This is a genomic window from Nocardia sienata NBRC 100364 (assembly GCF_001613205.1).
GTDB classification, from domain to species: Bacteria; Actinomycetota; Actinomycetes; order Mycobacteriales; family Mycobacteriaceae; genus Nocardia; species Nocardia sienata.
On the sequence record NZ_BDBX01000004.1, the window covers coordinates 227552 to 285222 of the forward strand.

The following is a 57671-nucleotide window of genomic DNA, read 5'->3' on the forward strand; positions in this document are numbered from 1 at the left end:
ACCGCGGGTCGTTTGAACGTCGCCGGTCCGCCCGGTGTCCGGCGGCGTCGCAGCTGCGGCAACCACACCGCGCCGTCGACGGTGGCGCGGCAGATCGCGCCGTCGCGGGTGGCGATCACCGCGCCCGGCTCACCGCGCAGCCGGTCCTCGTTGTGGCCGCCGTGCACGAAATACTCACGGCCGTAGAGCTCGTCGAGCACGCCGGGCTGCGAATCGGCGGCGCGCAGTTTGCGCAGCACATCGGCGGTGCTGTCGGTCGTCCAGTCGATCCGGCGGTACTGCTGGGAATGATAGGGCCGCAACCGGCCCCGGACATCGGGCCGGTCGTAATCCAGCGGCTCGGGTACGTAATCCCCGGAGCCGAAACGTTCGACGGCCAGCAGCACCGCCGCCACCGCGGCATCCGACATCTCGTTGCGGTACAGCTCACTCTTTCCGCACGTGGGGACCGGGAAGGGCACCGAGGCCCAGATCGGCCCGGCATCCATCTCCTCGACCGCCTGGAGCACCGTGACACCCCACTCGGTCGCACCCTCGCTGATCGCCCAGTCGAGCGAGGAGGGGCCGCGATCGCCCTTGGGACCGGGATGCACGATCAGCACGGTGTGCTCGGTCCAGATGTCCTCCGGGACAGCGGTCGTCAGCATCGGCGCCACGATGAGGTCGGGCCGGAACGCCGCGACCCGGGCCCGCAGCAGATCGTCGCCGAGCGCCAATTCGACCGCGACCTCGTGCCCGCGATAACGCAGTTCGGTGTGCACACGCTGTGTGAGGCTGTTGAAAGCACTCGCGACCAGCAGGACTCGCAAAATTCTCCTCCATCGCACAGGGAGCCGATCCACTCGTTCCCCGGATACGGTCTCGACTCGACCAAGCTAGTCCTACGCCGGAACGTCCGCAGCCCCAGCCCTCTCGGCCCACTGCCCGAACGGGTTCGCGACGGAAGGCGGCTCCGCCCCGGATCCCGCCGCGACCCCTCAGGAGGCGATGTGCAACCCGAATCCGGTGGCTCCCGGCTCCTCGCGTCCTGGTTCGAGCCGGAGCCCGCGGTCGTAGTCACCGCTGGCCTGACGGCGATACCGGATCGGCTCCGCACTGTCCAACTCCGCCAGCCGCTTGCGCAGATCGGACGCGAGTTGCTCGAAGCGTTCGTCGTCCACCCGGATCGCGCCGTGTACGACGAACGGCGGCAGCACATCCATACCGGGGTAGTAGAGGATGCCGTGGTGGATGGGGAACAGCAGGTCCGCTATCGGGCCGTTGATTCCGCGATCGGAGTACGCGGGTTCACGGCCACCGACGGCCACCACCAGCATCGCCCGCCGGCCGGCGAGTACGCCGTCTCCGTAGCGCGGAACGGCGGTACCGCCCGCGCCGTAGGCGAACCCGCAGGTGAAGACCCGGTCCACCCAGCCCTTGAGGATGGCGGGCATGGCGAACCACCACAGCGGGAAGTGCAGCAGCACGGCATCGGCCCACAGCAGTTTCTCCTGCTCGGTCCGGATGTCGTCGCTCAGTGTGCCGTTCGCGAAGGCCTCGCCCGAGGCCAGCATGAAGTTCGTCTCCTCGACCGCGCCGAAATCGGCGGCATCGGCATGAGCCTTCCAGCCCATGGCGTAGAGGTCGCTCACCCGCACTTCGTGGCCGTCGTCCCGCAACTGTTCGAGGGCCACATCTTTCAGGGCCGCGGTGAGCGAATCGGGTTCCGGGTGCGCGTAGACGATCAAAACCTTCATGTCTCGGGCAACACCGCGACCCGGCGTCGACATTCCTGCCCGGCCCCGCGCGGGCATACCGGGCAGGCGCACACGCAGTCCCCGGCCGCTCGCGGGACCGGGGACTGCGTGCTGTCGTATCGGACCGGTTACGCCTCGTTCTTACCCGCCAGCGCCTTGGCCTCACGGCGGCGGCGGTGCAGGATCGGCTCGGTGTACCCGTTGGGCTGCGCGGTGCCCTCGAGGATGAGATCCTTCGCGGCCTGGAACGCCACACTGCCCGCGAAATCGGGCGCCATCGGACGGTAGCCGGGATCGCCGGCGTTCTGCCGGTCCACCACCGGCGCCATCCGCTCCAGGCTCGCCACCACCTCATCGGTGGTGACCACACCGTGACGCAGCCAGTTGGCCATCAGCTGGCTCGAGATCCGCAGGGTGGCGCGATCCTCCATCAGCGCGATATCGGAGATGTCGGGCACCTTGGAACAACCCACACCCTGGTCGATCCAGCGCACCACGTAACCGAGGATGGACTGCGAGTTGTTGTCCAGTTCCTCCTGCTTGTCGGCCTCCGACCAGTTGGTGTCCGCGGCCAATGGGATCTGCAGGATGTCGTCGACACTCGCGCGTGCCCCGCCCTTGGCGATCTCGGCCTGCCGTTTGAACACATCCACCAAGTGGTAGTGGGTGGCGTGCAGGGTGGCCGCCGTCGGCGAGGGCACCCACGCGGTGGTGGCGCCGGCCCTGGGGTGGCCGATCTTCTGCTCGAGCATGCCAGCCATCAGATCCGGCATCGCCCACATCCCCTTGCCGATCTGCGCCTTGTGCGGCAGACCGGCCGTGATACCGGTATCGACGTTCCAGTCCTCGTAGGCCAGGATCCAGCGCTGGGTCTTCATCTCCGCCTTGCGGATCATCGGACCCGCCTCCATGGAGGTGTGGATCTCGTCGCCGGTGCGATCCAGGAAGCCGGTGTTGATGAACACCACGCGGTCGGCGGCGGCGTTGATGCACGCCTTCAGGTTCACCGTGGTGCGGCGCTCCTCGTCCATGATGCCGACCTTGAGCGTATTGCGCGGCAGGTCCAGCACATCCTCGACCGCGGCGAACAGGTCGTTGGTGAACGCCACCTCGTCCGGGCCGTGCATCTTCGGCTTCACGATGTAGACCGAACCCGTGCGGCTGTTGGTGAGCGCCACATCGTCGCGCAGCGAATGCTTGGCGATCAGCGAGGTGATGATGCCGTCCAGGATGCCCTCGGGCACCTCGTTGCCCTCGGCGTCCAGGATCGCGTCACTGGTCATCAGATGGCCCACATTGCGCACGAACAGCAGCGACCGGCCGTGCACCGTCAGTTCGGAGCCGTCCAGGGCGGTGTAGACCCGATCCGGGTTCATGGTCCGGGTGAAGGTTTTGCCGTTCTTGGTGACCTCTTCGGCGAGATCGCCCTTCATCAGGCCCAGCCAGTTGCGGTAGCAGAGGGTCTTGTCCTCGGCGTCCACCGCGGCCACGGAGTCCTCGAAGTCCATGATCGTGGTGACCGCGGATTCGAGGACCACGTCCTTGATACCGGCGGTATCGGTGCTGCCGATCGGCGACTCGGGATCGATCTGGATCTCGATGTGCAGACCGTTGTTCTTCAGCAGGATCGATCGCGGCGCGGCCGGGTCGCCGATATAGCCGACCAGCTGACCGGCATCGGCCAGACCGATGGTGGTGCCGTCCTCCAGGCCCACCTCTAGCTCACCGTCGACGATGGCGTAGGAGGTGGAGCCGATATGCGAACCGGTGATCAGGGTGACCGCGTCGTCGAGGAAGTTGCGGGCCCATTCGATGACCTTGTCGCCGCGCACCCGGTTGTAGCCGGTGCCCTTCTCGGCGCCGCCGGTCTCCGGGATGGCGTCGGTGCCGTAGAGCGCGTCGTACAGCGATCCCCAGCGGGCATTGGCGGCGTTGATGGCGAACCGCGCGTTGCTCACCGGGACCACCAGCTGCGGGCCGGCGGTGCTGCTGATCTCCTCGTCGACGCCGGCGGTGCCGATGGTGAAATCGGCGGGCTCGGGCTGTAGGTAGCCGATCTCGACCAGGAACTGCTTATACGCCGACTTGTCGTAGTTGGCGCCCGGGTGTTCGCTGTGCCAGGCGTCGAGCTTGCCCTGGATCTCGTCGCGTTCGGCCAGCAGGGCCCGGTTGCGCGGGGCGAACTCGGTGATGATCCGCTCGGCGCCGGCCCAGAACGCGGCGGAATCGACGCCGGTACCGGGGAGCGCCTCGTTCTCTACGAAGTCGTGGAGAACGGTGGCAACCTCGAGCCCGCCGACCTTTTTCCGCTCTGTCATCTACGTGCCTCACTTCCGCGAAATACCGGGTGGAAAGTCGATGTTTATGTTACCGACCGGTAGCGGCGCTCCGATCGCCGGGTGATCACGTGGACGGGGCGCAGTCGTCCCGGTCCCGGACTCTACTCCGGACCGTCGCGGCCACGGGGGCTCCGCCGCCGGCGTCGCGGCGGTCCATCCCTTGGCTACGACCGCCGGTTGCCGGCGCACCGATCCGGTGCCGGAAAAAATGAGCCGACAACCGTTACCGCCCTGTGCCACCATGTATTCCACCCGGCCCGCCACCCGGCAGGGCTACGACACAGAGAAGGGAGGAGTGGTCTTGTATCCAGTCGCACCGGCCGGTGACACCCGGTCGAACGCCGATTCCGCAGCGCGCACCAGCGCGCCGAACCGGCCGATGGGCGTCCGCGGCGAACCGCTGCGGCAGCCGAAACCCGCCGGCGGCGATCTCGCGATCGACCGGCTCCTCCCGCAGCGGCGCTGACCGCCCGCCTTCTCCCGCGTCCGTTGTAGTCCCGGCTGTCCCGGGCCGACGAAATCTGGTGGTTCCCATGCCGACAACTGCTGTCGCCGAACCGGCGAAGCTCACTCCGGACAATTGGATACACAGCCGCGTCCTGGTGCTCAATGCCAGCTACGAGGCGTTGGCCCGGATTCCGGCCGACCGGGCAGTGGTATTGCTGACCAGCGGAATCGCCGAATCCGTCGTCATCCGGCAGCCGAATTTCCCGATCCGGTCCCAGCACACCGAGATCATGCTGCCGGAGACGATCCGCTTGGTCCGCTACCGATACCTGGCCCATCTCGCGGTCCGCCGGCCCGAGGGCCGTGCCACCCATGCCGCGATCCTGCGGCGGGACGGGAACCGGTGCGGATACTGCGGAGCCGGGGCGCACACCGTCGACCACATCCGGCCGCGCAGCCGAGGCGGGCCCAATACCTGGGAGAACCTCATCGCGTGCTGCGCCCCCTGCAATACCGGTAAAGCCGACCGCACCCCCGAAGAGGCCGGTATGCGGCTGCTCTGGCAGCCCCGGCCGCCGGATCCGCTCGCCCGGGCGCAGCGGCGGGTCTGGCGGCAACTCACGACGACAACCACCACCGAGGCGATCCACGAGAGGAGGGGATCGAGATGACCGTCGAGATTCTGGCAGACCTGCTGCCCGTCTCCGACAGCCGCGAATGGCAGCGGGCCGCCTGCCGTGGCGACCCGAACCACGAGGCGTGGTTTCCCTACCCGTCCCAGGACTTCGCCTATGCGCGGGAAGTGTGCGGGCGCTGCCCGATCCGGCCCGAATGCCGGAGGTTCGCCGAGCGCACCGGACAATCCGGCGTGTGGGGCGGGCAGGAATTCGACCGAGGCACGATGATCCGGGAGTAGCCGGATCGAAGCTGGTCGGAGGCACTGTGGGGCCGTGCGGCGAGCACGGCCCCACAGTCGTGACCGTGGTGCGTCACGGGGCGGTTCAGGACCATAGACTGACTGCCCGTGGGTACCCATCGCAGCACCGGTTCTTCCCGGAGATCGAGCAAGGGACCGGTGATCGCGGCGGTTATCGTGGTGGTCCTGGTCGCACTGGTTTTCGGATGTTCTCGACTGAGCACGGATTCCGCGGACCGATCGGCGGCCGCGGGAACGTGCGTGGAAGGTGAGGCCGTCCTCGACGTGACGGCCGATCCGGACGTCGCAGACCCGGTCCGCACCATTGCGGCACGCTACAACGAGACCCGGCCGGTGGTCCGCGACCACTGCGCGAAGGTCGTCGTCACCGAGCGGCCGTCCGCCGATATGGTGGCCGCCTTCACCTCGAACGCCACCTGGAATCCCGTCCTCGGCCCCCGGCCGGGGCTGTGGATACCGGTGTCCAGCCGCGATATCGAGTCCATGCGGGTGCCCGGCCTCATCGAGGGCACCCCGCAGTCGATCGCGTCCAGCCCCATCGTGCTCGCCGTGCCCGAGATCCTGCGGCACGCGCTGGCCGCCACCCAGACCTCGTGGGCGGATCTGCCACGGCTGCAACAGGGTTCACTCGATCAGATCGGCCTCCCGGGCTGGGCGGGGTTGGAGTTGGCGCTCCCTGCGGGTGACAGCACGCTCGCCGTCGCCGCCGCCGTGGCCGGTGCGATCTCCGGCACCGAACCGCTCACCGAGGAGGCCGCGAAATCCGGCCAGGCGATCTCCGCGGTATCGGGGCTGGCCGCCGCCGCACCCGAGGCCGCCGATGTCTCCGCAGCGCTGACCACCCTGTCGGCCGCCGCTCCGGCCGAGGCCGCGGTGCACGCCGTACCCGTGACCCAGCGGCAACTGGCGGCCGATGGCAGCGCGACCGCCTATGTCCCTGTCGGGGCGGCGCCGGTGGCCGACTATCCGGCCGCGATCATGTCCGGCCCCTGGGTGGACGAGACACAGAATCTCATCGCCGGTCTGTTCGCCGACTACCTGCGCAGGCCCGAACAGCAGCGGGACCTGATCGCCGCCGGATTCGCCGCGCCGCCGGCCCAGCAGGTCGTCTCGCCGCCGCGCGCCGCGCTGGACCGGCTCCGCAAGGCGCTCACCAACCCGGTGCTCGGGGTGCAGGCCACCGCGCTGCTGGACGTCTCGTCCTCCATGGGCACCACCGAAGGCGACCTCACCCGCCTGACCAACACCGTCGGCGCGCTGGCCTCCACCTTGAATGTGATGCCGCCCGATTTCGGTCTGGGCATCTGGACATTCGGCAAGAACGTCGACGGCGACAACCCGTACCGGGTCATCGCCGGCACCGCCCGCCTCGACGACGAACACCGCGGCACCCTGATGGGATCGCTCGGGAAGATCCAGGCGAGCACCGAGAGCGCCGACGAATGCTATCCGGCATTGCTGGCGGCGTATCGCGGCGCGATAGAGACCTACGCCGCCGACCGCACCAATTCGATCCTGCTCGTCACCGACGGACCCGAAGACGAGTCCACGCTCAGCGGAGAAGACCTCCTGTCCGCCATCCAGGACGCGGGCGATCCCGCGACACCCATCCGGGTGGACGTCATAGTCGTCGGGGGCGGCCAGGGCACCGATACATTGCGCACGCTGACCCAGCGCACCGGCGGCAGCTATGCCCTACTGCCGAGCAGTAACGACCTCGAGTTCGGCACCGCCGTGGTCGGGGCGCTCACCACACCCTGACCGGCGGTCATCCGGACCGCCCGGCCCGGGATTCCCGCCAGTGATAGCGGGTCCGGGGCCGGCCGGTTCGGCCGTATTCGGAGCGGCGGTCCAGCACACCGTCCTCGGTCAGCCGCTCCAGATAACGCCAGGCGGTGATCCGTGAAACCCCGATCGAGGTTGCCGCGTCGGCGGCGGTGAGCCCGTCCGGAGCGGCGCGGACCGCGCGGGTGATCTCCGCCAGCGTGTTCGGCGCGACTCCTTTCGGTGTGCCGGCCTGTCGCGCGGGAGTGCGCAGCACCGCCAGGGCCTTGTCGATATCGTCCTGGGTGGCGGCGGCTTCGCCGGTGGGCAGGGCGCCGTGGAACTCCCGGTACCGTTCGAGTTTGTCCTGAAACGCCGCGAAGGTGAACGGTTTCAACAGGTAGAGCACCACACCGTGGGCCACGGCCGCGCGGACCATGGCCAGGTCCCGGGCCGAGGTGATCGCGATGACGTCCGGTCGCGGCCGCTGCCCGACGAGAGTCGCCGCCACCTCGAGGCCGCTCATATCGGGCAGACCGATATCCAGCAACACCAGATCGATGGGCGCACCGGCGGTCGCCGCGGCCGCCACGGACCGCAGCGCGTCGCGGCCGGTGCGCGCGCGGCCCACCACGCGGAATCCGGAGAGCCGGCCGAGGTAGGCCGCGTGGGCGTCGGCGATCAGCGGTTCGTCGTCGACGATGAGCACCCGGATCATCCGCGTTCCTCCCGTGGAATACGCACCGTGACCGCACTCTCCGGAGCGGTCTCGGTACCGATGGTGCCACCGTGGCGGGTGACCAGCCCGAGCACCAGCGCCAGGCCCAGACCGTGGTGCCCGGCCTTGGTGGAGTATCCGCGTTCCGCGGCCCGGACGAAACTCTGCGGCGGGATACCGGGGCCGCTGTCGGCCACCCGGACCGTCAGCGCCGTCGCGTCCGCGCGCGCGGTCACCTCGACCCAGGCATCGGGGCTGCCGGCCACGGCATCGATCGCATTGTCGATCAGGTTCCCCATCAGGGTTACCGCCTCCCGGGTGGACAGCGGCGCCGCCGAATCCATGGCGGTATCGGCGGTCACGGTCAGTTCGACATCGCGCTCGGCCGCCTGGTTCACCTTGCCCAGCAGCAGGGCCGCCAGCACCGGATCGCCCACCTCGGCCAGCAGCCGATCGATCAGGGCCTGGGACAGCTCGAGCTCCGCGGTCGCGAATTGCACCGCCTCGTCGTAGCGGCCCAGCTCCACCATGGTGACGACGGTGTGCAGCCGATTGGCCGATTCGTGCGCCTGGGCCCGCAGGGATTCGGCGAACCCGCGGACGGTATCGAGTTCGCCCAGTACCGTACGCAATTCCGTGTGGTCACGAATGGTGGTCACAGTGCCCTGCGCGCGGCGCCCCAGATCGACGACGTCCTGATTGACCAGGAGCACCCGGTCGGCGGTCACATGGGTTTCGTCGCGGACGGTCCGGCGGTCCAGGTCACGGAGTGAGGCGGGCAGGTCGGCCCGGGTCACCGGCCCCTCGGGCAGCTCGAGCAACCGGCGGGCCTCGTCGTTGACCACTTCCGCCCGCTCGCCGGTCGGCCCGAAGACCAGCAGCCCCTCGTGGACCGCATGCAGAACCGCGTCGTGATGTTCGTACATCGCCCATAGTTGCGCGGGTGCCAGCCCCTGGGTCTGCCTGCGCAATCGGCGGTTCAGCAGCAGGGACCCGGCGGCGGCGACCAGAAGACCCGCGGCGGTCACACCCACGATGACGGGTAACTGCGCGGTGAGGCGTTCCCCGATCACGGCCCGGGTCACACCCGCGGAGACCAGCGCGACCACGCGCCCGTCGGCGTTGACCGGGGTCACCGCGCGGATGGAGGGGCCCAGGCTACCGGTGTAGGTCTCGGTGAAGGTGGCACCCGCCAGGGCGCGGTCGATGTTCCCGCTGAACGGTCTACCGATCCGCGCCGGATCGGTGTGGGTGAACCGGGTGCGGTCGGGAGCCATCACCACGATGAAATCCACCCCGGTCGCCCGCCGGATCTGTTCGGTCACCGGCTGCAGCAACGCGGTCGGGTCCGGGGATCGCACCGCGGCCGCGGTGGACGGCGCCGCCGCGACGCTCACCGCGATATCGGTGACCTCGCGGGTGGCGGTCCGGTCGCCCTCGCGCCGGGCATCCAGTACCGCGTACCCGGCCCAGAGGACTGTGACCAGCGACAACAGCACCAATTGCAGGACGAACACCTGTCCCGCCAGGGACCATCGACCGGTTCGCACAAGCTCCTCCGCTGAACGAAATGCACAAAAGCGTGACGGACGTCACGTATCGGTCCACCATGGCACAGGGCGTGGTGGCCGGGTTCACCGCGCCCGCGCACTACGACTCGGGAGGAGACCAGGTCATGGAGGACCGGACTCGAACACGGCGGGATCGCACCCACTGGCTCTATCTGGCGGTTATCGTCGCCGTCCTGGCGGGCATACTGGTCGGTTGGCTCGCGCCCGACACCGGGCGCGCGCTGGCACCGCTGGGCACGATGTTCGTCGACCTGATCAAGATGATGATCGCACCGGTCATCTTCTGCACCATCGTCCTGGGGATCGGTTCGGTGCGCGCGGCCACCACCGTCGGTAAGGTCGGCGGCCTGGCCCTCGGGTACTTCCTGGCCATGTCCACGGTGGCCCTGGGTATCGGACTGCTGGTCGGAAATCTGCTCGATCCGGGCACCGGGCTGAACATCACCGAGTCCGCGGGCCAGGGCGCCAAGTACGCCGAAGAGGCACACGGAGCCGGCGGCACCGTGGAATTCCTGCACAGCATCATCCCCACGACCCTGGTCTCCTCGCTGACGGCGGGCAGTGTGCTGCAGGCGCTGTTCGTCGCGCTACTGGTCGGGTTCGCGGTGCAGGCCATGGGTTCGGCCGGTGAGCCGATCCTGCGCGGCGTCGCACTCATCCAGAAGCTGGTCTTCCGAATCCTGTCGATGATCCTCTGGCTGGCCCCGATCGGCGCGTTCGGCGCGATCGCCAATGTGGTGGGCCGGACCGGTTTGGAAGCCGTGGTCCAGCTGGCCACCCTGATGATCGCCTTCTATCTGACCTGCCTGCTGTTCGTCTTCGGCGTACTCGGTGTCCTGCTGCGGCTGGTCGCGAGGGTGTCGATCTTCAAACTGTGCCGTTACCTCGCTCGCGAATACCTGCTCATCGTGGCCACCTCCTCCTCGGAATCGGCACTGCCGCGGCTGATCGCGAAAATGGAACATATGGGGGTGCAGCGCACCACCGTGGGCGTGGTGGTACCGACCGGCTATTCGTTCAATCTGGACGGCACCGCCATCTATCTGACCATGGCCTCGATCTTCATCGCCGACGCGATGGGACAGCCGTTGAACCTGGGCGAACAACTCGGTCTGCTGGTGTTCATGATCGTGGCGTCCAAGGGCGCGGCCGGTGTCACCGGTGCGGGCCTGGCCACCCTGGCCGGCGGGCTGCAGAGTCATCGGCCCGAACTCCTCGACGGCGTCGGTTTGATCGTCGGCATCGATCGCTTCATGTCCGAGGCCCGCGCGCTCACCAATTTCTCCGGTAACGCCGTCGCCACCCTGCTGGTCGGCACCTGGACCAAGACCGTGGACCCCGAGCAGATGCGCGACGTCCTGGACCGGAAGGTGCCGTTCGACGAGCAGACCATGGTGGACGACCACGACTCGCGGCCGGCCGAGGAGGACAGCACAAAGGTCCTCGTTCCGGCCTGACGCCGATCGATGGGCCGCCCGGTCCGTCGTGCCCCGGTCGAGGTGTCGTTCTCCGGAACGGGACCCGGCCGGGCGAAGTCCGTTCCCGACCTCAGGGGACCACCGATTTCCGGACCGGCCGGACACACCCACGCCCGCCGGTCGTCACGCGAAGGCGCCGACCGGGCGGGTGTACCGAACTCCGGTCCGGCATCGGCTGCGCGTCAGTCCGCGTAGGCCTCCGGCGGTGGGCAGGTGCAGATCAGATTGCGGTCACCGAACGCGCCATCGATCCGGCGCACGGCCGGCCACACCTTGGGCCGATCGTGGGTGAGACCGAGCGGGTACGCCGCGACCTCCCGGCTGTACGGATGATCCCAGTCGCGGACCAGGCTCGCCGCGGTGTGCGGGGCATTGCGCAGCGGATTGTCCTCGGCCGGCCACTCCCCCGTGCCCACCCGATCGATCTCGCGCCGGATGGCGATCATGGCCTCGGCGAATGCGTCGAGCTCGGCCAGGTTCTCGCTCTCGGTCGGTTCCACCATCAGGGTGCCCGCCACCGGGAAGCTCATGGTCGGCGCGTGGAACCCGTAGTCGGCGAGCCGTTTGGCCACATCGTCGACGGTGACACCGGTGGTCTTGGTGATCTCGCGCAGATCCAGGATGCATTCGTGGGCGACCATCTCGTTGTCGCCCGTGTAGAGGACGGGGTAGTACTCACCGAGGCGGCGTGCCAGATAGTTGGCCGACGCGATCGCGGTGAGAGTGGCCCGGCGCAGTCCCTCGGCTCCCATCATCCGGATGTAGGCCCAGGTGATCGGCAGGATCGATGCCGACCCGTACTCCGCCGCCGACACCGCGTGCGACCCGGCGACCAGTGGATCGCCGGGCAGGTAGGGCGCCAGGTGGGAGCGGACCGCGACCGGACCGACGCCCGGGCCGCCGCCGCCGTGGGGGATGCAGAACGTCTTGTGCAGATTCAGGTGGCTGACGTCGCCGCCGAACCGACCCGGCCGGGCCAGGCCGACCAGTGCGTTCAGATTCGCGCCGTCGACATAGACCTGGCCGCCGGCATCGTGCACCAGCGCACACAGCTCGGCGACCTCGTTCTCGTATACGCCGTGCGTGGACGGGTAGGTGATCATGATGCAGGCCAGTCGTTCGGCGTGGTCGGCGATCTTGGCCCGCAGATCGTCGAGGTCCACATCGCCGTTGTCCCGGCACTTCACCACCTCGACCCGCAGGCCCGCCATGGCGGCGGATGCGGCGTTGGTGCCGTGTGCGCTGGACGGGATGAGGCAGGTGTCGCGGCGGGTATCGCCTCGGTCCAGGTGATAGCGGCGAATGGCCAGCAGTCCCGCGTATTCGCCCTGGCTACCGGCGTTCGGTTGCAGGCTCACCGCGTCGTACCCGGTGATCTCGGCCAGCCAGCGCTCCAGATCATGGATCACCCGCCGCAGACCCGGCGTATCGGCGGCCGGGGCATAGGGGTGCAACCGCGCGAACCCGGGCCAGGTGATCGGTTCCATTTCGGCGGTGGCGTTGAGTTTCATGGTGCACGAGCCGAGCGGGATCATGCTGCGGTCCAGGGCGATGTCCTTATCCGACAGCGCACGCAGGTATCGCAACATCGCCGTTTCTGTGTGGTACCGGGTGAACGCCGGATGGGTCAGGAAATCCGAGGTACGGTCCTCGATCGCGGTAGCGGCCGGCTCGGCGGGGGCGATACCGAAAGCGTCCAGCACGATCGCTAGGTGGTCGACGGTGGTGGCCTCGTCACAGGCCACGGCCACATGGTCGTCGTCCACCCAGCGCAGATTGACTCCGCGTGCGGCAGCCTTGGCCACCACCGTCTCCGCCTGCCCCGGCACCCGGGCCAGCACGGTATCGAAGTAGCGGTCGTGCACCAGGGCCGCACCGAGCGACGCGGCCAGCCGCGCGGCGTGCCCGTGAACCCGGCGGGCGATGGCCCGCAACCCCTCCGCACCGTGGTAGCAGGCGTACATACCGGCCACGATGGCGAGCAATACCTGGGCCGTACAGATGTTGGAAGTGGCCTTTTCCCGGCGAATATGCTGTTCGCGGGTCTGCAGGGCGAGCCGGTAGGCGGGGGCGCCGTCCGCGTCCTTGGACACTCCGACCAGCCGGCCCGGCAGCTGGCGCGCGTAGTCGGCGCGCACCGCCAGGTATCCGGCGTGCGGGCCGCCGAACCCCATCGGCACCCCGAAGCGCTGGGTCGTCCCGAAACATACGTCCGCGCCCTGCTCGCCCGGCGGAGTGACCAGGGTCAGCGCGAGCAGATCCGCCCCGGCGGCCACCAGCGCGCCGCGCTCGTGGGCAGCGGCGATCGTCGCCGTCCAGTCCACGATCCGGCCCGAGGCGCCGGGGACCTGCACGATCACGCCGAAGAACTCGCCGTCGGGCAGACCGGCCCCGGCCAGGTCGGCTTCCACGATCTCGATACCCAGCGGTTGCGCCCGGGTGGCCAGCACCGTGCGGGTCTGCGGGAACAGATCGCGGTCGATCACCAACCGGGCCGGAGCCCGGCGATTGACCCGGCGCAACAGTGTCATCGCTTCGGCGGCTGCTGTGGCCTCATCGAGCATGGACGCATTGGCCACATCGGTGCCGGTCAGATCGGTCACCATGGTCTGAAAGTTCAGCAGCGCCTCCAGCCGGCCCTGGCTGATCTCCGGCTGATAAGGCGTGTACGCGGTGTACCAGGCCGGATTCTCCAGCAGATTACGCACCAGCACCGGCGGAGTCAGGGTGTCGTAGTAGCCCAGGCCGATCATCGATGTGGCGATGTGATCGGATTCGGCGAGCGCCGCGAGTTCGGCGAGCACCTCGTGTTCGGTGCCCGGCGCCGGCAGCCCGGCCAGCGGATCGTCGTCGCGGATCCCGGCGGGCAATGCGGCAGCGGCCAGCTCCTCGGCCGAGCCGACGCCGATCGCGGCGAGTATCCGCGCGAACTCGTGGTCATCCGGTCCGATATGACGATCTGCGAAGGTCTGGGTCACCGCGGCTCCCTGCTGGGTGGGGCGGCCGACCGGCACGGTCGGCTCGGGGCCCTCCCCCTCTGTCGCGGCGCCTGAGAGCTTCGGCGGCCGGATCTCGCTCCGGTCCACCTTTCACCTTGGGCGGGTGGCCCGCAGCCACCACTTTCCAGAGGCGCCGGTTCCCGCACGGTCCTGGTGCCTGAGAGATTGACGGGGAGGTGCTGCTCCTTCGGCGCCCGGATCCGGCGAGGATCCGGGACTCTCCCGCACGGCTACGGCGCCCGGTAATTCTAGCCCGGGTTGCCGTAACGGCCGGGACTCACCTGCCGGTATGTGTCGTTCCCCTCATGTGGCCCGGCCTGTTGATCGTCGACGAGCGCGGTCAGCCGGTTTTCCGGGTCAGTCGCGCCTTGCGGCGGTAGGACAATTCGTCCTCGGGACGTTCGCTGGTCTCCGAGGCGCGTTCGGCGGGGAATGCGGCGATGGCGCCGGTGAGCTCGCGCATGGCGCTGTTCACCGCGATACCGAATACCCCTTGGCCGCCCTGCAGTAAATCGACGACTTCTTCCGGTGAGGTGCACTCGTATACCGAAGTTCCATCGGAGAACAGGGTGATATTCGCCAGATCCTCGACTCCGCGACTACGCAGGTGTTCGACGGCGATACGGATGTTCTGCAGCGAAATACCGGCGTCGAGGAGTCGCTTGACGATTTTCAGGACCAGGATGTCCTTGAACGAATACAGCCGTTGGCTGCCCGAGCCCGCCGCCCCGCGAATGGATGGCACCACCAGGCCCGTTCGCGCCCAGTAGTCCAGTTGCCGGTAACTGATACCGGCGACCTGACAGGCTGTCGGGACCCGGTATCCCACCAGGTCGTCGGGAACCGAATCGTCGGGGAACAATCCGGGTTGTATTTCGTAGCGCCGAGGCGGGCCCTCTTCCGATCGCATATCCCGCATATTCTCTGCCACTGAACTACTCCCTTGCTCCGCCGATCAGTGCCCATAGCCGACGGCCCGGCGTCGAGTATGAGGCTACTCTCCCCATTCTCTCGGCCGCAGCAGTGCCGAACCAAACGCGACGCGCGGTAACAGTCTCGACCTGTAGTTGAGGTCTAGAAAATAAGGCGAGTGCTCAACTATCGGTCGCTTTGAAATCGTCGGGCGATACCGACTCGAGGAACTCCTTGAACTTTTCGACCTCGTCCTCGCGTTCGTCCGGCATCACCAGACCGGCTTCCTCGAGCACCGATTCCGCCGCGTAGATAGGGCAGCCGACGCGCAGGGCTATCGCCACCGAATCCGACGGCCGCGCCGAGATCCGCACTTCGTTGTCGAAGACGAGATCGGCGTAGAACGTGCCTTCCTTCAGGTCCACGATATGAACCTCCTCGAGGGTGTGCCCGAGATCCGCGATCAAGACCTTGATCAGATCGTGGGTGAGCGGCCGGATCGGTGTGACACCCTCCTGTTCGAGCACAATGGCCGTGGCCTCCGCCTGTCCTATCCAGATCGGCAGATACCGCTCCCCCTCCGCCTCCCGCAGCAGCAGGACGGGCTGGTTCTGTGGCTGCTCGACCCGGATGCCGATCACGCGCATTTCGCTCATCGCACTGCCTCCCATACTCCCCGGCCGCCCGCCCTCGCCGATGCAGGGCTCGCCGTACTCACGAGTCTAGGCGAATTCGGCGCGGCGCCGCGATCGCTGATGGACACCGGAATCGGTGTGTTGTCACCGGCCTACCCACCGGCCGCTCGGCCGCAGGTCAGACCGGATTCCGCCGATGACGGCGGGAATCGGACGCTCGGCTCATCCGCCGAGCGAGTTACGCACCGACGCCTTCACCAGGCTCGCGTGCAGTGTCAGCGACAGCGCGGCAAGCTCGCGGACCGTCTCCTCGGCCCGTGCCCGGGCACCTGCGTCGCGGCTCTTGGCGATCGGCGCCGCGATCTGCGCCACCAGCGCCGCCTCCCGGTCCGCGGCGAGCTTGAACGCACGCAGATGCCGCGCCTCCAAACCGAATTCGGCCATCGCCTTGGCGGTGGTCGCGAGGGTGACCGCATCGGCGTCGAAGAACCCGGCCGGGCCGGGGGTGATCAGATTCGCCCGGATCAGATCGTTGAGGAACGTCTCGTCGATCCCCGCCCGCTCCAGCAGATCTGCCCGGGTCACCCGGATCTGCTGATCGAACTCGAAATCGTCGGGCGTGACGCGACCCGGTGGCACACCCAGCCGGCGCGGCGGGCGCGGCAGCGCGCCGGTACTGTCGTCCGGCACCGGATGCCCCGCATCCGGGCGAGCCGTCCGTGCCCGGGCGCGGGCTTCCCGCACCCCGAGCGTCGCGGCACCGCTGTCGATCGCCTCGAGTTGTTCCTTGATCACCTTCAACGGCAGGTACTGGTCACGCTGCGCCGTCAGGACGAAACGCAACCGCTCGCAGTCTGCGACCGAAAACCGGCGGTAGCCCGACGGCGTCCGCTCCGGCCGGATCAGGCCCTCCGCTTCCAGGAAGCGAATCTTGGAAATGGTGATATCCGGAAAATCCGGTCGCAGCAGATCGAGCACGGAGCCGATGGACATCCCTCCGTGCGCCCACTGCTGCGCCGCGCCTGTCATGATCTCGAGTCTTTCATGCCGAGGCGCCGATCACCCGGACCGGCGCACCGATCGTCAGCTGTTCACAGACTTCCCGCACCGGCCGCCGAACCGGTCTCCTGGGTCCGCGGACCCGTGAGGAAAACCAGCCGGAACTTGCCGATCTGTACCTCGTCACCGTTCTGCAGCTCCGACGAATCCACCGGCTCGCGATTGACGTAGGTGCCGTTCAGGCTGCCCACATCGACCACCTGGAAGGAATCCTCGTCCTGCCGGAACTCGGCATGCCGACGACTGACGGTGACATCGTCGAGAAAGATATCGCTGTCGGGATGCCGGCCGGCCGAGGTGGTGGGCTGGTCCAGCAGAAAACGCGAACCCGCGTTCGGGCCACGTTTGACGACGAGCAGCGCCGCCCCGACCGGAAGACCCTCGACACCCTGCACCGGCTGTTCACCGGTCGGCTCGCCGGAGCGCGATGCGTCGACCTCGTTCAGGAAATCCGCGCGGAAGACCGACGTCGTCTCGGCCGCGGTCTCCCCGTAACCCGGGTCTTTGTTCTCGCTCACCGTTTCTCTCCTCCTCGAACCTCATAAACCATGCAGGCAGATGCCGCGATAAGACGTGGCTGGGCGGCCCCGACTCCGGGCGGCACATCCGTTGGCATTGACCGTACCCTGCCGGGCCGTACCCGTGCAGGTAGAACCGGGAAGGCTGGATCAGCCCCCGATAACTCCTTGATAACCCGCGGCATCGAGCAGTTCACCGAGGCTCGAGTCCAATGCGGTCGCATCGGCCACCTCGAGTTCGAACAACCACCCGTCACCGTAGGGATCGGTATTCAGCGTTTCCGGATTCGCCTCCAGTTCCTGGTTCACCGCAACGACTTTCGCGCTCAGTGGAGCGTAGATATCGGAAACGCTCTTGGTCGATTCGACCTCGCCGATACCGTCCCCGGCGGCAACATCGGCGCCGGATTCGGGCAACTGCACGAACACGACGTCACCGAGTTGCGACTGGGCGTAATCGGTGATCCCCACCAGGACACGGGTGGGCTCGATCCGACGTACCCATTCATGTTCCGCGGTGTAACGCAGATCCTCCGGAACCCGGTTCACGTGATGTCCTCTCCTCGTGTCGTCGTGCACGATGCCCGCAACTCTATGCGAGCCCGCCGCCCTCTGCCGCGCCGGTATCCCCGCCATGTGTGGCACGGCCTCCGGCGGGCGCCGGCGGAATCCGGCGCGCCACGGCGACGGCGCGGCCCAGGTAGAGCAGTCCGGTCCACACATAGACGGCCGTACCCCAGATCAGTAGTGCCCCACCGAACGCGGCGCCGAAACCATCGCCGACCCAGTCCATCTGCCCGGCCAGCAGCCACGGCAGTGCCGACATGAGCGCGAAGGTGGCCGCCTTGCCCAGATAGATGACCTCGGGCGGGTCCAGGTCACGGCGGCGGTAGACCGTCAGGGTCAGGGTCAGCACCGCGTCGCGCCCGATCAGCAGGGCGGCCACCCACCAGGGGATCAGCCCGCGGACGACGAAGGCGACGAGCGTGGTCACCAGGTAGAGCCGGTCGACGAAGGGGTCCAGCAGGGCGCCGAGCCGCGAGGACTGGTCCAGCAGCCGGGCGAGTTTGCCATCCAGGAAGTCGGTGAGCCCGCTCAGGATCAACAGGACGAACGCCCAGCCGTCGGCATGCTCCACCAGCAGCAACCACAGGAACAGTGGTACGCCGATCAACCGCAGCACGCTGAGGACGTTGGGGACGGTGAGCAGCCGGTCGGACAGGACCGCGGCGAGCGCGCCGCCGGGACTCCGATCCGCGGTCTCGGATCCGCCGGTTCCCGAATCGCTCTTCACATGGGTGTGCATACCGCATGGCGCCCACCCACGCCAGCACACCCCGCCGCGTCATTCGATGAAAGAATGAGTATGAAACCATCTCATCATCGAGTCGGGTGAGAGGAAGATCATGCCAGAGTTCGACTACGACGTCGTGGTCATCGGATCGGGGTTCGGCGGGAGCGTGAGCGCCCTGCGACTCACCGAGAAAGGCTACCGGGTCGGGGTCCTCGAAGCCGGGCGGCGCTGGGACGCCGAGACGCTGCCGCGCAGCAACTGGAACCTCCGCAAATCCCTCTGGGCACCGAAACTCGGGTTCACCGGGCCCCAGCGGATCAGCCTGCTCGGCAAATGCGCGGTGTTCTCCGGCGCCGGCGTGGGCGGCGGCTCGCTCATCTACGGCAACACCCTCTACGAACCGCTCACCGACTTCTTCACCGACCGGCAATGGGCGCACATCACCGACTGGCAGGCCGAACTCGCGCCCTACTACGACCAGGCGCGCCGCATGCTCGGCGTGACGACCAACCCGCGGACCACCCCCGCAGACGAGGTGATCCGCGACGTCGCCACGGATATGGGTGTGGGCGAGACCTTCCACCCCACCGACGTCGGAGTGTTCTTCAACGAGGACGACCCCGGCACCGAGGTCGACGATCCCTATTTCGGCGGTGCCGGCCCGCGCCGGAGCGGCTGTGTGCACTGCGCGCGTTGCCTGACCGGTTGCCCACACAACGCCAAGAACACGACCACCACCAACTACCTGTTCCTGGCCGAGCAGGCCGGTGCCATCGTGCACCCGCTCACCGCCGCCACCGCGGTGCGTCCGCTGCCCGACGGCGGCTACGCCGTCGACACTGTCCGGCCCGACCGGTGGATCCGCAAGCACACACGCACGTTCACCGCCGAACAGGTGGTGTTCGCGGGCGCGGCGCTGGGCACCCAGGAACTGCTGCACCGGATGCGGGATCGGGGCGTACTGCCGCAACTGTCCCCGCGCCTGGGTGAGCTCACCCGCAGCAACTCCGAGGCGATCCTGGCGGTGGTGAGCCGGTCACGCCGCGACTTCGCCGCCGGTGTCGCCATCACCTCCTCGATACATCCCGAGGCGAACACCCATATCGAGGTGTGCCACTACGGCAAAGGGCAGAACGCGCTGTTCCCGCTCTCGGCGCCGGTGGTCGACGGCGGGGCGTTCCGGTTCCTGCGCTTCCTGCTCGCCGCGGTCGCGCACCCGGTGGTGTTCCTGCGCAGTTTCAACGCCCGGCACGCCTCGGAGCGATCGGTGATCCTGCTGGTCATGCAGTCGCTGGACAATTCGCTCACCTCGTTCCTGCGGCGGGGCGCGCTGACGACGAAACAGGGCACGGGTGAACCCAACCCGACCTGGATCCCGCTGGCACACGAGGTCGGCCGGCGGTTCGCGGCCAAGATCGACGGGGACACCCACGGGCTCTACACCGACGTCCTCGATATTCCGGCCACCGCGCACTACATCGGCGGCTGCGTGATCGGCGACCGGCCCGAGACGGGCGTGGTGGACCCCTATCAGCGGGTCTACGGACATCCGGGCCTGCATATCGCCGACGGGTCCGCGGTCACCGCCAACCTCGGGGTGAACCCCTCGCTCACCATCACCGCCCAGGCCGAACGCGCGATGGCCTTCTGGCCGAACAAGAACCAGGAGGACACCCGGCCCGGACTCGGCACCCCGTATCAGCGGATCGCGCCCGTGGCGCCGGGACGGCCGGCGGTTCCGGCCGCGGCGCCCGGGGCGCTGCGCCTGCCCCTCACGCCGCTGCGGGGAAGCTGAGCCGGCCCGGCCTCGGTCCGCGCGAGCACCCGGGGCCCGGCGGAACCGCTGAATCGGTACCGTTACCGCGTGTCCACCGGTCGTATCCCGCTGCGCTCCTACACTCCCGCCGAGGACGTACTCGCCCGCGGCCGGGCCGTCCGCGACCGGGTGCCGACCACGGCCCGGGATCGCGCCGTGCGCACCGGCGGGCGGCCGTCGGTGGTGGAATTCGTCGAGGCGAGCAACGCCGGTCGTATCGAGGAGCTGATCCCGCTGCGCATCGGCCGGATGATCGCCTCTCCGTTCGCGTTCTACCGGGGCTCCGCCGGACTGATGGCCACCGATCTGGCGGGCGGTCCCGATACCGGCTTCGCCGCCCAGCTCTGCGGGGACGCCCACGCCGGCAACTTCGGCCTCTACGGCACCTCACGCGGCGAGATCGTCATGGATATCAACGATTTCGACGACACCGCGCCGGGCCCGTGGGAATGGGACCTGGAGCGGCTCGCGGCCAGCCTGGTCCTGGCCGGGCGGGTCGGCGGCGCAAGCGAGGAGGAATGCCGGACCGCCGCCGCGGACGCCGCGCGCAGCTACCGCCGGGTCGCGGCCGTCCTCGCCGCACGGCCGTTCCTCACGACCTGGTCCGCGCTCGCCGACGAATCGGTCCTCGACCGCGTCGAGGCCGAGGATCTGCTGGACAACTTCAAGAAGGCGGCCAAGAAGGCACGGAAGAACAACAGCGACAAGGTCGTGCGGAAGTGGACCCATATCGACGATCACGAAACCGGTATCGACAGTCACCGGTTCATCGCCGATCCCCCACTTCTCACGACCGTCAGCCAGGAGGTCGAGGACGCGGCCATCGATGCACTGGAGCGCTACGGTACGTCGCTGCGGGAATCACGGCAGGAACTGCTGGCCCGGTTCGCGGTGGCCGATATCGCGTTCCGCATCGTCGGTACGGGCAGTGTCGGCCTGCACAGCTATGTCGCACTGCTGCACGGCAATTCGGGTGAGGTGCTGGTCCTGCAGCTCAAACAGGCGGCACCCTCGGCGTTGGCGCCCGTCCTGGGCATCGCCGCACCGAAACACGAGGGTAAGCGAATAGTGCAGGGCGCCAGGCAGGTCCAGACCGAAACCGATATTCTCCTCGGCTGGACCACCATGTCCGTGCCCACCGCCGCCGGCACCCGCGAGCTGCCGTTCATCGTCCGCCAGTTCCGCAATCTCAAGGGCGGAATCGCCCCCGAAGAACTCGAACCCCACGACCTCGACGACTACGGCCGGCTGGCCGGAGCACTGCTCGCCCGCGCCCACGCCCGGTCCTTGGATCCCCGGCTGATCAGCGGTTATCTGGGCGACAACGAGGATTTCGACACCGCGATCGCCGCGTTCGCGGTGCGTTACGCCGACCGCGCCGAGGCCGATCACGCCGAACTCGTCGCGGCGGTTCGCGCCGGTAAACTTCCCGCGCAGGAGCCGGACCGGTAGTTTCGATGGGGTGCGCCGCGCAGTCGGCGCCGCCACAGCCTCGGCTCGGACACCATTGCCTCGGCTCGGACGCGAAGGGCGGTCACCATGCTCGTGCAGGTACAGAACAGCACCGACAGCGTTGCCGAACGGGCCCTGGTCGATTGGCTCAGCGGCTGGGACGGTGCGGGCAGCCCGCACGGAGTCGCGACAGTGAACTGCGGTCTCGTCCATCAGGGAGAGGCCTACCATTTCGACGCCGTGGTGTGGACGCCCACCAGCTGTGTGGTCATCGATGTCGCAGGCCTGCGTTCGCCCCACGGTGGCACCCTGCAGGTCCCGCTGACCGGCGACTGGACCCTCAACGGAGTTCTCGCCGAACTCGAGACCAGCGACGACCGTTCACCGCTGGACCGCTCCCGCGAAAACACCTTCGCCCTGCAGACCTGGCTGGCCGCGCGGGGACTGGGACAGCGCGCGGTGCACGGCGTCGCGCTGATCGTGCCCCTGCAGAACGCGCCCGTGCAGATCGAGCAGAAGGTGCACGACCCGAGTTTCGATGTGATCCTCGGTGACGACGGCGACCGGCTGCGGCACTATTTCGGCGTTCTCGCCGAACGCGAATCGCACCGCTGGACCGCCAACGATGTGGCGGTGTCGTTCCGCGGGATGGGCATGCTGCCGTATCTCCCCGCGCCGCAGCGCCTGCTCGAAGAAGGATTCCTCGGCCCCATCGATGTCACCCTATGGCACGGCGGACCGGCCCAGGCCGAGGCCGAGCAGTACGCCGAGGATCTCGCCGAGTACGAACGCGCGGCCGGCGCGCGACGATTCCGCTCCCCCTGGTACAGCCCGTGGCGGCTGTATCCACGGGAGGTCGGTGATATCGATTTCGGCCGCGCCGCCATGCGCGTGGGCTTCGCACTCGGGATGTTCGTCGCGATCGCCTGGATCCTGTGGTTCCTGATCACCGCCTTCCTCACCTACGGCCCAGGGTGAGGCGGCAGCGGAGTATCGCGGGCCGGACGGCAGCAACCTGGGCGTGCCCACGCCTTCACTAGCGCCCTGCGCGCCTCAGGCGCACCTCCGCCTTCGCTCCGGCCCTGCGTGCCCCGTGCCCGCTCCGGCCGTACGCGCCCTGTGTGGCTCGTTCTCTGCTCCGGCCATGCGCGTTCTGCGTGCCCCGGGCGCCCGCTCCGGCCGTGCACGTTCCTGCGTACCTCCGCGTCCGCTGCGGCCGTGCCGGAATCGCGGATGGGCTTGGACCGGCGGCGCCCACTAGGGTCGGACCGTGAGCACAGCATCCGGCGCGCCGGAGCCGTTCGGCACCGACCGGCCCACCGGCCGTATCCGGCGCACGGGCGCGGACCGTCCGGGAACACCGGACGCCGCCGACGCGCACCCGTCCCCCGCCGGCACCGACGAAACGGCAGGTACCGCCGAACCCCGCCGGGCACGCGGTCCCGGCGGCACTGCGAACCCGCTCACCACGGCGGCGACCGCGGCCGCCGGGGCGACCGTCGCGGTCGCCCTCCCGTGGTCGTTCCCGCCGGGCGGCGGAGAGACGACCTTCGATCTCGCGGTGAACGAGCGGGTCGATCCACGACTGGATCCGCGGCCTTGGATCGCCGAGGTACTCACACTCGCGACCAATACCGGGGTGGTCCTGGCCGTCCTGTGCGGTGGTGCCGCCTGGTTCGCCTGGCAGCGCAGATGGTGGGAGACCACGACCATGGTGCTGGTACCGGAGACCGCCGTCGCGATCAACGCCTGGGTGTTGAAACCGTTCTGGTCACGCCCCCTGCACGACTATCTCGCCTACCCCAGTGGCCATACCGTGCACCTGGTGGCGGTGGTGACCACCCTGGTACTGCTGCTGCGCTCGGCGCGCGCCCGCGCGGTGATCATCGCGCTCACGGCTGCCGCCTGGTTCGGGGCGGGCATCGGGATGGTCGCGCTGGACTATCACCTCGCCACCGATGTCCTCGGCGGCGCCGCGGCCGGTATCGCGCTGGCCATCGGCCTGTACTGGGTGGCGGTGTACCTCGCCCGCCTCGCGGGGGCCCGTTCCGGCTAGACCGGCCCGGGCCTGCCCACTCGTCCTCCTACTGCCGCTGGTACACGCTCGCGTCGTCCAGCATCGCGGCACCCAGCATGGACTCCGGCACACCCAGCCCCTCGACGAGCGTGAGCGCGTCCGGGCGGAGCCGGTCGACGAGTTCGTTCACCCCGCGCCGGATCGCTTTGGCCCGTTCCACCGACATGAACCGGTGCATGATGTACCAGGCCGAGTTCTCTTCGAGGATCGAGTACACGTACAGATCGCAGACGGTCTCGGCCAGCCGACGGGGCTCCTCCTCCTCGATATCGGCGATGCCCTCGATGAAGGCCTCGAGGATCAACCGGTCGATATGGGCGGCGCCCGCGGCGAGAATATGGTCCTGGGCGTTGTTGAACGCCTCGAACGGTTCGGTCTCCTCGGCGCGTGCCCGCAACCGGTGCGCTGCCGTGCGGGTCAGATAGTCCTCGCGGTCGGCGAACAACGCCAGTTGCGTATCGCGGCGCCCGAGATCGCCCTCGTCGACCGTTTCGCCGCCGCGGTCGCGCAGGGTCTGGATGAGCTGACGCACCCCGGACCGTTTACGCACCACATCGCCGGCCATGGTCGCGGCGAAACGTACCCAGCCCAGCGCGTCCAGATCGCGGATCTCGTCGGCGTAGGCGGTCAGGATCTCCTTGGCGACGAGCTGGGTGAGCACCACATTGTCACCCTCGAAGGTGGTGAACACATCGGTATCGGCCTTCAGGGTCACCAGGCGGTTCTCCGTCAGGTAGCCGGCACCGCCGCATGCCTCCCGGCACTCCTGGATGGCGCGGGTGGCGTGGCGGGTCTGCGCCACCTTCAGGCCGGCGGCCCGCTTCTCCAGCGCTCGCTGCGCCCCGGGCGCCAGGTCCTGACCGGTCTGCACCAGGTGCATCCGGCGGACGAGATCGTTCTGCGCGAACGCCAGCGCGTAGGAATGCGCGAGCAGCGGCAGCAACCGGCGCTGATGCATCCGGTAGTCGAGCAGCAAGGTCTCGTTGCCGTTGTCCGGATCGCCGAACTGGCGGCGCTTCAGCGCATACCGCAGCGCGATGCTCAGCGCGACCCGGGCACCCGCCGCCGCGGCGCCACCGACACTGACCCGTCCACGGACCAGGGTGCCCAGGGTGGTGAAGAAGCGCCGGCTGGGGTTGTCGATATCGGAGCGGTAGGTTCCGTCCGGTTCCACATCGGCATAGCGGTTGAGCAGATTCTCCCGCGGGATCCGCACCTGGTCGAAGACGATGCGGCCGTTGTCCACACCGGGCAGTCCGCCCTTGCGCCCGCAGTCGGAGGTCGTCACACCGGGCAGATCGTTGCCCTGCTCGTCCCGGATCGGGACCAGCAGGCAGTGCACCCCGTGTTCGCCCGCCGGGGTCCGCAGCTGTGCGAAAACGGCGGCCATCCGCGCGTGTTCGGCGGCGCCGCCGATGTAGTCCTTACGCGCGGAGGGGGTCGGCGTGTGGATCACGAATTCTTCGGTGGCCGGATCGTAGGTCGCGGTGGTCTCCAGGTTCGCGACATCGCTCCCGTGCCCGGATTCGGTCATCGCGAAACAGCCGAGCAGATCCAGCGAGATGAGCCGCCGGATGTACTCACGGTGCCGTTCGGTGCCCAGGTTCTCCACCGCCCCCCCGAACAGCCCCCATTGCACACCGGACTTCACCCACAGCGACAGATCGGCGTAGGCGAGCATCTCGAGGCCGACGACCGCCGCGCCGGGTTCCCCGGTGCCCCCGTTCTCCCGCCGGAAACCCCGCTCGGCGTAATCGAGTTTCGCCAGCGACCGCATCTGCTCCAGCACCCGGGCCCGCGCCTCGGGCAGATCCAAATCGGGATCGCCGGTGTACTCAGGGCCCGCGAGCTGAGTGCGAGCCTGCTCCCGGACCTCGCCCCACGGCCCGTCCAGTGCCTCACGTAAACGTTGCGCTGTCGAAGTGCTGCCGGTGCTCATACTTCCGACCCTAGCGGGGGTGTGCGCGGGGTGGGGTCGACGGACACGCGGCGGTGTAACGCAGAACACGCGGGGTGTAACGCCCCCGGAAGCGGGTATGGCGCCGGTGAGAACGGCCCAGGTCAGCAGGGCGATCGGACCGTTTTCTCCATTCGGCGTGTCAAATAAACCGGTACGTAACAAACGTCACATTTTCGAGAGCCGGTTTGCGGTGGGCAAGAGGGGGCTTCGGCCACTACCTTCGCGGCTATGGCTGCGCAAGGAATCCTGGAAGGAGCAACTTCCCAACCACCGATCTCACCGGACCCCACCGGCTATGCCAATCCTCGGCGTAACCCGCTGCGCCTGCCCGTACTCACCGGCGCCATCAGCAAGCTGGTCGCCGATCGTCCCGCCACCGCCGACACGATCGTGTCCGCGCCGGCGCCGTTGCAGCCCATCGATCTCTCCGATGACGCCGCGGTCGCCGAGGTGCTGGATCTGGCGGTGCGCATGGGTGAGGTCGTGCTGGCTTCGGGTTCGGCCGTCACCGATACCGAGACCACCGTGCGGTTCATCGCCGCCACCTACGGTCTGTCGGCCTGTGACGTCGAGGTCACCTACAACGCCATCCGCATCTACGCGCATCGCGGCGCGCGGCTGCCCTCGGCGAGCTCCATGCGCGTCGTGCAGTACCGCTCCCTCGACTTCACCCGGCTCGCCGCGGTGGACCGGCTCACCCGCCGGATCCGCCGCGATGTCGTGCCGCCCGACGAAGCGCGCCGGGCGCTGGATGCCATCACCTCCGCGCCCCACCCGTACAAACGGTGGACGGCCACCTTCGGCTGGTCGCTCATGGCCGCCGCGATCTCGCTGCTGCTCGGCGGCGGGTTCCTGGTCGCGGCGCTGAGCTTCGTCACCACGGCGGTGATCGACCGGACCAACCGCGCGCTCAACCGGCGCGGTCTGCCGTTCTTCTTCCAGCATCTGGTGGGCGGCGCGATCGCGGCCACTCCCGCGGTCGTGCTCGCCGCCCTCGCCGGGCCGCTGGGAATCTCGGTGAGTCCCACGCTGATCATCGCGGCCGGGATCACGGTACTGCTCAGTGGTTTGAGCCTGGTGGGTTCGGTGCAGGACGCGATCACCGGTGCGCCGATCACCGCGGCCGCCCGCATGCTCGAACTGCTGATGATGACCGGCGGGATCATCGCCGGTATCGCACTGACCCTGCGCATCGGTGAAATGTTCGACGCGACGGTGCCCTTGGATCTCAGCCCCGGGCACGGACTGTCGAACCTGCCCGTGCAGGTCGTGGCCGGTGCCGCCGCGGCGCTGGCGTTCGCGCTGGCCTGTTACGCGGAGCGACGGGCGCTGGCCGCGGCCGCGGGCAGCGGGGCCATGGGCACCATCTGCTACCTGATGGTGATCACCGCGGGATTCGGGCCGGTCGTCGCCGCGGGTGCGGCCGCCATCGTGATCGGCCTCGTCGGTGGTCTGCTCGCCCGGCGCGCGCTGACTCCGCCGCTGGTCGTGGCGCTGGCGGGTATCACCCCGCTGCTGCCCGGCCTCAGCATCTACCGGGGGCTGTACGGCCTGCTCAACGACGAACTGGCGCGCGGCGCGAATCAGCTGCTGGCGGCGTTCGGTATCGGCTGCGCACTGGCCGGCGGTGTGACGCTCGGTGAATGGTTCGACCGGACGGTGCGGCGCCCGCCGATCCTGCGCAAATTCGGCAACCTGCGCCGCCCGGTGGTCAAGCGCAGGAAGCGGCCCACCGTGAACCTCGGCAAACGGCGCCCGACAGTGAACCTGGGCAAGCGGCGGGCGGTGCCGCCCGGACGCCACCCCCTCCGCGTTCCGGTGCAGCATTCGACCCACACGGAAACCCCGGTGGATCTGCCTGTGGGTTTCCCCGCCGCGGGCCAGCTGCCGCAGGTGCCGAAACTCGCGGCTCCCCAGCTGCCCACGCCCGCCCCGGGGTCGGCCCCCCGGACACCCGCCGCGCAGGTCCCCGGACCGGCCGGGCGTGGCACGGCACCGGTACCGGAGTTCGAGCGCGGGGCCTGGACCCACGACCTGGACGCGGCGCCGCTGGGCCCGGCTCCGACGCCGCCCGAGACGGGGTCGGCGGCCGTGCCCACCGAAATGCTGGAAATGCCTCGGCTGCCGGCGGATCTGGTGGGACTGCCCGCCGAACCTCTCGGCGTTATCGAGGACATCTTGCCCACCGAGGCGATGCCGGCCCTCGTGCCCGCCGAACCGGCCGGTCTCGCGGAAACGGTGGGAGTCGGTGTGGGTGCCGGCGCGGCGGACGCGCGGCTTGCGCCGACCGAACCGCTACCGGCCGCGCTGCGCCCCGACGGCCGCTGACGGAGAAACCCTGACCGGGCGCCGGAGCCGGTATCGTCAGGGTGTCGACCGCCCGGTCGCGCGGTGTGCCCGGCATACCGAGCGACCGGCGCAATCGGTCCGGGCGAGGTGCCCGACCGCATCCGCAGGAAGGTTCACTCGATGCCGGACGCCCCCGAAACCGCCGAACCGGCCGTGTCCTCGTTCTCCACCCGGATCCGGGAGGCCACCGCCCGGGAACACGAGGAGGCGGAGAACTCGACCTTCATCACCGAGATGCTGGACGGGTCGCTGGGGATCGAGTCGTATCGCCGCTACACCGGTCAGCTCTGGTTCATCTACCGGGCCCTGGAGGCGCATGCCGACTCGCTCGCCACCGATCCGGTGGCCGGCCCGTTCATCAAACCGGAACTGGCCCGCACCGCCGAGCTGGAACGGGATCTGGCCCATCTCGCCGGACCGGACTGGCGCGAAGACCTCACGCCGCTGCCCGCCACCGCCGCCTACGCCGCGCGGATCGATGAATGCGCCCGGACCTGGCCTGGCGGCTATATCGCCCACCACTACACCCGCTATCTCGGTGACCTCTCCGGCGGCCAGGTGATCCGCGGCAATGCGGAGAAGCTGTGGGACCTGCCCCGTCGCGGCGACGGGGTGCGGTTCTACGTCTTCGAGCAGATCGGAAATCCCGCCGCGTTCAAACGCGAGTACCGGGCGCTGCTCGACCGGATCGGTGTGGACGAACTCGAGCAGCGCCGCATCATCGACGAGGGCAAACGGGCCTTCGTACTCAACCGCGCGGTTTTCACCGAACTGGCCGCCGAATTCCCGGCCCGGCGCCCTTCCTGATCGCCGACCGGCCGACCTGGTCGTCTGATACATTCCGGCCCGTAGCCACCGTGAGCGAAGGGTGAACCGTGTCCGAAACCTCTGCCGCCGACCCGGTACCGGCCGACGAGTACCCCGTGATCGTCGTCGGGGCCGGGCTGGCCGGTCTCGTCGCCACCTATGAGCTGACCAAGGCCGGACACCGGGTGCTCGTGCTCGATCAGGAGAACCGCAACAATCTGGGCGGCCAGGCGTTCTGGTCGCTGGGCGGCCTGTTCTTCGTGGACAGCCCGGAGCAGCGGCGCCTCGGTATCAAGGACTCCTACGAGCTGGCGCTGCAGGACTGGCTGGGTTCGGCGGGGTTCGACCGCGACGACGAGGATCATTGGGCCCGGCAGTGGGCGCAGGCCTACGTCCGGTTCGCCGCCACCGAGAAGCGGGACTATCTCTACGACCTCGGCCTGCGGGTGACCCCGCTGGTGGGCTGGGCCGAACGTGGCGGCGCCCTCGCCGACGGACACGGCAACTCGGTGCCGCGATTCCATATCTCCTGGGGAACCGGACCGGGCGTGCTCGAGGTGTTCCTGAATCCCGTATTGGAAGCCGAGCGCAAAGGCCTGGTGCGCTTCGCGTTCCGCCATCGGGTGGACGAACTGCTCGTGCACGACGGTGCGGTCACCGGCGTGCGCGGCAGCGTGCTCGAGCCGACCGAACTCGCCCGTGGCGTCGCGTCCTCGCGCACGATGGTCGGCGACTTCGAGTTCCACGCCCGGGCCGTGCTGGTCACCTCCGGCGGCATCGGCCACAATCACGACCTCATCCGGCAGAACTGGCCGGCGGACCGGCTCGGGCCCGCACCGCGCACCATGATCTCGGGGGTGCCCGCCCATGTGGACGGGCGGATGCTCGGTATCTCCGAATCGGCCGGCGCGGCCCTGGTGAACCGGGACCGGATGTGGCACTACACCGAGGGCATCAACAACTGGGACCCGATCTGGCCCGATCACGCCATCCGGATCATTCCCGGCCCGTCGTCGCTGTGGTTCGACGCGAACGGTAGACGACTGCCGGCGCCGTGCTTCCCGGGTTTCGATACCAATTCGACCATGAAGGCGATTCTGGCGACCGGCTACGACTATTCGTGGTTCGTGCTGACCCAGTCGATCATCGAGAAGGAGTTCGCACTCTCGGGGTCCGAGCAGAACCCGGATATCACCAGCAAGGACCGGCTCACCACGGTCCGCAGCCGTTTCACCAAGGGCGCCCCGCAGCCGGTGGAGGCGTTCAAGGAGCACGGGGTCGATTTCGTGGTGGCCGATACGCTACGCGAACTCGTCGACGGTATGAACGGCCTCGCCCGCGGCCCGCAACTGGACTACGACGCGATGGAGCGGCAGATCGTGGCCCGCGATCGCGAGATCACCAACAAGTTCAGCAAGGACGCGCAGGTGACCGCGATCCACAACGCGCGCACCTTCTTCGGGGACCGCACCGCCCGGGTCGCCAAACCGCATCGGATCCTCGATCCGGCCGCCGGCCCGCTCATCGCGGTCCGGCTCAATATCCTGACCCGCAAAACCCTCGGCGGACTGCAGACCGATCTCCATTCCCGGGTGATGCGACCCGACGGCACTCCGCTGCCCGGCCTCTACGCCGCCGGTGAGGTCGCCGGATTCGGTGGTGGCGGCGTGCACGGATACAACGCCCTGGAAGGTACGTTCCTGGGCGGCTGCATTTTCTCCGGCCGGACCGCCGGGCGCGCGCTCGCCACCGTGCTGGACCGCGCCTGAACAGCCGGTCCGGCCTGCCACGGCCGGACCGATCTAGTCCTGTGAGAGCAGCCGTCCCGCCTCGGCGGCCAGCGCCGACAGCTGCCGGGCCTGCCGTCCGGTATCGATCGCCGGACGACCGGAACCGATCCGGGTGGCCAGCGACAACGCCGCCACCGTGACCCCGCGGCGGCGTACCGGTACCGCCACACAGCCGATACCGGTGACCGCTTCCTCGTTGTCGACGGCAATACCCTGCCTGCTGCGGATGCGCGCCAGCTCCCGGTGCAGTTCCAGCCGATCACCGATGGTGCGGGGAGTCAGCCGGGGAAGCTGTTCGCGCAGCGAAGTTTCCACCACACCGGGATCCAGGCTCGCCAGCAGCGCTTTACCCAGCGCGGTGCTGTGTGCCGGCAATCTACCGCCGACCCGGGTCGGCACGGCCGCACTCTGCCGGCCGCCGGTCTTGTCCAGGTAGACGACATCGCGGCCGTCGAGCACCCCCAGATGCCCGACCGACAGGGTGCGCTGGCACAGCTCGTGCAGCAACGGGCCTATCACGGCCCGCAATTCGTTGTGGCCCGCGGCCAGCCCACCCAGTTCCAGGGTGCGCAGGCCCAGCCGGTAACCGCCCGGATAGTGCGCGAGCCAGCGCAACCGGATCATCTGGTCCAGGATGCGATGGACCGTGGAACGCGGCAACCCGGTGCGTTCCACCAGATCCTGCAGCGTGAGCACGGGCGTGCCCGGCTCGAAAGCGTCCAGGATCAATGTCATCCGCTCGATCATCGACACCGGGGGCGCGGGCCGGGCCGGGGATTGCGCACCCCGCCACGACTCGCCCGGCTCCGGGTCGGCCAGCACCTCGACCGTCAAGACTTACCTCCATCGTGCAGCCCGGCCAGCATATGCGCAGCGAACCGCACGGTACCGACCATGCCCCTTTCCGTACCCGTGCAAACCATCACAGGCCGCTCAACTCGGCAAGAAGGGTGCGTTTAAAACACTGCACAGCCACCGTCCGTCCACCAGTTCCATCACCGTGGACACCGACAGCTCCCGGGTCGTCTCCGCTTCACCCGGAACCTGGTTGAGGGTGGTGATCTGTACCTGGACCTCGGCGCGGGTGTCACCGTCACCCATGGTCGCCGTACAGTCGGCGGCCCCGGCCCGGGAGCGCTCGGGGTCCGCGGAGATCAGTACCCGGGCCATCGGCAGCACGGTCGCGGCCTGGTTCTTCCACTGCCCCGTGGCGCCGGCCTGTACCTCCTGCTCCCAGCCCGCCGGGTCGTCGTAGTCGTAACTGGCCACCAGCGCGGTGTACGCGCAGGCAGCCTGTTCGGCGGCGGATTTCGCATCGGCGGGAGGCGGCGCGGCCGCTTCACCGCCCCCACCGCGCAGGAGGCCGGTGAGCCAGACAGTCGCACCGAACGCCGCGACCACGGCGAGGGCCGCGAGCACCGCGAGCAAACGGCGCCGCGCACGCGGCGGCTCGGCCTGCCCGACCGCGGCGGGCGGCGCCGGAACCGGCACGGTGCGCACGGCCGGCACGGTCACCGCGGGCTCGGTGAGCGCGCGACGCGCGGCCAAGGCCAATTCACCGCAGCCGGAAAACCGTTCGTCCCGGTTCTTGGCCATGGCGCGGGCGATGACGCCGTCGAACCCGGACGGCAGCCGCGGATCCACCGCCGAGGGCCGTGGCACCGGAGCGTTGAGATGGGCGTTGACGAGGGCCCCGGTGGTCGCGGCCGGATACGGCAAGCGCCCGGTCAGCAGGTAGTAGAGGGTGCAGCCGAGCGAGTACACGTCGGCGCGGCGGTCGATATCGGGGCGCATCTCGAACTGTTCGGGCGCGGCGTAGTGGAAACTGGCGTACAACTCTCCGGTGCGGGTGAGTCCGTCGGTGCGGTCCAGCGCTTTGGCGATACCGAAATCGGAGAGGTACACCTGCTGCTGTTCGCCCCAGGCCAGCAGGATGTTCGCGGGTTTCACATCCCGGTGCAGTACACCCGCCGCGTGGGCGTGATCGAGGGCGCGCGCGGTCTCCTCGGTGATCCGCACCGCGTGGTCGGGCCGTACCGGCCCGCGCCGCAGTACCGCCGCCACATCGGTGCCCTCGATGTACTGGATCGCCATCCACAGCCGGCCCTGTTCCTCGCCGCGGGCGTACACGGCGACGATATTGGGATGTGACAGCCGTGCCGCGGTATCGGCCTCGCGCAGGAACCGGGCCCGGACGCCGCGGTCGTCGCCTGCGATGGGGGTCAGCAACTTCAGGGCCACGGGCCGCGGCAGGTCCCGGTCATGGGCGAGATAGACCTCGCCCATTCCGCCGGCGCCCAGCAGGCGGTCGATTCGGTAACCGGCGAAGATCTGTCCCGGTTCGAGGCCGCTTTTCACGCGCTGCGCAGACCGGGCCACCCATAGGCCTGCGGTCCGGGCGCAGGGCCCGCCCGGCCGGCCGTGGTGGGCGCCGGGGCCGAGGGCGCGGCGGCCGTGTGCTGCCCGATGTCGTGTTCGCGGCGGAACTCGTCGATATCCATCCAGCGCACCTGCTGGACGAGTTCCTCGAGTTGGTCGCCGGGCAGGAATCCGGCCTTCGAGTACACCCGCGTGCCCTCGCGGAAGGCCATGAGCCACGGGTACCGATCCACCTGCCCGACGGCCGCGAGGGCGGGTTCGGCCTCGGCGTCCACAGTGGCGTGCACGATATCGCGGTGCCACTGCGAGGACTCCTCGAAAACCGGAGCGAACCGGGTGCACCAGCCACACCATGTCGCCCAGAAGTCCACCAGCACTATGTGGTTGGTGGATACCACTGTCTGGAAATTCTGCTGCGTCAGTGGCGTCGTCGGCATGGTCGTCCTCCCGTGGCCCGAACCCGGACCGCCCCGCGTGCGTACCGGCCCCGTCCGGAATCCTCGCACGAACGGGCTTCGGCCGCCGGGAGAAAGGCGCACCCCCGACCGCCGATATCCGGCAGCCTACGCGGCCGCGGCTGCGCCGAGCAGCGCGGTGGCGCACCCCGTGCGGCGGCCCCGGCCACCACCGAGCCGGACCCGTGACGATAACGTGTTCTCATGAGCGAAAACGAGGCCGGGAACGTCCTGCCCGATGCCGAGCATCACGAGGGCGGCTTCCGGCCGATGTCGGAGTTGATGGCGGCGGTACGCACTGTCGACACCAGCCGCGGCGGCCCGCACTACGGCGACTTCGTGGAACAGGTACGCACGCTCATGGACCGTGCCCGGCTGGCGGTGCCACCGGACGATCTGGTGCAGGAAGCGGCCGGCATCCTGGAGAAGCTGAACGACCGGCTGGGCGCCTATGTCGGCGAGGAATGGGACGCGCCGGGCTGGACCAGGTTCGACCTGCCCTCTCGCGGAAACGTGACCCTGCCGCCGTACCAGGTGGATCGGGTGAACCGCGACGGCGTGGACGCCCGGATCACCTATCGCACCTTCCACCTCGGCGGTAACGCCGCCGCCCACGGCGGGTACATCTCGCTGGGCTTCGACGATCTGATGGGGCTGGCCGGGTCGGCACATTCCGGTGCGGTGACCCGGACGGCGTCACTCACGGTGGACTACCGGTCGATCACACCGTTGAACAAGGAACTGGCACTCCGCGCCTGGGCCGAACGCCAGGAGGGCCGCAAGGTCTGGATCAAGGCCACCCTGCACGATGGGGACAGGCTCTGCGCCGAGGCCCACGGCCTGTTCATCGTATTGAAGCCCGGTCAGCCCTGATTCCCGGGCAGTGGGGCCACCACCACAGAAACCGGTAGCGGTCCGGCCGGATGCCGCGCCGACCACGGTGACCGGGCGGGCGGCACCTACGATTTCCGGCTCCACCGCCCGCCGGGTACCTCTCAGACCCGGTTGCCACCCGGATAGTGCACGTCGAGGTAGGGCGCGAACGCGGCGTCCACTTCCTCCGGCGTCAGCCCGAAATCGTCCAGCGAATACTTGTGGGCGGGCCGCGCCGCCCCCGAGGTGGATTCGCCGTGCAGAGCAGTCATCTGCTCCCGGGCCGCATCGGTGAACTCGATCCCGAACTGCGTGTAGATCTTCTCGACGGTGCCGATCGGATCGGCCACGAAATCCTCGTAGTACACATCGCAGAACTGCGCCGCCGGATGTTTCTTGCGGTCTTCGAGGAACGTTTTCGCGCCCCGCGACCACAGTTCCAGCTGCGCGGCGCCCACCACGGGTCCGCGGAACTTCTCCGACCAGCCCGCCGTCGCCTGTTCGTTCAGGCTGCACACCGAGGCGACAATGGTGCGCGGTACCCGGTGCATCTGGATCACCAAGGCGTCCGGGTAGACCGCCAGCAGCGCGTCGAGGGCGAACAGATGGCTGGGATTCTTCAACACCCACCGCCGGCCGGGGTCATTGAGGCCGATCAGTTGCAGATTCCGGCGATGCCGGGCATAGGCCGGTGTCCAGTCCTGCTCGCGCAGCCATTCCGAGTAGCGGGGCAGATAGCCCAGACACTCGTAGGACACCGACATCGCCGACTGCCGCAACAACTGCCAGCACTCCTCCACCTGATCGGCGGAGATATGGTGCACACCCATGAATTCGGGATGCTCCACATGGTGCTTCTCGTAACCGGCCTGCAGGCGCGCGAACACCGGGTTCTGTTCCCAGGTCTCCCGCGGCGGGCGGGGCTGCGGCATCTCGGTGAGCCACATCTCCAAACCCTGGTGGCCGGGGTCGGCGGTGAGCAGGCGATGCACCGCCGTGGTACCCGAGCGCGGTAGCCCGGTCACGAAGATCGGTCGTTCGATCGCGATCTCGGCGTGCTGCGGGTACTGCTTCCACCCTGCTTCACTCAGTGCCCGGGCGATCAGGGCGCCGCGCAGCATCGCGCGATTGACCTTGTTGCCGAAGGGGGTGAGTTCGGCTTCGTGCTCATAGGACTCCAACAGCACCGACAGGCCGGTGCGGTAGTCGGCGTCGCCGAAATCGTCGAGTCCGACCACCTTGGTGGCGGAGGCGTGCAGATCGTCGATGGTCCCGACGTCATCCCTGCCGATCATCTCTTCTAACTCCTCAGTGGTGGAATTCGCCGCAGTTCACGTCGAGACAGGTGCCGGTGATCGCCCGCGACATCGCGGAGGCGAAGAAGACGACCGCGTCGGCGATCTCGTCTGGTTCGGGCAGCCGGCGCAGGTCGATATCGGCGGCGGTCTCGGTGTAGATATCGTCCGCGCTCACCCCGCGTTCCTGGGCCAGGTAGTCGAAGTACCATTTCAGCGTGTCGGCCCAGATCCAGCCGGGGGCCACGGAATTGACCCGGATACCGCGCGGACCCAGTTCGGTGGCCAGGCTCTGCGCGAGCGCCAGCAGCGTGGTCTTGGCCATCTTGTAGGGACCGTAGGGCTGCCGGGAGTGCCGCAGTACCGCCGAATTGATCATCACCACCGATCCCTTGCTCTCGGCGAGGGCGGGGGCGAACAGGCGGGTCAGCCGCAGCGCGGCGAAGACATTGGTCTCCAGGTTGGTCCGCAGATCGTCGAAGGCCACTTCGGCGAGGTCGACCATCGGCGGCATGGTGAAGGCATTGTTCACCAGCGCGTCGACCCGGCCGAACTCCGTGTGGACGGCGGTGACCAGATTCTGTGCGGCGGTGTCGTCGGTGATATCGGTGGGCACCACCAGCGCGCGCCGGCCGAGTTCCTCGACCTGGGCCGCGACTTTGCGCAGCCGCTTCTCGGTGCGCGATACCAGCACCACATCGGCACCGGCCCTCGCGCTCTGCAGCGCAATCGCCTGCCCGAGGCCGGGACCGATCCCGGAGACGACGACGACCTTGTCCTGCAACAGCATCAGCCGAGCATCCTCTCCGCCACCGCGGCCTGGCGGCCGGCGATCCGGGCCTTCCAGTCCTGCGGGGTGATGCGCGATTCCTTGTAGTAGGGCAGCTTGTCCGGCAGTTCGTCGAACGACACCAGTTCCACGGTCGGCCCGTCCTCGGGTGTCATGTCGCGGGACAGCCGCTGCCAGCGGAACTGCAGATAGGCGCGATCGTGGCCGGTGCGTTCGATCCAATTGATCAGGCCCGGATCGCGTTCACTGATCACCAGCCGGATCATCCCATCGGGATCGACATTGGCCTGGTCGGCGTTGAGGCTGGTCTGGTGGTTGATGTAGTCCAGCGACAGGTACCACATACTGCCGAGCTGGAAGCCCTGGTAGGGCGCGTCGGACTTCGGCACGGTCAGGATCATCACCTGGTCGTCGGCGAGGTCGTAGTGACCGACCGAGGAGAACTGGGTGGACAGCCCGCCCGGGGTGCGCCGCGGTTCGGTCATGGTATTCACCGGCAGGTTGAGATAGAACCATTCGGGGAAGGCCAGGAAAGTCTTCAGCCGTGACACCAGCATCTTGCCCGCGACCTCGTAGCGTTTGGCCATCAGGTCGGAGGTGAGGGCCGGCGGGGCGGAGCCCACGGTGTCGACCCGGCTGATCCGGACGGTACCGGCCTTCTCCTTCGCCCAGTCGCCGTAGACCTCGCGGACCGCGAGCATGGTGGAATCCGCGGCGAGCCGGATATGGTTGCGGCCGCCCGGGCCGGGGCCCAGGGTCAGTTCGTAGCTGCCGTCGGCGGCGATATCGATGGAGCGGTCGTCGAAGGCGGTCTCCCCGCCGGGGACCTCGGTGGGTGAGTAGTTGCCGTTGAGTACCTGGAAGCTCAGGTCACGGGTGCTACCGCGGGTGCCGGTGACCACGTATTCGGCGTCGGGCCGCAGGTTGGCGTGCCAGTAGAGGGTGTCCGGGTTGTCCAGGCCCATCTTGGTGTAGGGCCCGGTCGACTGGACGAAGAAGGGGAAGTCCCGCTCGAAGGCCCACGACATCTGGATGGCGGCGCGGATACTGCCCGCGAGGTAGTCGTAACCCTCGGCGAGATCCTGCGCGGTGCGGATGTGCGGGGCGTTTTTGATGATTTCCTCGGCGGCGGCGATCGATTCCGCGAACGGCTGGGTCAGCACGATACTCCCGGTGTTCCATATATGTACCGCCCTGGTACATTGCGATACCGAGAAGATTAGAACCTGTTCTAGGAGTGGTCAATGACGGCAGAGGTTTCGGAGGTGCGCGAAGTCGGTCGCCGGTCCGCTCCGACGCAGCGGGTAATCCAGGTGATCGACTATGTCGTCGCCCGGCGCGGCCGCCGGACCGGACTCTCCGAAATGGCCCGCGACCTGGGCTTGGCCAAACCCACGTGCCTGGGGATCCTCACCGAACTCACCGCGGCCGGCTATCTCACCCGCGATCCGCGCACCCGCGAATACGGTCCGGGCCCGGCCCTGATCGCCGCGGGCCGGGTCGCCCAGGAGAGTTTCTCCATCGCCGCGCTCGCCCATCCCGAACTGGAACGACTCAGCGCGGCCTACGGCACCACCTGCACCGCCTCCGCGGTCGTGGGCGAACGGATCAGCGTCCTGGACAGCGCCGGCCCGGCAATGGTCCAGGTCGGGGCCACCTATCGATTCGCCCCACCGGTCGGGCTCATGTACGTGCTCTGGGACACCGAGGCCGCTTTCGACGCCTGGCGTGGCACCGCGCCGACCGTCCCCCTACACCAGGACGAGACCCTGCTGCGCCATATCGTGGCCGAATGCCGCGAGCGCGGCTACCTGGTGGAGAGCATGACCGGCGCCGGCCGCCGGTTGTATTCACTGCTCGCCGGAGTGGCCGGGCAGGATCTGCCCGAGGAGCTGCGCACCGCGGTCGCCGAGCTGGTCAGCACCCTCGGCGAACGGGTCTATCTTGGCTCCGACCTGCGGCCCCGCAAAGAACACCCGGTGAGCCTGCTCGCCGCGCCGACCTACGACGCGGATGGCCGCCAGCAACTGGTGCTCACCATGTACGTCGGGAAACCGATCACCGGCGCGGAAATCGCCCGCCGGGGCGCCGCGCTCGTGGCCGCCGCCGATGCGGTTACCGCCGCGGCGGGTGGCCGGCCGCCGGCAAGACGTTGACCGCGCATAGAAACGTGTTCTAGTTTTTAGGCGTGAGCCAGCACACGAAGTCGGCGGCGAGTACGTACGAGCTCTCGCATCAGGCCGCACTCGAGGCCGAATCGGTCCATATCCTCCGGGAGGTGGCCGCCACCTTCGAACGTCCCGTCCTGCTGTTCTCCGGCGGAAAGGACTCGGTGGTGATGCTGCATCTGGCCACCAAGGCGTTCTGGCCGGCCCCGGTCCCGTTCCCGATCCTGCACATCGACACCGGGCACAATTTCGACGAGGTGATCGCCTACCGCGACGCGGCCGTCACGAAATACGGGCTACGCCTGCTCGTCGGCCGGGTCCAGGATGATATCGACGCCGGACGGGTCACCGAGGACACCGGCCCCCGGTCCAGTCGCAACCGGTTGCAGACCGCCACTCTGCTGCGCACCCTGCGCGAGGGCAGGTTCGACGCGGTCTTCGGCGGCGCCCGGCGCGACGAGGAGAAGGCGCGTGCCAAGGAACGGGTCTTCAGTTTCCGCGACGAGTACGGCCAGTGGGACCCGCGCCGGCAGCGCCCCGAACTGTGGAACCTCTACAACGGCAAACACCGTCCCGGCGAGCACATCCGGGTGTTCCCGCTGTCCAACTGGACCGAACTCGATATCTGGACCTATATCGCGAGCGAAGGTATCGAACTGCCGTCGCTGTACTACGCGCACCGCCGCCCGGTGGTGCAGCGCGACGGCATGTTGCTGGCGCACACCAGGTTCCTGACCCTGCTCGACGGCGAGGAACCCCAGGAGGCGCTGGTGCGCTTCCGCACCGTGGGCGATGCCACCTGCACCGGCTGCGTGGAATCGACCGCCGCCACTCCCGCCGAGGTCGTCGAGGAAGTGGCGACCGCGCGGGTCACCGAACGCGGCGCGACCCGCGCCGACGACCGGATCTCCGAGGCCGGGATGGAAGACCGTAAACGAGAGGGCTACTTCTGATGAGCACCCTGCTGCGCCTGGCCACCGCGGGCAGCGTCGACGACGGTAAGTCCACACTGATCGGACGGCTCCTCTTCGATTCCAAGACCCTGTTCACCGACCAGCTCGACGCGGTGGAACGCACCAGCCGTGAGCGCGGCCAGGACTACCCCGATCTCGCGCTGCTCACCGACGGACTGCGCGCCGAACGCGAACAGGGCATCACCATCGATGTCGCGCACCGCTATTTCGCGACGCCCCGGCGCAAATTCATCATCGCCGACACCCCGGGGCATGTGCAGTACACCCGCAATATGGTCACCGGCGCCTCCACCGCCGACCTCGCGCTCATCCTGGTCGACGCCCGGCACGGGGTGGTCGAGCAGACCCGGCGGCACGCGTTCCTGGCCTCGCTGCTGGGCGTCCCGCACCTGGTGCTGTGTGTGAACAAGATGGATCTGGTGGACTATTCGGCGCAGCGGTTCGCCGAGATCCGGGAGGAATTCGCCGGTTTCGCCTCCCGGTTGCAGATCGCGGACCTGACCTTCATCCCGATGTCGGCGCTGCACGGCGACAATATCGTGCACCGCAGCGCCACCATGGACTGGTACGAGGGCACCCCGCTGCTGCACCACCTCGAAGAGGTGCATATCGCCTCCGACCGCAACCTCATCGACGCGCGGCTACCGGTGCAGTACGTGATCCGCAGCCACACCCCGGATTTCCGCGGGTACGCGGGCACCGTCGCCAGTGGCGTCTGGTCGGCCGGCGACGAGATCACCGTACTGCCCTCGGGTCTCACGACCACGGTCACCGGGATCTGGGGTCCGGGCGGGGTACCGCTCGAGCAGGCATTCCCGCCGCAGGCGGTGACGGTCGCCCTCGCCGACCAGCTCGATATCGGCCGCGGCGATATGCTCTGCCGGCCCGCCAACCGCCCGCAGGTCGGCCGTGATCTGGACACCATGGTGTGCTGGTTCAGCGACGAGGCGCGGTTGCGCCCCGGCGCGTCCTATACCGTCCGCCACACCACCCGCAGTGTGCCCGCGCAGATCCGCACGCTGGATTACCGCCTCGACGTGAACACGTTGCACCGGGACGAGGACGCGGCCGCGCTGTCGCTCAACGAGATCGGCCGGGTGCAGTTGCGCACCCGGCAGCCGCTGCAGTTCGACCCGTATCGCCGCAATCGCACCACGGGCAGTTTCCTGCTGGTCGACGACATCACCGGCGATACCGTGGGCGCCGGCATGATCACCGGGCCGAGCCTGCCCTCGTCCCGGGTGGTCTGGCACGCGAGCGCGGTGGAGCGGTCCGAGCGCGCGACCCGGGGACTGACCGTCTGGCTGACCGGGCTGTCGGGGTCCGGGAAATCCTCGGTGGCCGTGGAACTCGAGCGCCGCCTGGTGGCCGCGGGGCGGCCGGCGTTCCTGCTCGACGGCGACAATCTGCGCCACGGCTTGAACGCGGATCTGGGTTTCAGCGCGGCCGATCGCACCGAGAACATCCGCCGGGTGGGCGAGGTCGCCCGGCTGTTCGCCGAATCCGGGACCATCGCCATCGTCTCTCTCATCAGCCCCTACCGGGCCGATCGCGACCGGGCGCGGGACACCCACGCCACCGCGGGAATTCCGTTCGTCGAGGTTTTCGTGGACACCCCGCTCGAGGTGTGCGAGGCCCGTGATCCCAAGGGCCTCTACGCGAAGGCCCGGGCCGGGGAAGTCCGCGGTTTCACCGGAATCGACGACCCCTACGAGGCGCCCACAGCACCGGCGCTGGTGTTGCGCCCGGAGGACGGCGATCCGGCCGCGATGGCCGCCGCGATCCTGGCCCTGCTCGCCCGCGAGGAGAACGGCTGATCCACACCGCATGAGAACCGGCGAGTGTCGCCGGCGGCCCGGTTCCGTCGGCGGCTCTCGCCGGTCATTCACCGATCACGGCAGGCGGTCGCTGCGGCCCGCGGGTGATCATTCGACCGGGACGGCCACCAGCAGCGTCGGGCCCGCGATATCGGCGATCTCCCGGAGCCGTTCCGCGGGGGTACCCAATCGGCTGAGCTGGATGAGCCCCTGGGCCATCACCACGACACCGGCACAGTGCGCGGAGAGGGTCGCCGCGTCGATATCGATCCCCGGACGCGTCGCGAGCCCTTCGGCGACGCCGGCCTCCATGGCCGCGGTCGTGCGACTGCCGATGGCGACGACCTCCGGCATCCGCAGGCCTAATTGCGCGACGCTGTTGAGCATCAGGCAACCGCGCCGGTCCGGTTGCCCCGCGCAGTCGTCGATCACCGCGCGCAGCAGGGCGCGGACCGCGTCGCGGGCGGAACCGGGGGCGGCGACGATCGCATCGCGGACGAACCGGGCCCGCCGGTCGCAGTACTGCTCGAACGCCGCGAGGAACAGCCCGCGTTTGCTGCCGTAGGCCGCGTATATGCTCCCGTTGCCGACACCGGTCGCCGCCGAGACATCCCCTACCGAAGTGTCGTCGAACCCCCGCGACCAGAACAGTTCCGTGGCCGCTTCCAGGAGGCGCGGCTCGTCGAACTGTCGCGGCCGTCCCATGCGCTCACCGTACCAATCGTGCTGCGATATCGCCCACATCCCTTGTTCTGGAGGCGTGGCTCCAGAATACTCACGCCCATGGTTTGTGACGTGGCCGACTCCGCTCGACGGCGGATGGGCATCCTGGTCTTCGACGGGGTGAAAGCCCTCGACTTCGTCGGTCCGGCGGAGGTGTTCGTCGAAGCCAACCAGGCCGTGCCCGGATACGAGGTGGTGCTGGTCTCGCCGGATGGCAACAGCGTGCAGACCTCGCTCGGCGCACGGATCGAGGTGAGCGCCGCGGCCGCCGACGCCGGCCGTTTCGACACCGTGGTCATTCCCGGCAGCGAACTGCCGCCCTCGAAATTCGTCACACCCGAGATGCTGGCGGCGGCCCGCCGGCTGTCCTGGCAGACCCGGCGCCTGGCGTCCATCTGCAGCGGTGCGTTCGTGCTGGCCGAACTCGGGGCCCTCGACGGCCGCCGGGCCACCACCCACTGGAAGTACGCGGCCGATCTGGCCCGGCGGTATCCCGCGGCCAGGGTGGAACCGGACGCGATCTTCGTCCGCGACGGAAATATGTACAGCTCGGCGGGCGTAGCGGCGGGTATCGATCTGGCGCTGGCGATCGTGGAGGAGGATTACGGCGCGGATATCGCCCGCCGGATCGCGCAACTCATGGTGGTACCGATGCAGCGCGCGGGCGGCCAATCGCAGTTCTCGGCCTCACTGAGCGGGCCACTGCCCCGGAGTCCGCTGGTGCGCAGCGTCGTCGACCTGATCTGCGCGGATCCAGCCTTCCCGCACACCGTAAGCAGCCTCGCCGACCACGCCCGGGTCAGCGTCCGCCACCTGACCCGGCTCTTCCGCGCCGAACTCGAGCACTCCCCCGCCGAATACGTGGCCTTCATCCGTTTCGGGGTGGCGCGCGATATGTTGCATGCCGGTCATACGGTCACCGAGGCCGCCATGACGGCGGGTTACGGCAGCAGCGAGGCCCTACGGCGCGCGTTCATCGCCCGCCTCGGCATCTCGCCGCGCAAATACCAGCAACAGTTCCGGTCCACGGGCGCGATCGCGCCCGTGGCGCCCGAACTCACCGCCGCCGCGTCCTGATCGGGGGGTTTCACGGCCGGTAGCGAGGGGCGCGGACCGGGTCGTCCGGTCGAAGCTCGATACGGCGCACGCCCCCGGCGCTGTCACCGCGACAGAGAGAACCCCGATGTCCCTCGCACCGACCATCGTCCTCGTGCACGGCGCCTTCGCCGACGCGTCCAGCTGGCACCCGGTCATCGAGCGATTGCTCGCCGACGGTCACCGGGTCTGCGCCCCCGGTGGCCGGACGCAGCCTGGCCGCCGACGCGGACGCGGTCCGCGGCTTAATCCCGAGGTCGAACGATTCGGCTACCGTCGCGCCGCGCTGCGCTCGATCGTGGAGATCGACGCACCGCATCTGGTCACGCACACCCATCCCGCCGAGGTGGCCGCCGTCCTCACCGGCGCGCTCGCCGAACTGTCCTGATTGCCGCACCGCTCCATCGATCGAAAGGTATACCCACCATGGCCGGAAACCCGCTGAACATCTCCCTCGAACAGGCCGCGCAGGAGTTCGTCGACGCAACCTCGGAGCCGCCGTTCCTCTACCAGTTGCCGCCGGAGGAGGGACGTAAGGCCGTCGATTCGGTACAGGATTCGCCGATCGACAAACCCGAGGTCGGCGAGGAGTGGATCACCGTCGAGGGCGGGCCGACCGGTTCGGTGCGCGCCCGGATCGTCACCCCGCCCGGCGCCACCGGGCCCCTGCCCGTGATCGTCTACACGCACGGCGCCGGGTGGGTCTTCGGCAACGCCCACACCCATGACCGCCTCGTCCGGGATCTCGCCGTCGGGGTGGGCGCGGCCGTCGTCTTCCCCGAATACGACCGCTCCCCCGATGTGCGCTATCCGGTCGCCAACGAGCAGTCCTACCGGGTCGCCCAGTGGGTGAGCACACACGGCGCCGAGAAGGGCCTCGACCCGGCGCGGATCGCGATCGCGGGCGATTCGGTCGGCGGCAACATGGCCATCGCACTGACCCTGATGGCCAAGGAGCGGGGGGATATCTCCTTCGTCCAGCAGGTGCTGTTCTATCCCGTCACCGATGCCGCGTTCGATACCGGTTCCTACCGGCAGTTCGCCGAGGGCTACTTCCTCACCCGCGAGGGCATGAAGTGGTTCTGGGACCAGTACACCACCAGCGAGGCCGACCGGGCGCAGATCACCGCCTCCCCGCTGCGCGCCACCCGCGAGCAGCTCACCGGACTGCCGCCCGCCCTGGTGATCACCGCCGAGGCCGATGTGCTGCGCGATGAGGGCGAGGCCTTCGCGGGCAAACTGCGGGACGCCGGGGTTCCGGTGACCCAGACCCGCTACGGCGGCATCGTGCACGACTTCGTCATGGTCAACTCGATGCACGGGACCCAGGCCGCCCGTGCCGCGGTCGCCCAGGCCGTCTCGGTCCTGCGCGACGCGCTGGGCACCGCCTGAGCGCACCGCGGCGTCATCTCGCCACGTAGCAAGAACCCGGCGGCCGGGTCCGTTACCGGAACCCCAGCGCGCCCGGCCCCGAGTCCCCTCGAGCCGACTCGGTGGTCCCGGTGCGGGGTGACCTCATCACCCCGCACCGGCCGGGACGGCGGCGCGGCCGGTCGATTTCCGAGCGTGCCGCCATTGCTCCGGGCCGGCCCGGGGCGGAGACCGGGGAAACGGGCAGACCCACGGTTTCCGAGCTCTCACCCGGCCGGGGTCACTACCCTCGACCCCATCCGGCGGCACTGCCGAGGCGCAGATCCGCCGACGGTGACTTCCGCCGGTATTTGATACTCTGACGAGAATCTGTACCGAAAGGGTGGTTATGCGGTCTACTCTGCTGTCCCGGCGCGACCTCGAGTTCCTGCTCTACGAATGGCTCGCGGTCGAGGACCTGACCCGGCGGCCGCGCTTCTCCGACCATTCGCGTCAGACCTTCGACGCCGTGCTCGAGCTGAGCGAGCAGCTGGCGACCAAATACTTCGCCACCCACAACAAGCTCAACGACACCCACGAACCCACTTTCGACGGCGAGACGGTCACCATCATCCCGGAAGTGCGCACCGCGCTGACGGCGTTCGCCGACGCGGGGATGGTCGGGGCCACCATGGACACGGATCTGGGCGGCGCGCAACTCCCGGCCGCGGTGGCCCAGGCGGCCTTCGCCTGGTTCCACGCCGCCAACCCCGGTACCAGCGCCTACCCGTTGCTCACCATCGGCAACGCCAATCTGCTCATCGCGCACGCCGACGAAGAACTGGTGCGGCGGTTCGTCCAGCCGATGCTGGAAGGCCGCTACTTCGGCACCATGTGCCTGTCCGAACCCCAGGCCGGGTCCTCGCTCGCCGATATCGTCACCCGGGCCGAACCGCGCGACGACGGCACCTACCGGGTCTTCGGCACCAAGATGTGGATCTCCGGTGGCGACCACGAACTCGGCGACAATATCGTGCACCTGGTGCTGGCCAAGATCCCTGGCGGGCCGGTGGGCACGAAGGGCATCTCGCTGTTCGTGGTGCCCCGCTACCTCGTGAACGAAGACGGTTCCCGCGGCGAACGCAACGATGTGGCACTGGCCGGGCTCAACCACAAGATGGGTTTCCGGGGCACCGTCAACACGGTGCTCAACTTCGGCGAGGGCCGCTGGACGCCCGACGGCTCCCCCGGCGCGGTCGGCTATCTGGTCGGTGCGCCGCACCAGGGACTGAAGTACATGTTCCACATGATGAACGAGGCCCGCAGCGGAGTCGGACTGGTCGCCGCGGCGCTCGGCTACACCGGCTACCTCGAATCGCTCGAGTACGCCCGCGACCGCCCCCAGGGCCGCACCAAGGGCGCCGCCGACCCGGCCTCCCCGCAGCGCCCGATCATCGAACACGCCGATGTGAAACGGATGCTGCTGGCGCAGAAGAGTTACGCCGAGGGCGGTCTGGCGCTGGTGCTGTACTGCGCACGGCTCATCGATGAACAGCGGACCGCCGATTCCGACGACGAACGCCGCGCGCTCACTCTGCTGCTCGACATCCTCACCCCCATCGCCAAGAGCTGGCCCTCCCAGTGGTGCCTGGCCGCCAACGATCTCGCCATCCAGGTCCTCGGTGGTTACGGATACACCCGTGAGTACAACGTCGAACAGCACTATCGCGACAACCGGCTCAACCCGATCCACGAGGGCACCCACGGCATCCAGGGCCTGGACCTGCTGGGCCGCAAGGTGACCCAGCAGTCGGGCGCGAGTCTGCGTGAACTCGACACCAGGATCCGGGAAACCCTCTCGGCCGCCCGGGAACTCGGCGGCGAACCCGCCGACCTCGCCGACCGGCTCGACAAATCCTGGAGCCGGCTGGTCACGGTCACCGGCGGTCTGTTCGCGGCCGGCGATATCGAGGTCGCGCTGGCCAACAGCTCGGTCTATCTGGAGGCGTTCGGCCATCACGTGGTGGCCTGGATCTGGCTGGCGCAGACGGTCGCCGCACACGGCCGCGACGGCGACTTCTACGACGGTAAACGGCACGCCGCCCGCTACTTCTTCCGCCACGAACTGCCCCGCACCGGCCCGCAGCTGGACCTCCTCACCGACCTCGACACCACCACCCTCGATATGCGCGAGAACTGGTTCTGACGGCCCCGCGGCCCCGGAAAAGCAGTGGCGCCCGCCGATACGGTGGCCACATGAGCTGGATCGCACCCGCCGTACACCTCGCCGATACCGTGTCCACCGGTCCGGAACGCCCGATGCTGCAATCCTGGCTGGACCGCCATCGGCAGACACTGCTCGGGAAATGCGCCGGCCTGGACGCCGCCCGGCTCGCCTACCGCAGCGCGCCCCCCTCCGCGCTGTCCCTGCTCGGCCTGGTGCGGCATCTGGCCGAGGTGGAACGCGGCTGGTTGCGGATGGCCGCCGCCGGTGAGCAGCTGGACTACCTCTACTGTTCGGCCGCCGACCCCGACGGCGATATCGACAATGCCGGATCCGCCGATCCGGCCACCGATTTCGCCGTGTACCGGCGCGAGATACGGTTGGCGGATGCGGCGGTGGCCGAGCTCGGGCTCGACCACCGCTGTCGCCACCCCAACGGGACCGAATACAGCCTGCGCTGGGTATATCTGCATCTCATCGAGGAATACGCCCGCCACAACGGGCACGCGGACCTGCTCCGCGAACGGATCGACGGGCGTACCGGGGACTGAGCCCGGCCGGTGTCAGGCGAGGCTTCCGGCCGCGCGCAGCGCCGCCGCGATCCCGGCCGATTCCACCGAATCGCCGTGCGCACAGGACCATCCGGTCCGCCCGCCGCGCCGGTACTCGAGGTAGGCGATCGTATGACCGGCGACGGGGTGCCCGGTCAGGCTCAATACTTCGATCTCCCGCCCGGCCGCCGCGAGGGCCGCGAGCACCGCGGCCAACCGGTCGGCACCCGCGTGCTCGCTGTCGTGGGCCCGCCCGCCGACCACCAGACCGACCGTGACGACCTGCGCACCGGACGCACCCGCCACCCGCAGATCCTTCAGTTGCACATCCGGCGGCTCGGCGGCATCGATATAGGACTCGTCGAACAGGGCGCGCAGCTCGGCGGCACTCACTTCGCCCCCGGTGCCGTCGGTATGGCCCTGTACCCGGCCGGCGAAATCGATCTGCAGCCGGCGCGGCAGGTCCAGCCCGTGTTCGGTGGCGAGCAGATAGGCGATACCGCCCTTACCGGACTGCGAGTTGACCCGGACCACAGCGTCGTAACTACGGCCGATATCGGCCGGATCGATGGGCAGATACGGTATCCGCCATTCGATCTCACGTTCGGGGCGTCCGGTAGCGGCCGCCCGGGCCCGGTGCTCGGCGAAACCCTTCTTGATGGCGTCCTGGTGAGTACCGGAGAACGCGGTGTGCACCAGATCGCCCACATAGGGATGGCGCGGGTGGACCGGCAGCCGGGTGCAGTACTCGACCGTGCGGCGGATCTCGTCGATATCGGAGAAATCGATCATGGGGTCCACGCCCTGGGCGTGCAGATTCAACGCGAGCGTGGCGATATCGACATTGCCGGTGCGCTCGCCGTTGCCGAATACACACCCTTCCACCCGCTGCGCGCCGGCCAGTACCGCCAGTTCGGCACAGGCGACACCGGTACCGCGATCGTTGTGCGGGTGCACCGACAGGATCACGCTGTCGCGGCGGGCGAGCGAGCGGTGCATGTACTCGATCTGATCGGCGTACACATTGGGTGTCGCGATCTCCACGGTGGCCGGCAGGTTCAGGGTCACCGGCCGCTGTGGGGTGGCCTGCCACAGGTCGGTGACGCTGTCGCAGATCTCCAGCACATATCCGGGTTCGGTCTGGTTGAACACCTCCGGGGAGAACTGGAACCGCACGCGGGGCAGGTCGGCGGCGAATTCCAGCACATCCCGCGCACCGGCCAGGATCAGCTCGCGGACGGCGTGAGCGTTCTTGCCGAGCACGGTGTCACGCCACATCGGCGCGGTGGCGGTGTACAGGTGGATCACCACCTCGTTGTCCATCCCGCGTACCGAGTCCACGGTGCGCGCGATGAGATCGCGCCGGGCGGGGGTGAACACCACCGGCGTCACATCCGGCGGCACCGCGCCGGTATCGGCGAGCATCCGGACGAAATCGAAATCGGCCTTGGAGGCCGATGGGTAGCCGACCTCGATCTCCTTGTAGCCCATGGCGACGAGCATGGTGAAGAACCGCATCTTGCGGTCCGGGTCCATCGGCTCGGCCAGAGCCTGATTACCGTCGCGCAGGTCCACCGGGACCCACAGCGGCGCGCGCTCGATCCGGGCCTGCGGCCAGCGGCGTTCGGTGACGGGTACGTCCACCCGGTCGTAGATGTCGCGGTATCGATACGAGGGCAACTGGGAGTGCCGCTGCCGGTACCACTCCGGCGCGTCGCCGGGAACCGCTCCGGCGGGGGTGTCGATGGTGGGGTGGGTCTGTGTGGTCATGGGGTGTTCCCCGGTCTTCCTGTGCGTACGGCCGTTCGGTGACGGTGACCGGCCGACGACAACCCCACGGCGGGGTGGCCGATCGTTCAGGCCCCGCCGTGGCGGTCGAGGAGAAGCTCCGGGTGCGACATGTGGCAGACTGTACACGACTCCTCAGACAAGTAGCGAGGTTCGATATGGTCTCCCAGGTACGACGGCACCCGCTGGCCGAACAGACGGCCGATCTGCTGCTGGCACGCATCCGGGCCGGCGAGTGGCCGCTCGGCCACCGGCTACCCGGCGAGACCACCCTCGCGGCCCAGCTGGGAGTCGGACGTTCGACGCTGCGCGAGGCGATTCGGGAACTCGCGGGACGCGGAGTGCTCACCAGCCGGCAGGGCGCCGGCGTGTTCGTCACGGCCCTGGATATCGCCGAAGACTGGGATATCGTCGTGCGGCGCGCGACCATCGCCGCGGTGGTGGAAGCCCGGATGGCCATCGAAACCGAGGCCGCCGCCCTGGCCGCCCACCGGCGCACCCCCGCAGATCTGCGGACGATCCGCCGCACCCTGGCCGGCCGCGCGGCCCCGGGCCTCTCGGTCTCCGAGTACGTCGATGCCGATACGGCCTTCCACCGCGCCGTGATCGTGGCCGCGCACAACGACATACTGATCCAGCTGTTCGACACCTTCCTGCCCCGGCTGCGGATCGCGATGATCGATATGCTGCACATCCGCCCGCTGCCCTCCCCGCCCGCCGACCACGCGGCGCACGAGCAACTCGCCGCCGCCATCGCCGCCCGCGACCCGGACACCGCGGCCGCACTCAGCCGGGACCATCTGCGCGCCATCAAGGAGGCCTTCTCGTGAGCACACCGGTGCTCGAGCTGACCGATGTCACCTTCCAGCGCGACGGTAACCAGATCATCGACGGCATCTCGCTGACCGTGCGCGCCGGTGAACACTGGGCCCTGCTCGGCCCCAACGGCGCGGGCAAGAGCACGCTGCTGGGTTTCTGTGGCGCGGTGACCCACCCGACCACCGGCATCGTCCGAGTGCTCGGCGAGCAACTCGGCCGCGTCGAACTGCAGCGACTGCGGCGCTCGATCGGGCATGTCGACCCGCGGCACCCACTGCGCTCACCTCTTCCGGTGCGCGATGTGGCGCTGACCGGACTCACCGGGACGGTGGACATCCCGCCGCGCTGGACACCGACCGCCGCCCAGATCGCGGCGGCGACAGAGGCGCTCGACACGGTGGGAATGGCCGCGAAAGCCGAACGCTCCTGGTTCACCCTGTCCCAAGGGGAACGCGGACGAACCCTCATCGCCCGCGCGCTGATCACCGCACCGCGCCTGCTGCTGCTCGACGAACCGACCACCGGACTGGATGTGGCCGCCCGGGAACAGTTGCTGCATACGATCGACGCGCTGGACCGGACCTACCCAGAACTCGCCTCGGTCCTGGTGACCCACCATCTCGAGGAGTTGCCGACGACGACCGGCCATGCGCTGCTGATCGCGAACGGGCGGACGGTCGCGGCGGGCCCGGCGGCCGAAACGATTACCACCGCATACATTTCCGCGGCATTCGATCATCCGGTGCGGGTCACCCGGGAGGGCGGCCGGTGGTCGGCGCGGTCCCCGCTGGCCCGGCCGGCCCCACCCGCTCTACACTCATAGCCCACGACCAGGCTCTCCGCCTGTGTTAGATACACGAAACAATGTGTGTACCATAACGTGGTGACCACCGCGAGCCGCACCTCCAGACCGCCCGGCCGCCCGGCCTCGGCCACCCGCGAAGAAGTAGTAGCACTGGCCCGGCAGGCTTTCCTGGCCGGGGAACGGGTCGATATCCAGGCGATCGCCGCCCAGCTCAAGCTGAGCCGCGCCTCCATCTACCGCTGGTTCGGTTCCCGCGACGGCGTCCTCGGCGCCGTGCTGGCCGGGGAATTCGAATCCCTCATCGAACGCGCGGACGCCCGCCGGCGCGAATCGGGCGCCCGGCGCATCCTGAGCGTGCTCGACCGGGTCAACCGCTGGATGGCGGGTAACGAGCCGTTTCGCCAGTACTTCGAGAACGAGCCGCTGGCGGGTCTGCGCATCCTCACCGCGAGCGACGGCCCGGTCCAGCCGCGCATCCTCGTCGCGGTGGAGCAACTCATCACCCGGGCCGAGGAACAGGACGGCTACACACCCCAGCTGGAACGGTCGCTGCTCGCCTACTCCCTGGTGCGCCTGGGCGAGGCATTCCTCTACCAGGACAATGTGACCGGGCTGCGCGGTGATGTGGACCGGCTGCACCAGGTGCAGACGGCTCTGCTGGGCATCGATCCACCCGGCAACTGATCACCGGCGAGGATCACGGCATGGATCACGGAGCCGCGCCACTCGACGCCGCGGGACTGGTACTCGCCGCGGGCGCCGGCCGGCGTTTCGGAAAACCCAAGGCCGAGGTGCTGTTCGACGGCGAACGGCTGGTCGACCGGGCCGTGCGCCTGTTGCGCGACGGGGGTTGCGCTCGGGTGGTCGTGGTATCCGGCGCGATGGAGCTGCGGGTGCGCGGGGCGACGGTGGTGCACAATCCGCGGTGGGCGAGCGGGATGGGTTCCTCGCTGACCACCGGCCTGGTGGCAGTCCACGAAACTGCCGCCGTGGTCGTCCCCGTCGATATGCCGTGGCTCGGCGCCGAAGCCGTCCGCCGGCTGCTCGCCTGCGGCGCCCGCCTGGCGACCGCCACCTACGACGGCCGCCCCGGACATCCGGTGCTGCTCGGTGCCGAATACTTCGCGGCGGTGGCGGCCGAAGCGGTCGGCGATATCGGCGCGCGAAGATTCCTGGCCGCCAATTCCGAGCTGGTTCAGCAGGTGCCGTGCGACGGAACCGGCTCGCCCGACGACGTCGACACGCCGGAGGATCTGACACGGTGATCGGCGGCGGGCACCGCGTCGGATTCCCGCGGTTCCGGCGGGGCGGTGTGGATCGGTCGCCGGGTGCCCGACAGCGAACGCGCCGACCCGCCGTGGCGCAGCGCGACGATCTCCGCGCCGATGGCCAGGGCGGTCTCCTCCGGAGTCCGGCCGCCGAGTTGTAGCCCGATCGGGGACCGCAGCCGCGCGAGCTGCTCCTCGGTGACGCCGGCCTCGCGCAGCCGGGTGCGCCGCTCGGCGTCGGCGCGGCGCGAACCCATGGCGCCGATATAGGCGACCGGTCGCCGTAGCGCCTCGACCAGCACTGGAATATCGAACTTCGGGTCGTGGGTGAGCACGCACAGAACGGTCCGGGAATCCGCCGCGGTGGCACGGAGATAGCGATGCGGCCAGTCGGCGACCACCTCGTCGGCCTCCGGTAGCCGGGCGCGGTCGGCGAAGGCGGCCCGTCCCTCGCAGACCGTGACGTGATAGCCCAGCAGTTTCCCGACCCGGCAGAGCGCGGCCGCGAAGATATTCGCGCCGAAGACGATCATCCGCGGGGGTGTGGTGAACGCGGCGACGAAGATTTCCCGGGCGGCCGGGCCGCAACCGATCGTCCGCACATCGCTCGTGCCCTGATGGAGTAGCGCGCGGGCCTGCTCCACCACCGGATCGGGCCAGTCCTCGCCGTCGGTGATCACCGCCTCGGCGGTCACCGCCGCCAGTGCCGCGGTGGTCAGGTCGCGGACCACCGCCACCGGCCGGGACGGGTCGAGCGCGGCCTCGACGACCCGATACTGCGGGGGCGTGATCCGCTGCACGAAGACATCGAGTTCGCCCCCGCAGGTCAGACCGACCGCGAACGCGTCGGAGTCGCTGTAGCCGAAGGTCTGTCGCGCCGGCTCTCCCGTGGCCAGAACCTGTGCGCACAATTCGTACACCGCGCCTTCGACACAGCCGCCCGAAAGACTGCCGCGCACCCCGCCTGTCGCGTCCACCGCCATCGCCGCCCCCAGCGGCAGCGGCGCGCTCCCCCGGACCGCCACCACGGTCGCCACCGCGTAGGCGACCCCCTCGGCGTGCCATCGGACCAGGTCTGCGGCCAGGTCGCGCATCGCTTCACCTCCGCACCGCAACGTTGCCGTAAAATCAGGAACAACATGCGAGAATATCACTTCCGCAAATCGATATTGCAATTCTTGAAGACGACATATCCTGTATTGACACTGCCGGAACGGCGATGCTAAACAAGTGCTCAGCATCGGCGTGCCGAAACTCGGGCGCCCCGCCGCCGGTGCCCGTGACATCCCGCGAACGGAGGAACGGCCGGATGGGTCGAATCAGGCTGCCCCGCAGCGCCCCACACCACATTCCGACGCGACGGAGCCGACGATGAGCACCACCGAGAAAACGACGGCCGTCGGCGCCCGGGTACCCCGGATCGAAGATCTGCGGCTGCTGACCGGCGCCGGAACGTTCGTCGACGACATCACCCGTCCCGGCATGGTGCACGCCTGCTTCGTCCGCAGCCCACTGCCCCGGGCCCGGATCACCGCGATCGACACCGCCGAGGCCGCCGCGCTCGAAGGGGTCGTCGCCGTCTACACGGCGGCGGATCTCAACCCGCGGGTCGGCGAGATCTCCTACGCTCTGGACACTCCCGGCTTCCCGGAGGTGCCCCGCCCGCCACTGGCCGAGGGCGAGGTGCGCTTCGTCGGCGATCCGGTGGTGCTGGTCCTGGCGGCCGACCGGTACATCGCCGAGGACGCCGCCGAACTGGTGATCGTCGACTACGACCCGCTCGAACCCGTGGTCGACTACGAAACCGCCGCCAACGCCGGCGAACTCGTGCATGCCGAGCACGCCGGTAACTCGGCCGGCGGCCTGGCCGGGCGTGCCCCCGCCGACCTGGCCGCAGTCATGGACGCCGCCCCGCACGTGGTCCGCCAGACCATCCATCAGCAGGCCTACGCGCCGGTGCCGCTGGAAACCCGCGGCGTGGTGGCGGAATGGACCGCCCCCACCGGCGAGATGACGATCTGGACCTCCACCCAGTCACCGCATGAGGTGCGCGGCTTCTGCTCCCGGCTGCTCGGGATCGACGAGCACCGGGTCCGGGTCATCGTGCGCGACACCGGTGGTGGTTTCGGCCAAAAGGTGGCGCCGCAGCGCGAGGAGACCTGCGTGATGCTGGCCGCCCGCACCGTCCGGCACGCGGTGAAATGGATCGAGGACCGGCAGGAGAGCCTGATGGCGGCCGGTATGGCCCGCCACGAACACGGCGAGGTGGCCATGGCCTTCGACGAGGAGGGCCGTATCCTCGCCGCCACCATCGAACACGTCCAGAATGTGGGGGCCTATCCGATTCCGTCCCCGCTCACCTCCTCGATCGCGGTCGGCATGCTCTTCCCCGGGCCCTACCGGGTACCGGAAGCCGGTTTCAGTACCGCCTCCTACTACTCGAACACGGTGGGCCGGGTGGCCTATCGCGGTCCCTGGCAGTTCGAATCGGTCTCCCGGGAACTCCTGCTGGACACCGCCGCCCGCCGCCTCGGCCTGGACCCGGTCGAGCTGCGGCGCCGGAATATGCTCGGCCACAGCGAGATGCCGGTGGCCAACCCGAACGGGATGCCCTACTCCGACGCCTCACCGCGCGAGACCTTCGAGCAGGCGCTGCAGATCCTCGACTACGACGCCTTCCGGGCCGAACAGGCCGCCGCCCGCGCCGAAGGCCGTTATCTCGGCGTCGGCACCTGCACCTATGTGGAACCCACCACCGGCGCCACCCCGTTCCTGAGCACCGAGGGCGCCACAATCCGGATCGCACCGACCGGCAAGGTGAACGTGTACCTGTCGGGCGGGTCGGCCGGCAACAGCCTGGAGACCACCGCTATCCAGCTCACCGCGGACGCGCTCGGTATCGATATCGCCGAGGTGCAGACCATCCAGGGCGATACCGCCGTCGCCCCGCAGGGCGGCGGAACCAACGGCAGCCGCTCGGGCTCGATGGCGGCGGGCGCCATCCGGCAGACCGCGCAGGTGCTGCGCGAACGGATCATCGCGATCGCGGCGAAACAGCTCGGCGTCGCCGTCGAGGAGGTGGAATTCGCCCACGGCCGGGCCGGGGTGCCGGATACGGAGAAGTCCCTGTCGCTGGCCGATATCGCGCAGATCGCCTACTACCAGACCGAGTTGCTGCCGCCCGGCGTACCACCGGGACTGGAGGCCACCGGCCGCCACCGCGCCGACCAGCTGATGATCTGGGCCAACGCCACCCATGTGTGCACCTGCGAGGTCGATATCGAGACCGGGCACGTCACCCTGTTGCGCTTCGTGGTCAGCGAGGACGTCGGGCCGATGATCAACCCGAATGTCGTGGAGGGCCAGATCTACGGTGGCACCGTCCAGGGCATCGGCGGCGCACTCTACGAGCACCTCGCCTACGACGACGACGGCAATCCTGTGACCACCACGTTCCTGGACTACCTGCTGCCCACCGCCACCGAGGTACCCGAGATCGAACTCGGGCACATCGAGACCCCGAGCACCGGGCCGGGCGGGTTCAAGGGTGTCGGCGAGGGTGGTGCCATCGGGGCGACGCCCGCGGTACTCAATGCCGTCGCCGACGCGCTGGCACCGTTCGGTGTCGAGATCGACCGGCTTCCCCTCTCCCCCGCCCGCATCGTCGCGATGATCGAGGCGAGCGGCACACCGGAGGTCACCGCATGAAACCCGCCGCCTTCGAATACCACGCGCCCGCCACCTCGGACGAGGCCGTGGCTCTGCTCGCCGCTCTCGGAGACGAAGCCAAGATCATCGCGGGCGGTCAGAGCCTGGTGCCGATGCTGGCGCTGCGGCTCGCCGTTTTCGACCATCTGGTCGACCTGCGGAAACTGGAGGAGTTACGGGGCGTCGAAACCCGCGGTGACACGGTGTGGATCGGGGCGGGGACCACGCACGCCGCGGTCGGCCGCGACGCCGGGATCCGCAGCGACGTGCCACTGCTGCACCGGGCGACTCCGCTGATCGGCCATTTCCAGATCCGCAATCGCGGCACTATCGGCGGGGCGATCGCACACGCCGACGCCGCCGGCGAGTACCCGGCCGTGGCGCTCACTCTCGACGCGCGGATGCACACCCTGTCCCCACGCGGGCAGCGCACGATTCCGGCCGCGAAGTATTTCACCGGTATGTGGAGCACAGCCATGGAAGCCGACGAACTGCTCACCGGGGTCACCTTCCCGGTGTGGCGGGGACGGACCGGTTTCGCGATCGAGGAGTTCACGCGCCGCGCGGGAGATTTCGCCATGGCGGGGGCGGTGGTCGCGGTGCGGCTCGACGCCGATTCCCGGATCGAACAAGCCGCCCTGGGACTCATCGGCCTGGCGCCCACTCCGCTGCGGGCCACCGCGGCCGAGGCCGAGTTGATCGGCCGCCCGGCCGCCGCGGTCGACGCCGCCGAACTCGGACGTGCGGTGACCGCGGGGCTGAATTCGGTACCGGCCGATATCCACGGCTCCGCCGACTATCGGCGCCGGATCGGGGCGGTCATGGTCGCGCGGGCCTGGCACCGCGCGGTAGAGGAGGCGAGCAATGACTGATATCGAGATCTCGGTGGTCGTGAACGGGGCGAAGCGCCGCGACCGGATACCCCCGCGCCGCACCCTGGCCGACTATCTCCGGGAGACCTGCGGCCTCACCGGCACCCACCTGGGTTGCGAACACGGTGTCTGCGGCGCCTGTTCGGTACTGCTCGACGGGGCGGCGGTGCGCGCGTGCCTGGTCTTCGCGGTCCAGGCCGACGGGGCCGAGGTGACCACCGTGGAGGGCCTGGCCGATCCCGACGGCGCCCTCTCCCCCGTCCAGCAGGCCTTCCGCGACCACCACGGCCTCCAGTGCGGTTTCTGCACACCCGGTTTCGTCGTCTCCGCGACCGCATTCCTGCGGGAGACACCCGATCCAGGCGATGACGAGATCCGGGAAGCACTGTCCGGCAACATCTGTCGCTGCACCGGATACCAGGGCATCATCCGCGCCGTACGCGACGCCGCCACCGCCCTCGGTACCGAAGCACCCGCGACCCTGCAGACCAGAGCCGGCACCGACGCCAAGGACCGCGTATGAAACTCGAGAACACCTTCCAGATCCCCGTCCCTGCCGCGGATGCCTGGCCCGTACTACTGGATCTGGAGCGGATCGCCCCCTGTGTACCCGGCGCCGTCCTCACCTCCCGCGACGGCGACGATTTCCACGGCAAGATCAAGGTCAAACTGGGTCCGGTGGGGCTCACCTACAACGGCGTCATCAAGGTGGTCTCCCAGGACGAATCCGCCAAGGTCGCGATACTCGAGGGCGGCGGCCGCGAGACCCGCGGCAACGGCACCGCCAAGGCCGTGATCACCTGCCGGCTGGTCGAATCGGACGGGATCACCGACGTATTCGTCGATACCGATCTGGCGATCACCGGTAAACCGGCCCAGTTCGGTCGCGGTGCCCTCGCCGATGTGGCGGGCAGCCTCATCGGTACCTTCGCCGACAATCTCGCCGCCGAGATCACCGCCGCCGCGCCGGGCAACGGGCAGGCCGCGGCGTCCACCCCCGCGACATCCGAAGAAGCCGCACCGGAGCCGGGGCCCGCGCCGGTCACCCGCATCGCGCCC

Annotated in this window: 51 protein-coding genes and 2 riboswitches (2 of these 53 running past the window's edge); of the genes, 29 read left to right on the plus strand and 22 right to left on the minus strand. The window is 68.9% G+C overall.

Annotated elements, in window-relative coordinates:
- The 3 genes from NS4_RS04070 to NS4_RS04080 all read right to left on the minus strand — a co-directional run.
- On the minus strand, positions 1–809 hold the 5' end (the start) of the coding sequence (locus NS4_RS04070) for a hydrogenase maturation protein (protein ID WP_063058105.1). Its footprint begins 886 nt before the window's first position; the window shows 809 of its 1695 coding nt (coding positions 1–809); it begins with the start codon at positions 807–809; its stop codon lies beyond the left edge, outside the window.
- Between the two features lie 168 nt (positions 810–977).
- Complete coding sequence (locus tag NS4_RS04075; protein ID WP_063058106.1) at positions 978–1736, minus strand: NAD(P)H-dependent oxidoreductase; 759 nt, start codon at positions 1734–1736, stop codon at positions 978–980.
- Positions 1737–1864: 128 nt separating this feature from the next.
- Positions 1865–4054, minus strand: a complete 2190-nt coding sequence (locus NS4_RS04080) for a malate synthase G (protein ID WP_063058107.1) — start codon at positions 4052–4054, stop codon at positions 1865–1867.
- A gap of 322 nt (positions 4055–4376) precedes the next feature.
- Between NS4_RS04080 and NS4_RS04085 the strand changes: the two genes are divergently transcribed.
- From NS4_RS04085 to NS4_RS04100, 4 genes are all read left to right on the plus strand, one after another.
- Positions 4377–4541 (plus strand): hypothetical protein, encoded by a 165-nt coding sequence (locus NS4_RS04085; RefSeq protein WP_157105880.1) that lies wholly within the window; start codon positions 4377–4379, stop codon positions 4539–4541.
- 67 nt (positions 4542–4608) lie between these two features.
- Complete coding sequence (locus NS4_RS04090; RefSeq protein WP_063058109.1) at positions 4609–5193, plus strand: HNH endonuclease; 585 nt, start codon at positions 4609–4611, stop codon at positions 5191–5193.
- The gene (locus NS4_RS04095) at positions 5190–5438 is read left to right on the plus strand and encodes a WhiB family transcriptional regulator (protein WP_063058110.1); all 249 of its coding nucleotides are present in this window, start codon (positions 5190–5192) and stop codon (positions 5436–5438) included. Before NS4_RS04090 ends, NS4_RS04095 begins: the two co-directional genes overlap by 4 nt.
- 159 nt (positions 5439–5597) lie before the next feature.
- Entirely contained in the window at positions 5598–7220 is a 1623-nt protein-coding gene (locus NS4_RS04100) for a substrate-binding domain-containing protein (protein ID WP_245665052.1), read from the plus strand.
- Positions 7221–7227: 7 nt separating this feature from the next.
- Here the strand turns inward: NS4_RS04100 and NS4_RS04105 are convergent, their stop codons facing one another.
- Together NS4_RS04105 and NS4_RS04110 are read right to left on the minus strand one after the other, a co-directional pair.
- On the minus strand, positions 7228–7941 hold the full coding sequence (locus NS4_RS04105; protein ID WP_063058111.1) for a response regulator: 714 nt from the start codon (positions 7939–7941) through the stop codon (positions 7228–7230).
- A complete protein-coding gene (locus NS4_RS04110) occupies positions 7938–9491 on the minus strand; it encodes a sensor histidine kinase (RefSeq protein ID WP_063058112.1) in 1554 nt (517 codons plus the stop codon). Before NS4_RS04110 ends, NS4_RS04105 begins: the two co-directional genes overlap by 4 nt.
- Positions 9492–9616: 125 nt before the next feature.
- Between NS4_RS04110 and NS4_RS04115 the strand changes: the two genes are divergently transcribed.
- The gene (locus NS4_RS04115) at positions 9617–10969 is read left to right on the plus strand and encodes a cation:dicarboxylate symporter family transporter (RefSeq protein WP_063058392.1); all 1353 of its coding nucleotides are present in this window, start codon (positions 9617–9619) and stop codon (positions 10967–10969) included.
- Between the two features lie 203 nt (positions 10970–11172).
- Here the strand turns inward: NS4_RS04115 and gcvP are convergent, their stop codons facing one another.
- From gcvP to NS4_RS04150, 7 genes are all read right to left on the minus strand, one after another.
- Positions 11173–13968 (minus strand): aminomethyl-transferring glycine dehydrogenase, encoded by a 2796-nt coding sequence (gene gcvP, locus NS4_RS04120; protein ID WP_063058393.1) that lies wholly within the window; start codon positions 13966–13968, stop codon positions 11173–11175.
- A gap of 49 nt (positions 13969–14017) precedes the next feature.
- Positions 14018–14123, minus strand: a riboswitch (glycine riboswitch).
- A gap of 1 nt (position 14124) precedes the next feature.
- Positions 14125–14224: riboswitch (glycine riboswitch) on the minus strand.
- 105 nt (positions 14225–14329) lie between these two features.
- Complete coding sequence (locus NS4_RS04125) at positions 14330–14908, minus strand: MerR family transcriptional regulator (RefSeq protein ID WP_063058113.1); 579 nt, start codon at positions 14906–14908, stop codon at positions 14330–14332.
- A 175-nt stretch (positions 14909–15083) separates the two neighbouring features.
- Positions 15084–15557 carry a bifunctional nuclease family protein gene (locus NS4_RS04130; RefSeq protein ID WP_063058394.1) on the minus strand — a complete coding sequence of 158 codons (474 nt, stop codon included), beginning with the start codon at positions 15555–15557 and terminating at the stop codon, positions 15084–15086.
- Positions 15558–15758: 201 nt separating this feature from the next.
- Positions 15759–16565, minus strand: a complete 807-nt coding sequence (gene ftsR / locus NS4_RS04135) for a transcriptional regulator FtsR (RefSeq protein WP_063058114.1) — start codon at positions 16563–16565, stop codon at positions 15759–15761.
- A gap of 62 nt (positions 16566–16627) precedes the next feature.
- The gene (gene odhI, locus NS4_RS04140) at positions 16628–17113 is read right to left on the minus strand and encodes an oxoglutarate dehydrogenase inhibitor Odhl (protein WP_063058115.1); all 486 of its coding nucleotides are present in this window, start codon (positions 17111–17113) and stop codon (positions 16628–16630) included.
- 150 nt (positions 17114–17263) lie between these two features.
- Positions 17264–17662 (minus strand): glycine cleavage system protein GcvH, encoded by a 399-nt coding sequence (gcvH, locus tag NS4_RS04145; protein WP_063058116.1) that lies wholly within the window; start codon positions 17660–17662, stop codon positions 17264–17266.
- Between the two features lie 43 nt (positions 17663–17705).
- Positions 17706–18335 carry a CDP-alcohol phosphatidyltransferase family protein gene (locus NS4_RS04150; RefSeq protein ID WP_063058395.1) on the minus strand — a complete coding sequence of 210 codons (630 nt, stop codon included), beginning with the start codon at positions 18333–18335 and terminating at the stop codon, positions 17706–17708.
- Between the two features lie 184 nt (positions 18336–18519).
- Here NS4_RS04150 and NS4_RS04155 point away from each other — a divergent pair, with 184 nt between their 5' ends.
- The 4 genes from NS4_RS04155 to NS4_RS04170 all read left to right on the plus strand — a co-directional run bounded on the left by NS4_RS04155 (position 18520) and on the right by NS4_RS04170 (position 23731).
- Positions 18520–20202 carry a GMC oxidoreductase gene (locus tag NS4_RS04155; protein WP_063058117.1) on the plus strand — a complete coding sequence of 561 codons (1683 nt, stop codon included), beginning with the start codon at positions 18520–18522 and terminating at the stop codon, positions 20200–20202.
- Positions 20203–20271: 69 nt separating this feature from the next.
- The gene (locus NS4_RS04160; protein ID WP_063058118.1) at positions 20272–21675 is read left to right on the plus strand and encodes a DUF2252 domain-containing protein; all 1404 of its coding nucleotides are present in this window, start codon (positions 20272–20274) and stop codon (positions 21673–21675) included.
- Between the two features lie 87 nt (positions 21676–21762).
- A complete protein-coding gene (locus NS4_RS04165) occupies positions 21763–22653 on the plus strand; it encodes a hypothetical protein (RefSeq protein ID WP_063058119.1) in 891 nt (296 codons plus the stop codon).
- Positions 22654–22945: 292 nt separating this feature from the next.
- A complete protein-coding gene (locus tag NS4_RS04170; RefSeq protein WP_245665054.1) occupies positions 22946–23731 on the plus strand; it encodes a phosphatase PAP2 family protein in 786 nt (261 codons plus the stop codon).
- Positions 23732–23759: 28 nt separating this feature from the next.
- Here the strand turns inward: NS4_RS04170 and NS4_RS04175 are convergent, their stop codons facing one another.
- Complete coding sequence (locus tag NS4_RS04175; RefSeq protein ID WP_063058120.1) at positions 23760–25691, minus strand: acyl-CoA dehydrogenase family protein; 1932 nt, start codon at positions 25689–25691, stop codon at positions 23760–23762.
- 249 nt (positions 25692–25940) lie between these two features.
- Between NS4_RS04175 and NS4_RS04180 the strand changes: the two genes are divergently transcribed.
- The 3 genes from NS4_RS04180 to NS4_RS04190 all read left to right on the plus strand — a co-directional run bounded on the left by NS4_RS04180 (position 25941) and on the right by NS4_RS04190 (position 30637).
- Positions 25941–28040: a threonine/serine exporter family protein gene (locus NS4_RS04180; protein WP_084486672.1), complete on the plus strand. Its 2100-nt coding sequence runs from the start codon at positions 25941–25943 to the stop codon at positions 28038–28040.
- Between the two features lie 141 nt (positions 28041–28181).
- Positions 28182–28868, plus strand: coding sequence for a biliverdin-producing heme oxygenase (locus NS4_RS04185; protein ID WP_063058396.1), 687 nt, complete (start codon positions 28182–28184; stop codon positions 28866–28868).
- 68 nt (positions 28869–28936) lie between these two features.
- Positions 28937–30637 (plus strand): FAD-binding dehydrogenase, encoded by a 1701-nt coding sequence (locus tag NS4_RS04190; RefSeq protein ID WP_245665056.1) that lies wholly within the window; start codon positions 28937–28939, stop codon positions 30635–30637.
- Between the two features lie 33 nt (positions 30638–30670).
- On the opposite strand, the gene NS4_RS04195 is transcribed toward NS4_RS04190, so the two are convergent.
- The 3 genes from NS4_RS04195 to NS4_RS04205 all read right to left on the minus strand — a co-directional run bounded on the left by NS4_RS04195 (position 30671) and on the right by NS4_RS04205 (position 33474).
- Positions 30671–31492: an IclR family transcriptional regulator gene (locus tag NS4_RS04195; protein WP_063058121.1), complete on the minus strand. Its 822-nt coding sequence runs from the start codon at positions 31490–31492 to the stop codon at positions 30671–30673.
- A gap of 99 nt (positions 31493–31591) precedes the next feature.
- Positions 31592–33016, minus strand: coding sequence for a serine/threonine-protein kinase (locus tag NS4_RS04200; protein ID WP_063058122.1), 1425 nt, complete (start codon positions 33014–33016; stop codon positions 31592–31594).
- Positions 33013–33474, minus strand: a complete 462-nt coding sequence (locus NS4_RS04205) for a thioredoxin family protein (RefSeq protein ID WP_063058123.1) — start codon at positions 33472–33474, stop codon at positions 33013–33015. Before NS4_RS04205 ends, NS4_RS04200 begins: the two co-directional genes overlap by 4 nt.
- A 222-nt stretch (positions 33475–33696) precedes the next feature.
- Between NS4_RS04205 and NS4_RS04210 the strand changes: the two genes are divergently transcribed.
- Positions 33697–34365, plus strand: a complete 669-nt coding sequence (locus tag NS4_RS04210) for a PaaI family thioesterase (RefSeq protein WP_063058124.1) — start codon at positions 33697–33699, stop codon at positions 34363–34365.
- A 122-nt stretch (positions 34366–34487) separates the two neighbouring features.
- Here NS4_RS04210 and NS4_RS04215 read toward each other — a convergent pair whose 3' ends face one another.
- Genes NS4_RS04215 through NS4_RS04225 form a run of 3 tightly spaced genes read right to left on the minus strand, consistent with a single transcriptional unit; the run spans position 34488 to position 37613 of the window.
- Positions 34488–35660, minus strand: coding sequence for a sulfotransferase family protein (locus NS4_RS04215; RefSeq protein WP_063058125.1), 1173 nt, complete (start codon positions 35658–35660; stop codon positions 34488–34490).
- A 13-nt stretch (positions 35661–35673) separates the two neighbouring features.
- A complete protein-coding gene (locus NS4_RS04220) occupies positions 35674–36450 on the minus strand; it encodes an SDR family oxidoreductase (RefSeq protein ID WP_063058126.1) in 777 nt (258 codons plus the stop codon).
- On the minus strand, positions 36450–37613 hold the full coding sequence (locus NS4_RS04225; protein ID WP_063058127.1) for a hypothetical protein: 1164 nt from the start codon (positions 37611–37613) through the stop codon (positions 36450–36452). Before NS4_RS04225 ends, NS4_RS04220 begins: the two co-directional genes overlap by 1 nt.
- Before the next feature lie 81 nt (positions 37614–37694).
- Between NS4_RS04225 and NS4_RS04230 the strand changes: the two genes are divergently transcribed.
- From NS4_RS04230 to cysC, 3 genes are read left to right on the plus strand one after another with little or no spacing between them, the layout of a single operon-like run.
- Positions 37695–38606: a helix-turn-helix domain-containing protein gene (locus NS4_RS04230; RefSeq protein ID WP_063058128.1), complete on the plus strand. Its 912-nt coding sequence runs from the start codon at positions 37695–37697 to the stop codon at positions 38604–38606.
- A gap of 32 nt (positions 38607–38638) precedes the next feature.
- Positions 38639–39571 carry a sulfate adenylyltransferase subunit CysD gene (gene cysD / locus NS4_RS04235; RefSeq protein WP_063058129.1) on the plus strand — a complete coding sequence of 311 codons (933 nt, stop codon included), beginning with the start codon at positions 38639–38641 and terminating at the stop codon, positions 39569–39571.
- Positions 39571–41409: an adenylyl-sulfate kinase gene (gene cysC / locus NS4_RS04240; protein WP_063058130.1), complete on the plus strand. Its 1839-nt coding sequence runs from the start codon at positions 39571–39573 to the stop codon at positions 41407–41409. The genes cysD and cysC overlap by 1 nt, the downstream gene beginning before the upstream one ends.
- A 108-nt stretch (positions 41410–41517) precedes the next feature.
- On the opposite strand, the gene NS4_RS04245 is transcribed toward cysC, so the two are convergent.
- The gene (locus tag NS4_RS04245; RefSeq protein WP_084486675.1) at positions 41518–42114 is read right to left on the minus strand and encodes a TetR/AcrR family transcriptional regulator; all 597 of its coding nucleotides are present in this window, start codon (positions 42112–42114) and stop codon (positions 41518–41520) included.
- A gap of 78 nt (positions 42115–42192) precedes the next feature.
- Between NS4_RS04245 and NS4_RS04250 the strand changes: the two genes are divergently transcribed.
- The 5 genes from NS4_RS04250 (at position 42193) to NS4_RS04270 (ending at position 47352) form a co-directional block, all read left to right on the plus strand.
- Positions 42193–43209, plus strand: coding sequence for a GlxA family transcriptional regulator (locus tag NS4_RS04250; RefSeq protein ID WP_063058131.1), 1017 nt, complete (start codon positions 42193–42195; stop codon positions 43207–43209).
- A gap of 106 nt (positions 43210–43315) precedes the next feature.
- Entirely contained in the window at positions 43316–43615 is a 300-nt protein-coding gene (locus tag NS4_RS04255; protein WP_063058132.1) for a lipase family protein, read from the plus strand.
- A 38-nt stretch (positions 43616–43653) separates the two neighbouring features.
- Positions 43654–44619 (plus strand): alpha/beta hydrolase, encoded by a 966-nt coding sequence (locus tag NS4_RS04260; protein ID WP_063058133.1) that lies wholly within the window; start codon positions 43654–43656, stop codon positions 44617–44619.
- A 367-nt stretch (positions 44620–44986) separates the two neighbouring features.
- Positions 44987–46783, plus strand: coding sequence for an acyl-CoA dehydrogenase (locus NS4_RS04265; RefSeq protein ID WP_063058134.1), 1797 nt, complete (start codon positions 44987–44989; stop codon positions 46781–46783).
- A 50-nt stretch (positions 46784–46833) separates the two neighbouring features.
- Positions 46834–47352, plus strand: coding sequence for a DinB family protein (locus NS4_RS04270; RefSeq protein ID WP_063058135.1), 519 nt, complete (start codon positions 46834–46836; stop codon positions 47350–47352).
- A 12-nt stretch (positions 47353–47364) separates the two neighbouring features.
- Here NS4_RS04270 and NS4_RS04275 read toward each other — a convergent pair whose 3' ends face one another.
- The gene (locus NS4_RS04275) at positions 47365–49122 is read right to left on the minus strand and encodes a 2-isopropylmalate synthase (protein ID WP_063058136.1); all 1758 of its coding nucleotides are present in this window, start codon (positions 49120–49122) and stop codon (positions 47365–47367) included.
- A 176-nt stretch (positions 49123–49298) separates the two neighbouring features.
- Between NS4_RS04275 and NS4_RS33215 the strand changes: the two genes are divergently transcribed.
- The 4 genes from NS4_RS33215 to NS4_RS04295 are packed head-to-tail and all read left to right on the plus strand — an operon-like array spanning position 49299 to position 52029.
- On the plus strand, positions 49299–49970 hold the full coding sequence (locus tag NS4_RS33215; protein WP_063058137.1) for a FadR/GntR family transcriptional regulator: 672 nt from the start codon (positions 49299–49301) through the stop codon (positions 49968–49970).
- Positions 49967–50782, plus strand: a complete 816-nt coding sequence (locus NS4_RS33220) for an ABC transporter ATP-binding protein (protein WP_063058138.1) — start codon at positions 49967–49969, stop codon at positions 50780–50782. The genes NS4_RS33215 and NS4_RS33220 overlap by 4 nt, the downstream gene beginning before the upstream one ends.
- 60 nt (positions 50783–50842) lie before the next feature.
- On the plus strand, positions 50843–51448 hold the full coding sequence (locus NS4_RS04290) for a QsdR family transcriptional regulator (RefSeq protein ID WP_245665058.1): 606 nt from the start codon (positions 50843–50845) through the stop codon (positions 51446–51448).
- 20 nt (positions 51449–51468) lie between these two features.
- Complete coding sequence (locus NS4_RS04295) at positions 51469–52029, plus strand: nucleotidyltransferase family protein (protein ID WP_063058140.1); 561 nt, start codon at positions 51469–51471, stop codon at positions 52027–52029.
- On the opposite strand, the gene NS4_RS04300 is transcribed toward NS4_RS04295, so the two are convergent.
- Positions 51960–53126, minus strand: a complete 1167-nt coding sequence (locus tag NS4_RS04300) for an XdhC family protein (RefSeq protein ID WP_063058141.1) — start codon at positions 53124–53126, stop codon at positions 51960–51962. The genes NS4_RS04295 and NS4_RS04300 overlap by 70 nt on opposite strands.
- 277 nt (positions 53127–53403) lie before the next feature.
- Here NS4_RS04300 and NS4_RS04305 point away from each other — a divergent pair, with 277 nt between their 5' ends.
- The 4 genes in view from NS4_RS04305 to NS4_RS04320 are tightly spaced (each overlapping or abutting the next) and all read left to right on the plus strand, a layout consistent with a single transcriptional unit that may run on beyond the window.
- Complete coding sequence (locus NS4_RS04305) at positions 53404–55740, plus strand: xanthine dehydrogenase family protein molybdopterin-binding subunit (protein WP_063058399.1); 2337 nt, start codon at positions 53404–53406, stop codon at positions 55738–55740.
- The gene (locus tag NS4_RS04310) at positions 55737–56612 is read left to right on the plus strand and encodes an FAD binding domain-containing protein (RefSeq protein WP_063058142.1); all 876 of its coding nucleotides are present in this window, start codon (positions 55737–55739) and stop codon (positions 56610–56612) included. Before NS4_RS04305 ends, NS4_RS04310 begins: the two co-directional genes overlap by 4 nt.
- Positions 56605–57135, plus strand: coding sequence for a (2Fe-2S)-binding protein (locus tag NS4_RS04315; protein WP_063058143.1), 531 nt, complete (start codon positions 56605–56607; stop codon positions 57133–57135). Before NS4_RS04310 ends, NS4_RS04315 begins: the two co-directional genes overlap by 8 nt.
- Positions 57132–57671 carry the 5' portion of an SRPBCC family protein gene (locus NS4_RS04320; protein WP_063058144.1) on the plus strand. Its footprint extends 132 nt past the window's final position, so 540 of the gene's 672 nt are visible here — the first part of the coding sequence; the start codon lies at positions 57132–57134; the stop codon falls past the right edge of the window. The genes NS4_RS04315 and NS4_RS04320 overlap by 4 nt, the downstream gene beginning before the upstream one ends.

What these genes read in the sequence shown, in the direction of transcription:
- NS4_RS04305 (WP_063058399.1), top strand. Translation starts at nt 53,404, where the DNA reads ATGAGCACCACCGAGAAAACGACGGCCGTCGGCGCCCGGGTACCCCGG.
- NS4_RS04080 (WP_063058107.1), bottom strand. Translation starts at nt 4,054, where the DNA reads ATGACAGAGCGGAAAAAGGTCGGCGGGCTCGAGGTTGCCACCGTTCTC.
- cysC (WP_063058130.1), top strand. Translation starts at nt 39,571, where the DNA reads ATGAGCACCCTGCTGCGCCTGGCCACCGCGGGCAGCGTCGACGACGGT.
- NS4_RS04220 (WP_063058126.1), bottom strand. Translation starts at nt 36,450, where the DNA reads ATGCTGTTGCAGGACAAGGTCGTCGTCGTCTCCGGGATCGGTCCCGGC.
- NS4_RS04245 (WP_084486675.1), bottom strand. Translation starts at nt 42,114, where the DNA reads ATGGGACGGCCGCGACAGTTCGACGAGCCGCGCCTCCTGGAAGCGGCC.
- NS4_RS04210 (WP_063058124.1), top strand. Translation starts at nt 33,697, where the DNA reads ATGAGCGAAAACGAGGCCGGGAACGTCCTGCCCGATGCCGAGCATCAC.
- NS4_RS04295 (WP_063058140.1), top strand. Translation starts at nt 51,469, where the DNA reads ATGGATCACGGAGCCGCGCCACTCGACGCCGCGGGACTGGTACTCGCC.
- NS4_RS04130 (WP_063058394.1), bottom strand. Translation starts at nt 15,557, where the DNA reads ATGAGCGAAATGCGCGTGATCGGCATCCGGGTCGAGCAGCCACAGAAC.
- NS4_RS04175 (WP_063058120.1), bottom strand. Translation starts at nt 25,691, where the DNA reads ATGAGCACCGGCAGCACTTCGACAGCGCAACGTTTACGTGAGGCACTG.
- NS4_RS04215 (WP_063058125.1), bottom strand. Translation starts at nt 35,660, where the DNA reads ATGATCGGCAGGGATGACGTCGGGACCATCGACGATCTGCACGCCTCC.
- NS4_RS04180 (WP_084486672.1), top strand. Translation starts at nt 25,941, where the DNA reads ATGGCTGCGCAAGGAATCCTGGAAGGAGCAACTTCCCAACCACCGATC.
- NS4_RS04265 (WP_063058134.1), top strand. Translation starts at nt 44,987, where the DNA reads ATGCGGTCTACTCTGCTGTCCCGGCGCGACCTCGAGTTCCTGCTCTAC.
- NS4_RS04185 (WP_063058396.1), top strand. Translation starts at nt 28,182, where the DNA reads ATGCCGGACGCCCCCGAAACCGCCGAACCGGCCGTGTCCTCGTTCTCC.
- ftsR (WP_063058114.1), bottom strand. Translation starts at nt 16,565, where the DNA reads ATGACAGGCGCGGCGCAGCAGTGGGCGCACGGAGGGATGTCCATCGGC.
- NS4_RS04260 (WP_063058133.1), top strand. Translation starts at nt 43,654, where the DNA reads ATGGCCGGAAACCCGCTGAACATCTCCCTCGAACAGGCCGCGCAGGAG.
- NS4_RS04115 (WP_063058392.1), top strand. Translation starts at nt 9,617, where the DNA reads ATGGAGGACCGGACTCGAACACGGCGGGATCGCACCCACTGGCTCTAT.
- NS4_RS04105 (WP_063058111.1), bottom strand. Translation starts at nt 7,941, where the DNA reads ATGATCCGGGTGCTCATCGTCGACGACGAACCGCTGATCGCCGACGCC.
- NS4_RS04075 (WP_063058106.1), bottom strand. Translation starts at nt 1,736, where the DNA reads ATGAAGGTTTTGATCGTCTACGCGCACCCGGAACCCGATTCGCTCACC.
- NS4_RS04310 (WP_063058142.1), top strand. Translation starts at nt 55,737, where the DNA reads ATGAAACCCGCCGCCTTCGAATACCACGCGCCCGCCACCTCGGACGAG.
- NS4_RS04275 (WP_063058136.1), bottom strand. Translation starts at nt 49,122, where the DNA reads ATGACCACACAGACCCACCCCACCATCGACACCCCCGCCGGAGCGGTT.
- NS4_RS04155 (WP_063058117.1), top strand. Translation starts at nt 18,520, where the DNA reads ATGCCAGAGTTCGACTACGACGTCGTGGTCATCGGATCGGGGTTCGGC.
- NS4_RS04255 (WP_063058132.1), top strand. Translation starts at nt 43,316, where the DNA reads ATGTCCCTCGCACCGACCATCGTCCTCGTGCACGGCGCCTTCGCCGAC.
- NS4_RS04205 (WP_063058123.1), bottom strand. Translation starts at nt 33,474, where the DNA reads ATGCCGACGACGCCACTGACGCAGCAGAATTTCCAGACAGTGGTATCC.
- NS4_RS04250 (WP_063058131.1), top strand. Translation starts at nt 42,193, where the DNA reads ATGGTTTGTGACGTGGCCGACTCCGCTCGACGGCGGATGGGCATCCTG.
- NS4_RS04095 (WP_063058110.1), top strand. Translation starts at nt 5,190, where the DNA reads ATGACCGTCGAGATTCTGGCAGACCTGCTGCCCGTCTCCGACAGCCGC.
- NS4_RS04230 (WP_063058128.1), top strand. Translation starts at nt 37,695, where the DNA reads ATGACGGCAGAGGTTTCGGAGGTGCGCGAAGTCGGTCGCCGGTCCGCT.
- NS4_RS04165 (WP_063058119.1), top strand. Translation starts at nt 21,763, where the DNA reads ATGCTCGTGCAGGTACAGAACAGCACCGACAGCGTTGCCGAACGGGCC.
- NS4_RS33215 (WP_063058137.1), top strand. Translation starts at nt 49,299, where the DNA reads ATGGTCTCCCAGGTACGACGGCACCCGCTGGCCGAACAGACGGCCGAT.
- NS4_RS04270 (WP_063058135.1), top strand. Translation starts at nt 46,834, where the DNA reads ATGAGCTGGATCGCACCCGCCGTACACCTCGCCGATACCGTGTCCACC.
- NS4_RS04125 (WP_063058113.1), bottom strand. Translation starts at nt 14,908, where the DNA reads ATGCGGGATATGCGATCGGAAGAGGGCCCGCCTCGGCGCTACGAAATA.
- NS4_RS04300 (WP_063058141.1), bottom strand. Translation starts at nt 53,126, where the DNA reads ATGCGCGACCTGGCCGCAGACCTGGTCCGATGGCACGCCGAGGGGGTC.
- NS4_RS04090 (WP_063058109.1), top strand. Translation starts at nt 4,609, where the DNA reads ATGCCGACAACTGCTGTCGCCGAACCGGCGAAGCTCACTCCGGACAAT.
- NS4_RS04315 (WP_063058143.1), top strand. Translation starts at nt 56,605, where the DNA reads ATGACTGATATCGAGATCTCGGTGGTCGTGAACGGGGCGAAGCGCCGC.